Here is a 43,344-nt window from a genome sequence, read left to right as displayed (position 1 = left end):
CATAAAATGGATCAATATTGAAGTTAAAAAAGTTTGCAAATACCATTTCTGTATCTATTTTTGCACAAATAACGAAAAAATGAGCAATTTTTATGATTAAAGAAAATTTTATCAAATTATATGAGGATAGTTTTAAATATAACTGGGATTTACCCGCACTGTCCGATTATGGAGACACAGATGTCTTATTTTATAAAGATTTGGCAAAAGAAATTGCTCGTTTGCATATTTTGTTTGATAAACTAGAAATAAAAAAAGGTACAAAGGTTGCGCTGATTGGTAAGAATACACAACAATGGTGTATGGTTTATATGGCTACCATTACATATGGAGCAGTTGTTGTTCCGATATTACAGGACTTCCATTCTGATAATATTCACCATATTGTAAATCATTCTGAATCGGAATTGCTTTTTGTTAGTGATTCTATTTGGGAAAGCCTGGAAGAAGGACAAATGTCTCATTTGACGGGGATATTTAGCTTGTCTGATTTCTCATGTATATATGATAACAGTAAAAAACATATAAAGTCAGCTATTCGAAATCTCGATAATGATATGGAGGTTAAATATCCAAAAGGGTTTTTGAAAGAAGATATATTATATGCTGATGTTGATAATTCAGAGGTTGTACTAATTAATTACACATCGGGAACTACGGGATTCAGTAAGGGTGTTATGCTGTTAGCTAATAATCTGGCAGGAAATGTTACTTATGCTAAAACATTAGATTTATTATTCAGAGGGGATAGGGTTGTCTCTTTCCTACCGCTAGCACATGCATATGGCTGTGCGTTTGATTTTTTATATGCACTGTCAGAAGGTGTTCACGTAACCTTATTAGGAAAAGCACCCTCTCCTAAGATTTTAGCTGCTGCATTTTCTGAGATAAAGCCCAATCTTATAGTTACCGTTCCGTTGGTTATCGAAAAACTATATAAGAAAGCTATTTTGCCTAAGCTAGAGAAATCAAGCATTAAGATGGCATTGAAGATACCTATTGTTAAAGATCAGATATATGCAAAAATAAGAAAAGGATTGATAGATGCTCTTGGAGGTTCTTTTAGAGAAGTTATCATTGGTGGAGCAGCCTTCAATAAAGAAGTCGAAAGTTTTCTTTATAAAATAAAATTTCCATTTACAGTAGGGTATGGCATGACGGAATGCGGTCCTTTGATCTCGTATGATCACCATTATGATTTTGTTCCAACTTCGTGTGGCAAAGTTTTGTCTATAATGAAAGTACGTGTAGATTCTCCTGATCCTTATAATACTCTTGGAGAAATACAAGTGTGGGGAGAGAATGTAATGAAGGGGTATTATAAAAATGAAGAGGCTACTAATGCTGCTTTTACGACTGACGGATGGCTTAAGACTGGAGATCTGGGTACTATCGACGAAAATAATAGAATTTACCTTAGAGGAAGAAGTAAAACAATGATACTAGGCGCTAGTGGACAGAATATCTTTCCTGAAGAGATAGAGGCCAAATTAAATAATTTGCCCTACGTTACAGAATCACTGGTTGTAAGTCGTAATAATAAGCTGGTGGCTTTGGTATACCCCGATTATGAAGCGATGAATTCAACAGGTTTATCTTCTAGTACATTAGATATAGTAATGGAAGAGAATAGACAGGTTCTGAATAAATCGGTATCTAATTATGAAACTATTTCTACAATCCATATTTATCCCACAGAGTTCGAAAAGACTCCTAAAAAAAGCATAAAGAGGTATTTGTATGAGACATAATGCTACTGAATGTAGTTAATTAACATAAATGAATCCTTGTAAATTAACATAATGCTTCTATATATTGGAATATGATAGATTCAATTTCCATAAAAGTATTATCTTTGCTGTCTGATATTAATTCATTTAATTACTTAACTATTGTATGAATACAGCAAAAGACGATGATTGGGATATCGTTATTAAGCCTAAGGAAAAAGGAATTCATCTACACTTAAAAGAAGTATGGAGATACAAGGATTTATTATATCTGTATGTTAAACGCGATTTTATTTCAACTTACAAACAGACAATACTAGGGCCTCTTTGGTTTTTTATTCAGCCTATTTTTTCCACTCTTATATTTACTCTAGTATTCGGTGGAATTGCTCAAATATCGACAGATGGTTTACCTCCTATGTTGTTTTATATGGCAGGTGTTCTATGTTGGAACTATTTTACTGATTGCTTGAGTCGTAGCTCTGGAACCTTTATGGGAAATGCAGGAGTTTTTAGCAAAGTATATTTTCCCCGTTTGGTTGTGCCTATTGCAGGATTAGTTTCTGCAGTTCTGAAGATGTTTATTCAATTATTGTTATTTTTCTCCATTTATATCTATTTTCTATTTCAAGGTTCTCCTATTGGAGTAAACAGTTATGTACTCTTATTTCCTCTTCTGATAACTATGATGGCAGGTATCGGTTTTGGTATTGGTATCATTATTTCATCAGTAACGATCAAATACCGTGACTTGAATATATTGTTTTCATTTGCTATCGGACTAATGATGTATATTACTCCCGTGATTTATCCGTTGTCTGCTATTCCTGCAAAATATGGAGCATTGAAATGGGTTATTCAATTAAACCCTCTGTCATCAATATTTGAGGCTTTTAGGTTTGGAATGCTAGGTACAGGAAATCTTTCATGGGGAGGATTGTTATATAGTAGTATATTTACTGTTGTAGTTGTCTTGATCGGGATTGTTACCTTTAATAAGGTTGAACGTCGATTCGTAGATATTGTATAATAAAATAACGTAGAACATTCTAATATGTCAAATATATCAATCGAATTTGAGAATATCTCAAAACAATATCGTTTGGGTACAATCGGTACAGGAACTTTAACTCATGACTTAAACAGGTGGTGGCATTTGATGCGCGGTAAAGAAGATCCATACTTAAAAGTTGGTGAAGTTAATGACCGTAGTATAAAAGCCACTAGTGATTATGTTTGGGCATTAAAAGATATTTCATTCAGTGTTGAGCAAGGGGAAGTCTTAGGTATTATAGGTAAGAATGGAGCCGGAAAATCGACTCTTCTTAAGATACTTTCGAGAGTTACTTCACCAACTACAGGTTCAATTAAAGCTAAAGGACGTATTGCTTCTTTACTCGAAGTTGGTACCGGATTTCATAGTGAATTGACTGGGAGAGAGAATATTTATATGAACGGAGCTATTCTTGGAATGACAAGAAGAGAAATCGTTAGTAAGTTTGATGAAATAGTAGACTTCTCTGGAATAGAGAAATATATTGATACACCTGTAAAGCGATATTCTTCAGGGATGACAGTTCGTCTAGGGTTTGCTGTGGCTGCGCATCTAGAGCCTGAAATATTGGTTGTTGATGAAGTTTTAGCTGTTGGGGATGCCGAATTTCAGAAGAAAGCAATAGGTAAAATGAAAGATGTTTCGCAAGGAGGCGGACGTACTGTGCTTTTTGTAAGCCATAATATGACAGCTGTTAAAAGCTTATGTACGAAAGGTTTACTTCTTGAGAATGGAATATCGACTTATTCAGGATCTATTGATAGTACAATAAATAGATATATAGCGGGTACTCGCGATAGCCTTCGTATAACAAACAATGTAAATCAACATATTAAAACATCAGAAGACAATCTAGTTCTTGAAGAAATTTATATTTCAACAAATAATGAGCATGGGGTGTTATATATTGATGAAGCTTTTGAATGTTGTTTTAAAATAGATTTTAAGGAAAGAATTGATAATTTTAATCTTAGTCTATCATTTTGTGATGAAGTTGGGGCTACAGTATTTGTAACTACAACAGCTGTTGTTAGCTGCGAAAGAGGAGAGAAGCTTTTTAAATGTAATATTCCGGCTAATCTGCTGAATACTAATTTATATAGCCTAATTCTTCTTCTGGTTAAAAACTCATCTCAAGTTTTGACTCGAGTAGATAATGCTTTATTTTTCGAAATGCATGAGAAAGGTCGCGAAGGTACATACTTTGAAAAGTTTGGTGGGGGAATTCGTCCACTATTAAAATGGGAAATTATTTGAAAATGGTTCAAGTCTCACTTTATGGAGGTTTGGGAAATCAATTATTTCAATATGCGACAGCCAAAAACATGGCAAGGCTTAATAATGCTGAGTTATATCTATGTTTAGATTGGTTTAATCAGGATTTCAAGAACACAACTAAACGGATATTTGATCTCGAATACTTTAATATTAAGTATAAAAGAACAAGAAGTCTGAAGCCTCGTATTTTAAGCAAGTTATGGAAACCTTGCTATATAACAGAAAAGAGTCCTTTTTCTTATAATCAAGGGTTGTTGAATCTGAGAAATCGTAATATATGGCTTTCTGGTAATTGGTCTTTCTTTTCCTATTTTGATGATATTAAAGATCAGCTTCGAGAGGAAATGCATCCAAAGACAGTAAATGCGGAAAATAAATTAGTTTTACAAGAAATTGTAAATACAAATTCGGTTTCAGTGCATATAAGACGAGGGGATTACAGCTCCAGTAACCTTTTTTGTATTTTAGATCAAGCATATTATTTAGAGGCGATTTCAAAAGTTCGAGAATGTATTGATAATCCTATTTTTTATATATTTTCGGATGATATTGATTTTGTAAAGAAGTCATTTCAGAATGAAAACGTTAGGATTATAGATATTAATCATGGCTCTGATAGCTATATGGATCTTTACTTGATGAGTCAGTGCCAGCATAATATAATTGCTAATAGCACTTTTAGCTGGTGGGCAGCATATTTGAATGCTAATCTCGATAAGATGATTATCGCACCTCAAAAATGGTATCAAGAGGATAATACTTATTACATAGAAAATAAAGATATAGCATCAGAAGGTAAATTTTATCCACAAGAATGGATAGTATTATAGTATTAGAAGCTACTTAAGACTAGGATATAATTATGAGTAAAAATATTTTTGTAACTCAGCCGGCACTTCCGCCACTTGAGGAATTCATCCCTTATTTACAAAATATATGGGATAATAAGTGGTTGACTAATAACGGTCCTTTCCATCAACAATTTGAAGAAGAATTAGCTAAATATTTAGGAGTTAAATATCTATCTGTATTTTCAAATGGAACTTTGGCTCTTATTACAGCTTTGCAAGCATTAAGGATTACAGGTGAGGTTATTACTACTCCTTATAGTTTTGTAGCAACCACACACTCCTTGTGGTGGAATAATATAAAACCTGTTTTTGTAGATATAGAGTCTCAATATCTGAATATTGATCCTAATAAAATAGAGGCTGCAATAACACCTAAGACTACGGCTATAATGCCGGTGCATGTATATGGAAATCCTTGCTATGTGAAAGAAATACAAGATATTGCTGACACTTATGGATTGAGAGTAATATATGACGCTGCACATGCTTTTGCTGTCAAAAAAAATGGGAATTCTATTCTTAATTGGGGAGATCTTTCTATTATGAGTTTCCATGCTACAAAAGTATTTAACACTATTGAGGGTGGTGCTATTATTTGTCAGGATGAAAAGACTAAGCAAAGAATAGATTTACTTAAGAATTTTGGATTTAAGGATGAGGTAACAGTTATAGAACCGGGTATAAATGCTAAGATGAATGAACTTCAGGCTGCATATGGTCTACTACAATTAAAATATGTAGATTCGTACATTTCTAAAAGAAAAGAAATAGTCACTCTATATAATAAGCTTTTATCTGAGACTAATGGGATTACTTTAATGTCTATAGATAATGATGTAGAGCATGCTTACCCTTATTATCCGATATTAATTGATACGAAGGAGTATGGTATTTCAAGAGATGCTTTGTATGAAAAGCTAAAAGAGTACAATATTTATGGTAGAAGGTACTTTTATCCCTTGATTAGTGAGTTTCCTACTTATAGAGGCTTGGCTTCTGCCTCTAAAGATAATCTTCCAGTAGCAAATAAAGTCGCAAAAGAAGTACTTTGTCTACCTATTTATCCGGATCTTTCAACTGATGAAATAGTAATGATTTGTAAAATAATAAAAGATAAGACATGGAATTAGATAAATTTATTAAAGATTTTGCTGCACAATTTGATGATACTGATATAAGCGAATTTACAGAAAATACAGTATTTAAGAATTTAAAAGAATGGTCATCTTTGATTACATTGTCGTTAATAGCTATGGTTGATGAAGAATATGAGACGAAATTGAAAGGTGATGATATCAAGAGCTCTGAAACCATTAAGGATTTATACAATATTGTAAAAAATAGACTGTGAAGAAATATGCTTTTTAGAGATGAGTAATAGTAGAATAAGCATTTTTTTGTAGAAGTTCTAAAAAAGCACGTTATCCTTTTCTTAATGGATAAAATATTAGTTCTGATTTAGTCAAATATAAAAATAATGAGGCGAATATATAATTTCTTTTCATTATAAACGTAGAAAATGAAAAAGTTACTGATAATTGGAGCTAGAGGGTATGGGAGAGAGGTCTTTAATGATATAATGATCTTTCATTCAGGATATATCCAAGTCAAAGGTTTCTTAGATGATAAATCTGATGCTCTTGATGGTTTCGAAGGATATGCCCCCATAATTTCGTCTGTAGAGAATTATAACATAGAAGATGGTGATGTTTTTTATTGTGCATTAGGTGATAATAAGGCGCGCGAGAAATATATAAAGATAATCAAAGATAAAGGAGGCGAATTTCTTTCTTTAGTACATCCTACAGCAATAATACATCCAGATGCAAAAATAGGTAAAGGTGCTTCCATTGGTCAATATTGTACAATTTCTTCAAATGTTGAAATTGGAGATTTCTCTTTTATCTTTTCATATACTACATTAGGACACGATGTGATTGTAGGGGAAAATTGTACTATAGAAGGATATACATTCATGGGTGGATATTCTCAGGCTGCTGATAACGCTACATTACATACACGTTCTACAATATTGCCTCATAAAAAAGTCGGAGAAGGATCAACTGTTGGAGCCGGAAGTATTGTGATACGTAATGTAAAACCAGGTACAACTGTATTTGGTAATCCGGCCAGAGAAGTTTAAATATTAAATTGCATATTTTACGGGATTGATGGATAACAAGCAGCTAAAAGATATATCGGAGCAAAGGCTACTAAAGCAAAAAGAATATTTAGGAGATGAAAAACTCATAAATAAAGCGATTCCTTTGGTTTCTGTTTGTGTAGCTACTTATCAGCATGTGGGTTATGTATCCCAAACGTTAGATGGCATTCTGATGCAGAAGGCAACTTTTCCGGTTGAAGTTATAGTTGGCGAAGATGGATCTACAGATGGAACAATCGAAATATGCAAAAAATATGCAGAAGAAAATCCCGATAAAATTCGATTGTATTTAAGAGATCGGAATGAATCGTTGATATATGACGAAAATGGAACTGTAGCAGGATACTGTAATTGGATATGGACTTTACAGGAAACCCGAGGAAAGTATATTGCTATTTGTGAGGGTGATGATTATTGGACAGACCCATATAAGCTACAAAAACAAGTAGATTTTTTAGAGAAAAATCCTGACTATGGATTAGTGCATACAAATCTCATGCAATATTGGCAGGCTGCAGATAAGTATGTAGAAATGAGAAAGGATGTAAAATCGGGTTATATTCTTGATGAATTACTATTTTGGAATAAAATATCAACGCTAACGGTTTTAGTGAGACGTGAATTGATTATGTTTGCTATTGAGGAAGAGGTTATATTACCTAATTTTGTGGCTATGGATTATCCTCTTTGGTTATATGTATCCACTAAATCAAAGATTCATCATTTAGAAGATTTTACAGGAGTTTACAGGTCTTTACCTGAAAGTGCTTCCAATTCGTGGGATGTGGTGAAGAAACGAAATTTTGATAACTTTATTCATAATATCCGTATTAAGTTTGCTAAGCAATATGATAAGATGGATATAATAATGGGATTATTAATTGATTTCAGAAAAAATGATCTGAGTTTTTCGTTTCATTATAATTTTCCAGATATTGCAAAAGAGGCATATCGCTTTCTTTTAGAAAACCATTGTTTGTCGTTTAGAGATAGATTATTGTATTATGGGGCTACAAATAAGTTTGCTAAAGCGATATTGAAGCCTATACTTAGTTTAAAAAAGGGAAAGTAAATTACAATGAATAATCCTTTGGTTACAGTTTTGATGCCTGCTTACAATGCAGGACTCTATATAGCAGAAGCCATAGATAGTATTTTGTCTCAAACTTATACTAATCTTGAGTTTCTAATAATCAATGATGGCTCAACTGATAATACGGTTGCTGTTATTGAGAGCTATAATGATTCTCGAATCAGACTGGTTTCGAATGATAAAAACAGAGGACTTATTTATTCATTAAATAGAGGCTTAGAATTAGCACAAGGTAAATATATTGCCCGAATGGATGCTGATGACATAACTACTGATATACGATTCGAAACGCAGGTTCGATTCTTGGAAGCTCATCCGAATATTGATATTCTGGGAACAGCTTTAGTGTATCTAGATACTCCATATGAGATACATCATCCTTTGGTACATGATGATATTGTGATCGGCTTAATTGATAACTCTACAGTGGCTCATGCTACTATTATGATGCGTAGAGATACTGTTATTGCAAAGAAACTTATCTACGAAGAAGAATATAAACACATAGAGGACTATAGGTTTTGGTTAGAAGCCGTAATAAAGGGTGTTAGGTTTGCGAATATCGATGATGTTTTTTATCATTACAGAACACATCCAGAACAGGTTTGCTCCGTAAATTATGATTTACAAGAAAGGACTAAAGAACCTGTACGATTGGCTTACTTATCTCATTTCTTTGGAAATGAAATGACTCAGAATGAATTGGCATCTGTGCATAAATATAAAGATGTTGATTTAGCGACAAAAGTGATATTGTTAGATAAACTAAGCAAGATCAATAATAAGAACCAATATTTTTATTCAAAAGGGTTTGATCGGTATATGAATATTCTTATTTATAGGAATATTATACCTGATAAATATATTCCATTCGGAGACTTTATTAAAGTATTAACTGTGGGCGTTTCTTTTAAATTTATTTCGACCATGTTGAAAATAAATATAAAGAAGCTGCTTAAAAAATAGTTTATATGTCTGATCTCTATCCCGCTATATCTATAATAGTTCCTTGTTATAATCAGGCTCAATATTTGCCCGAAACTTTACAAACGGTTTTGGAGCAGGCATATGCCAATTGGGAATGTATTATTGTAAACGATGGATCTCCCGATAATACGGAAGAGGTTGCGTTAGAATGGTGTGGAAAAGATGATCGATTCAAATATTTGAAAAAAGAAAATGGAGGATTATCCGATGCTCGAAATTATGGTATAAAACATTCACTCGGAAAATACATATTACCTCTTGATTCTGATGATAAAATATCAAAGGATTATACAAGAGAAGCCATTGAGGTTTTAGAAAAAGATTCAGCTATAAAACTCGTTTTTTGTAGAGCCCAATTATTCGGAGGAGATAGTCAAGAATGGGAACTACTTCCCTATACATATGAGAACCTATTATTGGTGCGTAATTGTATTTATTGCTCGGCAATTTATAAACGTGAAGATTACAATAAAACAGTAGGGTATAATGTGAATATGATATATGGTTGGGAGGATTATGATTTCTGGATTAGCCTACTGAATAAAGATGATAAGGTTGTAAAATTAGATAAGATTCATTTCTTTTATAGAACAAAAGACGTATCAATGCGTACTTTGATTACGAAAGAAAAAGAGGATTATTTAAGGCTGCAAATTTTCAAAAATCACCAAGAATTATATTTACAATATATAAATCCGATTGCTCAATTTAGAGAGCTGAAGGAATTTAAATTAATAGAAAATTCATTACAATATAGGATTGGTGGATATGTTTTAGCTCCATTCCGATATATAAGTAAGATATTCAAAAAATGATATATATAGAATTAAACGGTAGGTTAGGTAATCATCTCTTTCAGGTAGCAACAGCAGCGTCTCTTGCTAAGAAATATGGGGTTGATTATAAAGCTGTGTGCCACGATGGCTATAAGCTTGCACCACCTGATAATTGCTATGTGAAAGAATATATAGAACAGTTCAGAAGTAATATACTTAGAAATGTTCCAATTCAGCTTGGACGTCCTTCTTCGGATTGTTTCTATTATTATGATATTGACTATGTTTATAAAGAAATACCTTTCGAAGGGCGAGATATGCTGCTTTATGGAGCATTTCAATCTGAGAAATACTTTGATAAGGAATTGGTAAAAGATCTATTCTCAATTCCTATTGATATCAAAGAATATATTTATTCGAAGTTTGGCGATCTGATTAAAGAGGGTATAACTTCTATAAATGTGAGGCGAGGCGATTACTGCAAGTTACCGCATCGGTATGCTGTTTGTTCTATGTCTTACTTTAATAAGGCAATAGATTATTTAGGGCGCGATCGAAAATATTTGATAATTAGCGATGATATAGATTGGTGCAAGAGGCACTTCAAAGGAGATAATTTTTTCTTTGTGGATGACGAAGAACCAATTATAGATCTTTATATTCAGACGCTTTGTTCTGATAATATTATAAGTAATAGTTCTTTTAGTTGGTGGGGAGCATGGTTAAATCCAAATTCGGATAATGTGGTTGTTTGCCCTAATCCTTGGTTTGGGAGGTCATATGATAACTACGATACAAAAGATATGATCCCTGAAAGCTGGATTCAAATAGAAAATAAATTGTCTTGGGATCTGCAAATTTTGGCTACTTTCTTGATTTGTAAAGAGAAGATACAAGGTTTGATGCCCAAATCGCTGAAAGAAAAAGTGAAGAAATTTTTGAAGAGATAAGTATGAAGGTTGTAACGCTAAGCACTAAAGATTCTTTTGGAGGAGCTGCACGTGTTGCATTTCGTCTCCATGAAGAGATTAATAAAAAGGGTATTGAAAATATTCTTTTGGTTAATAGCAAAAGAACTTCATCTAAAACAGTGCATTTAGCTGAGAATTATCATGATCCTCAGAATCGTATCACTAGTTTACTGAATAAATACAAACTTAAACTACAAGAAAAAAGAAGGCGTATTATTTGGGGTAGTTATCCCAATATGCAAACTAAAGTGCTATCAGATATTGCGATTTCCCTATTAAAAAACTCCTTGGATAAACTCGATTTCGATTTAGTTCATATGCATTGGGTGGGGGAGAGTTATGTTGATTTTACAGAATTTTCGAATGTAGAGAAGCCCATAATCTGGACAATACACGATTGCTTTTCGTTTACAGGATTATGTTCCTATTTCGAAGATTGCGACAAATATAAGACACACTGTAATGCTTGCCCTCAATTGGGGTCTACTAAAGAAAAAGACTTGAGTTACAAAGTGTTTGAGATGAAGAAAAAGAGATATTCTTCACTCAATTTTCATATTGTCAGCCCAAGTAAGTGGCTTGCTGATGCCGCTATGGGTAGTTTGTTGCTAAACAAGTATCCGGTAACAGTTATTCCTAATGGTATTGATACTTCTGTATTTGCCCCAATGAATAAGGAAGAAGCAAAAAAGAATCTATCTTTAGACACAAGCAAGAAGACCATTCTTTTTGGAGGAATATCGGTTATGGCTGATCCGCGTAAAGGAGGAGAGCTATTGATGGAGAGTCTAAGACTATTGTCGGGAATGTATTCCGAAGATGAAATAGAGCTCCTTATATTTGGGGCTGAAAAACAGGATGATTATCAGTTTAACTTTCCAGCAAAGTTTTTAGGATATGTAAGTGAGGAAGCTGGTTTGGCTTTGGCATATAATGCTGCCGATGTTACAATAGTACCATCTACGCATGAGAATTTCCCGAATACGATTCTTGAAAGTTTATCCTGTGGAACTCCTGTTGTGGCATTTAATATAGGAGGAAACCCTGATATGATTGACCATCAAGATAATGGTTACTTGGCAAAGGCTTATGATACATCCGATTTAACCGTTGGTATTGTATATTGTCTTAGCCATAACGAAGATAACGGTCTAAGTTATAATGCTCGAAAAAAAGTATTGGATAACTTCAAAATAGAGGATATTGCCAATCGATATATAGAATTATACAAAGAAATTTTAGCCAATGAATAACAATAAATGTCTTATTTGTGGAGGCGAAAGCATAAAATTGTTTTCGGCAAGAGTGTTACATAAATACGATGTCGATTATCATAGATGTAGTTGCTGTGGTTTCATTCAGTCCGATACTCCGTATTGGCTAGACGAAGCTTATAGCGATGCCATTACCTCTATGGATATTGGCTTGATATATCGTAATCTGGTATATTCGTCAGCAGTGGAGAATGTAATAAAATCATCATTTGATTATAAAGGTAAATTTCTTGATTACGCAGGTGGATACGGAATGTATGTCCGTTTGATGCGTGATAAAGGTTTTGATTTCTATTGGGATGATAAATATTGCGACAATCTGTTTGCTAAGCATTTTACATTGGAGGAATTAGAGACATCAACCAAATTTGAGGCTGTCACTGCTTTCGAGATTTTTGAACACTTAGCTAATCCTCTTGAAGAAATAGAGAAACTATTCGGTTATTCTGATTCTATTATCTTTTCGACTGAGTTAGTTCCTGATAAAGAAATAACAAGTACTAACGATTGGTGGTATTTTGCTCCCGAAGGAGGCCAGCATATTAGTTTTTATACTAAACAGGCTTTTGAAGTTATTGCAGCTAAATTTTCATGTAACTTTTATTCTAATGGAAAAGACCTTCATATCTTGACTAAAAAGACGTTGAAGAAGAATCCGTTGGATTATACCAGAACTTTCTGGGATAAAGTAGCTGATCGTTTGATTGGTATACTGGGTAGAAGTAAAAGCAATGCTCCTGCTGCTATAAATTTAGGTAGTAAGATTCCTCAGGATGTGCAGTATATACGTCAGATTGTTCATCCGGAAGATTAAAGGTCTCAGACCTTTTTATTACTTTGACAGCTATACAAATAAAGCTAGTTAAAGCTATAAACATAGCAATATATAGTTGAAATAACTTGTTTTTTATGAAGGTATTGTACGATCATCAGATATTTGAGCATCAACGCATAGGTGGTGTGTCTCGCTATTTTGCCGAGATTATCAGGCACTTGCCTACTGATGTTGAAGCTGATGTGTCTATACAATATACTTTCAACGAGTATCTGAGGGATATGAACATCCCTTTCGAGTGGAGAGATCAGTTAATTTCTTATTATTCTTTTCTTCCTAAACTAAATTTCAAAGGTAAAAAAAGACTTTATTCTTTTTTACAAGAGAGGTTTTCTGAAAAATATCCTGATTTTTATAAAGTCAATCAATCAAGAACAATTGAAAAACTAGAAAAAGGAGACTTTGATATTTTTCATCCTACTTTCTTTGATGATTATTATCTTGATCATCTCAATGGTAAGCCTTATGTTCTAACTGTGCATGACATGATTATTGAGCTATATCCCGAATTTATAAATAGTCCGGGATTTATTAAACGAAAGAAAAAGCTAGTTGATAATGCTGCTCATATAATTGCTGTCTCTGAAAATACGAAGCGCGATATTGTAAATGTATTCGGAACTTCTGTTAACAAGGTATCAGTGACTTATCATGCTTCGTCCTTAGTGGATGGAGGAGGTAAGCCGGAGAATTTACCTAATAAATATTTGCTGTATGTAGGAGATAGGCGTTTAGGCTATAAAAATTTCAAATTCTTTATTGCTGCTATACAGCCAATTCTGTTGGAAAATAAAGAATTATGTATTGTCTGTACAGGAGATCGTTTTACTACAGAAGAAAATAATTACTTTGAAGCATTAGGCATACAAGATCAGTTGAAAATTATATTTGTGGATGATACGCAAATGTTTGGATTATATAAATCTGCTGAAATGTTTATATATCCTTCTTATTACGAAGGTTTTGGAATTCCGATTCTGGAAGCATTTCAAGCTCAATGCCCTGTCGTTTTAAGTAATGGAAGCTGTTTTCCCGAAGTTGGGGGAGATGCAGGTATGTATTTTGATTCTAAATCGCCTGAACAGTTGAGGTTTGCTGTATTAAGCTTATTGAATAATAAGGAATTAAGGCAAGAGATAATAAATAAAGGTACGCAACGTTTACAAAATTTCTCTTGGGAAAAGAGTGCTTTGCAGACCATCGAAATTTATAAAGAAATACTTAGATGAAGAAAGTATCCATAATAACCATATCATACAATAATGCGAAAGGATTACTTCGTACTATTGAAAGTGTAGTCAGTCAAACTTATACCGACTACGAATATATTGTTATAGATGGAGGTTCTACAGATGAGAGTAAAAAAATAATAGAGTCTTTTTCCGATAAAATAACATATTGGGTAAGTGAACCTGATGGAGGTGTATATAACGCCATGAATAAGGGGATTGAAATCGCTAAAGGCGAATATTTTCACTTTCTTAATTCGGGTGATAGCTATGCTTCGGAAGATGTCTTAAAGAAAACATTTTCTAAAGAGTATAGAGAACCTCTACTTAGAGGAATTCAAATATGCGATTATGGTACTCATCAAATAAAATGGGAGAATCTGGGTAACCGTGAAGTTACTCTATATGATATGTTTGTAAATACGATGTTGCATCAGGCTACATTTATCAGACGTGATATGTTTGATAAATATGGAAATTATGATGAAACTCTTAAAATAGTGTCGGATTGGAAATTCTTCTTCCTAACCATATTAGGTGGAGAAAGAACCGCTTTTCTTGATTTGGATGTCGTTATCTTCGAAATGGAAGGTATCAGTACCAGTAAAGCGCACGGTGAACGTCATTTAGAAGAGCGCAAACGGGTTACAAAAGAATTGATGCCTCATAATCTCTTGACGGACTATGAAAGGCTACGATCGTTAGAGCAAGAGGCTTATATTCCTGTGTTTATAAAGTCAAATAAATTGATCTATTTTTGCTTCAGAGCCTTATATAAAATATTCAATACGAAATAGTACATGAAAAACTACCCTAAAATATCAATTGTTACACCTAATTATAATCAAGAAAAGTATCTTGAGGAAACAATACTTTCGGTATTAAATCAAGGATATCCTAATCTTGAATACATAATAATAGATGGAGGTAGTACTGATGGTTCTGTTGAAATAATCAAGAAGTATGCAGATCGATTGGCTTATTGGGAAAGTGTGCCCGATAAAGGGATGTATGATGCTATACGTAAGGGATTCGAAAAATCGACAGGTGAAATTATGGCATGGATCAATTCTGATGATATGTATCAATCGAAGTCTTTTTTTACGGTAGCAGAGATATTTGGTAAGTATAGCCAAGTTAATTGGTTATTAGGATTTCCTTCTGTGTATGATGCCTTAGGACGTATTGTTGAATGTTCGCATACATTAAGACAATGGTCTAAATATGATGTATATATTGGTCAATATCAGTGGATACAACAGGAATCAGTGTTTTGGCGTCGCTCTCTATGGGAAAAAGCCGGTGCAAGAATAGAATCTAACCTAAAGTATGCAGGAGATTTTGAATTGTGGTTCAGATTCTTTACTTACGAGAAACTATATGTGACCACTGCTATATTAAGTGGTTTTAGAATGAGGGATGGTGAACAGCTTTCCATGAAACAAAAAGATGCTTATGATGCCGAGATTAAATCAGTGCTTGCTACTAGGGTGTATACCGAGGAGGAAAAATTGATTTTAAATCGATACAATAAGAGGAGAAAACAATTCTTATTCCTGTCAAGATTTAGAATCTTTAATGCTAAGTTGATTCTGGATAAATTTAAGCTCGATAATTTTGGATATCCAGAGGTTATATTTTTCGATCGTCACGAACAATGCTTTAAACTCGGCAATCAATGAAAGTATCAATTATCACCATAAATTGGAACAATAAAGTAGGCTTGGAACAGACCATAAAAAGTGTCTTCTCTCAATCCTTTACCGATTATGAGTTTATTGTAATTGATGGTAATTCGACTGATGGTAGTGTCGAAGTAATAGAACAACACAAAGATAATATTCATTATTGGGTGAGTGAGCCCGATTCGGGCATTTATAATGCTATGAATAAGGGTATTTATACAGCTCAGGGAGAATATTGTTACTTTCTTAATTCGGGAGATGTTTTTGTCTCAGATGATGTTTTGAAGGATGTTTTCAGGCACGATCTAGAGGACAATTTTGTTTGTGGTAATATAATCTGGGACGAGAAAGGAAAGCTCCGAAAAGATGATAGTTATAAGCATCGCGATTGGTTATTTTCTTTGTACGATATCTATTCAGGGTTTTTATGTCATCAGGCTTTCTTCGTGAAAAGGGAAATGTTTGAAGAATATGGATATTATGACGAAACACTTCGTATAATGTCTGACTGGAAGCATTTTCTGATAGCCATAGGCATCAATCATGAAAAGGTACAATATGTTGATGTCGATATTGCTATTTATAATACCGATGGGCTGAGTAGTACGATAGGAGGCAAAGCTATTTTAAAAGAAAAGCAAAAAGTTGCTAGAGAAGAATTGTCTGATCAGGTTTATCAAGAGATTGATAGATTGTATTATTTATCGAGAAATGGCTTTGTAGTAGACTTTGTACATTCCAAGAAATGGATACATTTTTTATTTAAGGTCTTCTTAAAGATTTGCACTACTTTGAAGTTAACAAAACTATAAGATTTATTTAATACTTTTCTAATCTAACTGAAAATATCTTCTATTTTCTAAATAATTTCAACTATTTATTTCTATCAATCCTCTATTTAATTGGCTTCGTGTCTAGCGTTTATCTAGGTCATAATAAGGTTTGATACCTTAATATTTGTTTAGAGATAGTCTATCCTATAATTATTTGCTTATTTTTGTAAAAAGCATTTTATGACACGTATTTTCTTAATAGGATATATGGGCGTCGGTAAAACTACAGCAGGCAGAGAGTTAGCAAAGTCTCTAGACTTGGAATTTGTAGATTTAGACCATTTTATCCAGACCAGATATAGTAAAACAATCAGCCAGTTGTTCGAGCAATTTGGCGAAGAAGGTTTTAGAGAAATAGAAAATAAAATATTAAAGGAGGTTGCCGATTTCGAGAATGTTGTTATCTCGACAGGGGGCGGTGCTCCTTGTTTTTATGACAATATGGAAATAATGAATAGCGCTGGAACGACTATCTATCTGAAAGCAAGCCCCGAATTATTATCTGAAAGGTTAGACCTATGTAAAGAAAAAAGACCTTTAATAAAAGATAAAAACAAAGAAGAGCTTTTATTGTTTATTAAAGAGAACTTAAATCGAAGAGAATCTTATTACAGTCGGGCTAAAATTATCTTCGAAGCAAAAGAACTTGTTAATAGGGAGGATGTAGATAAATATGTTCTTCTCTTGATTGACAGAATAAGTAATACACAAATACTTTAAAAGGATGATTAATAAGTATTTCCTAATAATGTTAGTATCTTTTGTATCTAGCATATCTGCTTTTAGTCAGATTAGTGAAGGTGGAACTCCTCCAAGTTTTAAATATCAGAATACTACACGATCAATCTCTTCTTCTTCTATCATTAATGTTCCAGTCAATCTTGATATAAATCGCCTAATGTGGGAAGATGAAATAGTTGAAGAGAGTCGAGATGCTCCTCTTCGAATAGCTAAAGTCATACCTTTAAGCGTTAATATTGATAGTATTGGTAACTGGACTTCGCTCTCCGATTCAGTAAAGATATGGCAACAAGTAATCTATGCCGAAGGAGCTAAGGGATTGATATTAAGTTATAAAGATTTTTATATTCCTAAAGGGGCAAAATTATATATCTATAACGAAGATCATTCTCGAGTACTTGGTGCATATACACAGAATACGCATCCACAGGGAGGTAAATTTGCATCGGAAATTATAGCCGGAGATAAAATAACATTAGAGTATGTTGCTTCAACTATTTCAGATGAAGCTCCTCGTCTTGTAATTGAAGATATTGGCTATGTATATGGTGATAACTATAATAGAGCATTAAGAGCATCGTCACCTCCTACTCCTAAAATAAATTCATCTCAAAGTTGTATGATTAATGTGAATTGTCCGGATGGGGATAATTGGAAAGATCAAAAGCGAGGTGTAGTATTTTATCAGGTTAAACGTGGCGGTGCCTGGTCTATATGTTCGGGTAGTCTGGTTAATAATACTAAAAGAGATGGTACTCCATATCTTCTAACTGCTTCACATTGTTTTTGGGCCAATGGTGTAGTGGAATATGAGACTATTGTTGTTTATTTTCACTATGAATTTCCTGGCTGTGAAAACGAAGATACATTTCCGGTAACAACCAAAACTCTTGTAGGTACCGATCTTCTTGTTAACATACCTCTTCAAGGAGTAACAGCTGAGGGAGTTGCTGTACAGGGGTCTGATGGTACTTTGCTGAAACTGAAAACTAATATTCCTCTGGAATATAAAGTTTTCTTTAACGGCTGGGATACGAGAGATGTGGCTTCATCGTCTGGTGTTGTTATACACCATCCTAATGGAGATGTGAAAAAAATAGTAACTTATTTGCCACGTGAAGGTTTGAAAAACCCTGTTACAACACAAACCTATAACGGTGGTCCCGGATTTAATGGTATAACAAATGGTTTTTGGGGAGTTTATTATGATGGGCGTAGTGCTACGCAAGGAGGATCTTCAGGGTCTTCTATCTTTAATAGTAATGGTTTGATTGTTGGAACTTTAACGGGTGGGGTGAGGACTACTGATTATTGTTTAACTCGTAATTCACAAGAGTTTTTCGGTAAATTTGGATATCATTTTGATCATATGACAGATGTGAGTATGCAAATGAAGAAATATTTAGATCCTATTAACGAAGGCACTCCATACCTTAGAGGATATGATCCAAATAATCCTTTAGGAATAGAAGATTCGGTTATTGAGAACAGTACTCAAGAACTTGTCATTTTCCCAACTTTGGCAGATAATGAAGTGAATGTTAATGCAAATTCAATCATTCGCTCTATTAAAGTATATGATATGAATGGACGTCAAGTATATGCAAAATCAGGATATAATGCATCTACAACTACAATTTCTGTTAGTTCGTGGTCAAAAGGAGTTTATTCAATTCTTGTTCAAACCGAATCAAAAAAATTGTCTAGTAAGTTTATAAAGAAATAAGCATTAATTGTCTTATTTTTGTTTTAATAAAGGAGATCTTTAAAATGGATCTCCTTATCATTTTACTTAATTCGTCTGTAAATAATGGCTAAGACCAAATCTGTATATGTTTGTAGTAATTGTGGTAATGACTCAGCTAAATGGTTGGGGAAATGCCCTATTTGTGGAGAATGGAATACCTATGTAGAAGAGCTCATAGCTAAAGAAAGCAATAGTAGGCGTACTGATACTTTATTCGATTCGCCAAAGGCTAAACCTATGTTGTTACAAGATGTAAAAACAGGTGAAGAGCCTCGTTTAGATCTTAACGATGGAGAACTTAATCGTGTTTTAGGAGGTGGTTTAGTACCCGGTTCGTTGATTCTCTTAGGAGGAGAACCTGGCATAGGGAAGTCAACTTTAATTTTACAAACGGTATTGAATCTAAATTCTCTGAAAACATTATATGTGTCGGGAGAGGAGAGTGTACGTCAACTTAAATTGAGAGCTGACCGCATAAACGAAAAGAGCCAGAATTGCTATATAGTATGTGAAACGAATCTGCAACAAATTTTTGTTCATATACAAAACACAAAACCAGAATTGGTTGTAATAGATTCTATTCAGACCATATTTACGGAGGGAATTGAGTCTTCTCCGGGAAGTGTAGCTCAAGTAAGAGAATGTTCCGCTGCTATTTTGAAGTTTGCAAAAGAAACAAGTACCCCTGTAATACTTATCGGTCATATAAATAAAGAAGGTAGTATTGCTGGTCCTAAAGTCTTAGAGCATATTGTTGATACAGTATTGCAATTTGAGGGCGATCAACATTATATGTATCGTATCTTGAGAGGTATTAAAAACCGATTTGGTAGTACTGCTGAATTAGGCATATACGAAATGCGCCAGAATGGATTAAGAGAAGTTAGTAATCCATCGGAATTGTTGTTGACTCAAAATCATGAAGGCTTGAGTGGTGTGTCTATTGCTGCTGCTATTGAAGGTGTACGTCCATTTTTGATTGAGACACAAGCCTTAGTGAGTACAGCCGCTTATGGAACGCCTCAGAGGTCTGCTACGGGCTTTGATAGCCGACGGATGAATATGTTACTTGCAGTTCTTGAAAAACGAGCAGGTTTTAAATTGATACAAAAAGATGTATTCCTAAATATTGCAGGAGGATTGAAAGTGAACGATCCTGCGATAGATATGGCTGTGATAAGTGCAGTTTTATCTTCGAGCCTTGATATTGCAGTTGAAAGACATGTTTGCATGTCGGGAGAAGTTGGCTTGTCGGGTGAAATTCGTCCAGTCAATAGAATTGAACAGCGTATATTAGAGGCCGAAAAATTGGGTTTCTCTAAGATTCTTATACCTCACAATAATTTGAAAGGATTTACTGCGAAAGTAAATATCGAAATTATTCCTGTAAGAAAAGTTGAAGAAGCATTTCGTCAATTATTTGGATAATTGGGCTTCAAAAGCTTTCCATAGATTATCTTCGGGAACGGGTGCCGTTACTTCTATCAACTCTAGAGATACAGGGTGGATAAAGCTTATGTTACGAGCGTGTAGACTTATACCTCCATCGGGATTTGATCGGTCAGCTCCGTACTTTAAATCTCCTTTTATTGTGCATCCCATTTTTGCTAATTGACAACGTATTTGATGATGACGTCCTGTTTCTAAATCAACTTCAAGTAGATTATATTTATCTGATTGAGAGATTAGCTTATAATGTAGAATTGCTTTTTTAGAATTAGGCTTTTCCGTATCGTAAGCATACGATTTATTTTGCTTCTCGTTCCGAACCAGATAATTGATTAATGTCCCTTGTGGTTCTTTCGGAATGTTTTTTACAATAGCCCAATAAGTTTTCTTTATTTCTTTATCCTGAAACATTTTATTTAGACGAGGAAGAGCTTTACTTGTTTTTGCAAATACAACGATTCCGCTAACAGGTCTATCCAAACGATGCGTTACTCCACAGAATACATTCCCGGGTTTGTTATATTTTTCCTTAAGCCATTCTTTCACTATTTCCGAAAGAGGCTTATCTCCTGTTTTATCGCCTTGTACGATTTCCGAAACAGTTTTATTTACAATAATGATATGATTATCTTCGTATAGTACAGTCATAATGTTGGGGACAAAAAAATAAAGACGCAAAGTTAATTAAAATCTTTGCGTCTTTTATATTATGTGAGTGAAATGTATCTCTCGAATATTATTGCCATATTTAATAAAACTGATATAAGCTAAAGCAATAAAATCGGTTTGTGATCTTACATATTCATACCGCCACAAACAGGAATTGCTTGTCCGCTAACATAAGATGATAGATCAGAACCTAAAAATACTGCTACATTAGCAACATCTTCAGGAGTACCTCCGCGACGAAGTGGAATTTGTTCTGCCCATTGTTTTTTAACATCGTCAGATAATGCACCTGTCATTTCAGTAATAATAAATCCTGGGCAAATACAGTTTGCACGTATTCCTCTTGAACCTATTTCTTTTGCAATAGATTTAGCAAGACCAATCATACCTGCTTTTGATGCAGAGTAATTAGTTTGACCAGCATTTCCTGAAAGACCAACAACAGAACTCATGTTGATGATACTTCCTGATTTTTGTTTCATCATTACAGGTGTAATAGCATGGATGAAGTTAAATGCAGATTTTAGGTTTACATTAATAACCAAATCCCATTGTTGTTCAGTCATACGCATCATAAGACCATCGCGAGTGATACCGGCATTGTTAACTAAGATGTCAACTTTTCCGAAATCTGCTACAATTGCATCTACTACTTTGTGTGTATCGTCAAAATCCGCAGCATTTGATGCATACGCTTTAACTTTAACGCCTAAAGCAGCTATTTCTTTTTCTGTTTGTTTCGCATTATCATCAACAGCTAGATCGGTGAATGCTATGTTTGCACCTTCTTGTGCATATTTTATTGCTATTGCTTTTCCGATACCTCTGGCTGCACCAGTTATGATCGCTGTTTTTCCTTCTAAAAGTTTCATAATCAAATATTAAATTACTCGTGAATATTTATTTTGTTGATTTAGTTCTTGTTCTTTTTTATTCCTTGAAAAATAAGATGCGATATGTTGAGGTAGCGTCTCTTATTATCTGAATCTTTGGGATTGATGAGTCCTCTTATGTAGGGAACCTCTAATCCTCTAAGTGCATTGTGCACTATCTCAGCCGTGAAGTCAACATCGGGCATTGAGAGAGTTCCTTCGTCCACTCCTTTTTGTAGTATCTCTTTGAGAATTTCGGTTTCTTTTCTATCGAATGTTTTGCGGACATTCTGCACGCGCCAGATATCTCTGAAGAAATCGGCTCTAAGATTTCCGTTACGTGCTACAACATTCTTTACAGCATCGAGACGGGTATAAAAAAACAGCATTAATTTTTCGTCTGCGGGAAGATCTTTTTCGACTACAGCTTGTAGTGCTTTAATCATCTTATCGAGTTCAGACTCAACGACAGCCTTATATACCTCATTTTTATTATTGAAATAAGTATATAAAGTGCGACGACCTTTGTGCGAAGCAACAGCAATGTCATTCATAGTTGTATTTTCGACACCCAGCTTAGCAAATAATTGCCGGGCGACATCAATCAACATATTTCTTGTTTTGGTTATTGCCATATTCTATAAAACTGCACAGTCCTTTATGTTTTGTGCAAAAATAACACAAAATATTCAGACTTGATTAGTTCTTTCTTTTTTAATTATAAATTTTTTGAAGCCTATTAGTTCTTTCCTCTGCTAAAACAGGGGCTTTTCTATATAACACAAAACAAAACAAAACAAAACAAAAGAGATACCTATTAAATAAGTACCTCTTCTGTTTTGCTGAGTAGAGATGAATTAATTTCTAATACATCTAACCGATTCGGCATATGTCTTAAGAAGGTTCGCTTCTACCCAGACTCCAGTGTTACCATAATCTATATAAACTCTTTTTCCATAAGCTGCATTATATTCAGTAGTACTCCACCATTGACCATAAAGGTTTATTTCGTTGAAACTACCATTATCAAGTCTTCTACCTCCTGGTAAGGCTTCAAACCCAGTAATGTTGCTATTATTGACTGTGGTGCTCCACATTCTTACTGCTTTCAGCTTCTTACCTGCATTATAATAAGGTGCTGTAGCAGTTCCTGATGTATAAATTGACAGGGCTTTAAATTCATCATGAGTTGGGATATGCCATCCTTTAGGAGCCAAGTTGCTGGTGTTGCTTACAGTATTCCAAGTATAAAGTCCTCCAAGTAAATCTTTATTGGCAATGCTGTTGTTGAAATAATAGGTTTCGGCAGCAGATCCATCTCTATAATGTTCTACTTTCAGATTTTCACGCATCCAATATTGAGTGCCTATTTTTACAACACCATAGCTGTTTTTGTCAATATCAGTGACCATATCAGGTTCTAAAGTCAACGAGTATATGGCATCTGCACCAGCTGCAGAAACATCACTTTTATCAATTTGTACTTTGTTGATGATATTACTCTTGCCTGCTGTGTAAGCCATCAGGTTGGTTGGTTTGTGCCAGCTAACACTGCCTCCATGGGTTGTTATTGCAGTATTAGGATCGTATTCGTTATTTCCGTTTAATGTTGTTTGCATTATTTGTGCAACAAACCCTCTAGTCTGATCGGCGTTAGAGTTTGCATCCATTGGATATACAACAATTGCTTGTACATCTATTGCTGTTCCGCTAAGTAAGTACTCTTTGCTTACTTCAGCAATTTGAATCCCTTTATCCATCACCTTGTATACTCTGGTAATATTCCAATTAATGTTAGATATATCTATTGCTTTTTTTACGGGCTTGTTGATGTTTCCTTCAATATCGGGTGTTGTTGTCCAATCTTGTATATCATCAGTAGTTATCGAAATACCTGTTCTTGAAATTGTTATATTAAATGTGTATTGTTTTTGAGAACTAAATATTAGCTCGTTAGCTGATTTATAGGTATATGGGGTTGCGCCTTCAGCCGATCTTATCGCAAATAATTCTGCTGAAGCTGCAATTGTTTGCGGAAGAACTATAGCCTCAAATGTGATGCCATAGCCGGTTATCGGATTATTTCGTTTGCGTGGGATCAGATTCTTAGCTTGAGAGCCCGATGCTGTTGATACTGTACCTGACGATAAGTCAACCTTTGCATCTAGGTGCAAATTAAGAAAGTTAGCACTAAAGTTTTGAACCTCTTCTTCTGTAAAATCTCTTTCTGATTTGATATTGATAATAACCTTACTCATTTGGTGAGTAAAAGACAAAGGAATTTTACTTTTTGTAGGACTAGTAGCTTCTGACTTCGCCCATAAGAAATCGCTTGTCATATAAGACTCTGAGGTACTTTGGTCTAATTTTATCGAGAATGGATAACTTTTCGCATTGGAGGTTGTCGCAGCTTGGTTGTATGGGTAATAGGCATATAGCTCTACTTTTGTTTGACCGCCAGCCCAAGGGAAATGTGCTCCTTGAGGCAATGCCCAAGTAGTGCCATTATATATATGTTTGATATTAGGAGCATAACTATCTTGTATATCTCCTGTTATTTGATTGTCGCTTAAATGGGCCACAGCATATACTCCAATCTCATCATTCTCCTGAAATGAAGATCCAGCCATTCTGGTTGTAAGCCCTTCATTTATGTAGGGTGATAAAGTTATGGTGTTTTCGGTAGCTTCTTCTAGATCTATGGTGTCACTTATATTGTCACACGAGGTCATATTTAGTATTGTGAAAATACCAAACATAATAGTAAGTAGTGACATTGTTTTAGTTAGTAAACTTTTCATATAAGTTATTATATATCGTGTAACAAATTTTCTTTCATCAAATTAGAAAGAACTCTTATCTACTAATGAAATTTTTCGTTCTATGTTAGTGTTTTGAATGCTTCTTGTATTTGCCTCTCCAATAACTAAATTGAAAGTATAAGAGAGACCTGACTCAAAACTAATAGGACTATCGAGGGTGAAAGCAAACATCTGGTCATTTAAAGTTATTGCAAACAATGATGTGCCAGTTTCTACAGATTGGGGAATAATGATTGCACTAAATGTTTTATCAAATCCTGCATTTGCAATATCTTGAAGATATGGTTTAATCTCATTATTGGAGTTGAGCTTTACTTCAGACACATCTGCAGTTCGCATATTGATCAGGGCATTCTGAGTTAGGTTATGAATTGTAACAGATTCGTTACCATTCCCTAAATTACCATACGTTACGTTGAGGACAATTTTAGAGAGTATATGTTTAAATGTAAGTTTTGCTATTGTGTTTGCACTAGATAATTCACTATACTTAGCCCATAAGAAATCACTCTTTTGAGAAGATAAGCTTTGGTCGCTTTCCACACTGAAAGGGTAGGATCTGAGATCTGCTTTTCCAGGTGTTCTGCTCATTTCATAATCAAATGGGTAGTATGCATATATATCAGCTTTGGTTTGATCGGTTGTAAGATATAATTCTTCAGTATCTTTACTGTTCCAATAAGTTCCGTCATAAACATATTCAGTATTCATGAAGTTGGATATAGTTCCAACAGGCATGGGAATACCATTTACGTAATCAACCATATATAATCCGATATTGTCATTTTCAGAAAATCCAGATTTTGAAGATCGTGTTTTCAATTTAGAGCTTGCAATATCTGCAACAATACTTACTCTGAGTGTATCATTGTTCCCGCATTCACTATCACTAAGGCATGATGTAAAGATTAAGCAAATGCTTGTTATTAATAATATGTAGAGTTTTTTTGTCATAATCTGATAAATACAATTGTTGATAAAAAGGATATGGTTCTAGATTTGCCATATCCTTTTTATTATTTTCTTATTCAGTATATTTTAAGCTATTTCTCCTTCTCCGTCTATGTTGCCACCATTTTGCCAATCTACAATACTAGATGTAACTGTAATTCCAGCCATATTTACTGTAATGGTGTAGTTATAAGCGGTTCCCATTGCTAGTTCTAGTGCTGCTGTTGGAGCGTATAGATATACAACATCGCCAATTGTAACTCTTAGTAGAGTTTGTCCTGCTTTCACAGTTTGTGGTACTACAATTGCAGCTGCACCTGTTAATTGGAGGTCGCTTGCGGTTCCAGTTGGTACATTATATGCATTAATAGTTGTTGCGGTACCATCAGCTGTAACGCTTCTTTTTTCAAAGTCGACTAATGCTTCGTTGCTTAATCCTAGCACCTCAATAGAGCTTAATCCTTCTAAACTTGCACCATTTCCTTTTTTAACAGTAAATGTAAGTTTCGAGAATAAGTGATTAAATTCAATAGGCACTGCGCTAGTTGTTCTTGAAACATGTTCAACAGATCCGAAAAGAACGTCTGAGTTTAAGTAATTAGCTTTTAACGTTTGATCAGCTTGAATACCAAATGTATAAGCAGAACCAATACCTGTTACAGATTCATTGTAAGGGTGATAAGCCATTAAATCAACTTTTCCTCCATCAGTAGGATAATACATTGAAGAAGGATAAGTGAAACCTCCACTACCATCAGCTGTAAGTTTAATATTATCATATAATACAGCAGTGAAGGGGTTGTTAGCAACTACTAAACCTACTTCTTGACCAGATTCAATTTGAGTGTTTTGGGCTGTCGAACGAGTAGCTAATTGATTTATAGCACTTGTTAGACGGATTTGAGTTTGCTCATTAGATTCAGTTCCTGTTAATTCTTCATCTTTTGAACAGCTCGAAAAAATGATTCCAGTTGTGATTGCGATTAATAGAAATTGTAAAAATCTTTTGTTCATTTGATATAAATTATAATTAATAGATTGGTGTAACTCTAATGCAAAGATATACTCTCAGGAATTAGGAAAAAAGAGCTAATGTGCATTTTTAACACAATGATAAATGCCTATATTGAGTCTATTTTATTATATAGAAGTCTGATATATGTAGAGGTATTTTATAGATTTATTTTATAAGATATTTGTGTTATGTGGTTGATATATAGTATTGTATTTCTTATTCGTATATACCTGTGTTTTTTAATATCTTATTTTATTCAAAATGTGCTTTTAAAGTGTTGTTTTGACTCAATATTGTATATTTATTTACATTATCTTAACTCAATTAGGGACGATTAAATGTTAAAAATTTCATTGTTTTTCTCTTGTTTTTCTCCTTTTTTCGAGGGGTGGTATGTGCGGTTATTGTATTTTTTCGATTGTTTGTACATTTGAAATCTTTAAGTATTACATTTTTCTGTAATGTTGTTTGTTTTTTAGTTGGATATTAAATGGAATATTTGTAATTTTGACACCCGATTGCTAATAGGCAGATAAGAAACTATTAAAGAATAGTTCGCCTCAGGCTCATAACTTGTAAAATATATTGCAGATGTACGCAATTGTAGAAATTCAAGGACAACAATTCAAAGTTGAGAAAGATCAGAAATTGTTTGTTCACAGAGTAACAGCAGATAGTGGTGCTGATCTTGAAATTGAGAAAGTGTTATTAGTTGATAAAGATGGTGCTGTAACAGTAGGCGCACCTTTTGTAAGCGGAGCGAAAGTTATCCTTACAGTTGGAGATCAAGTAAAAGGCGATAAAGTTCTTATTTTCCACAAGAAAAGAAGAAAAGGATATCGTAAGTTGAACGGTCACCGTCAACAATTTACACAAGTTACAGTAAAAGATATTATTGCTTAATCAGTTAAAATTAGAAGAAAATGGCACACAAGAAAGGTGTAGGTAGTTCGAAGAATGGCCGTGAATCGGAAAGTAAACGATTAGGCGTTAAAGCATTTGGTGGTGAAGTAGTAAAAGCTGGAAACATCATCGTTCGTCAAAGAGGAACAACACATCATCCAGGTGAAAATGTAGGTATCGGTAAAGATCATACATTATTTGCTCTTGTTGATGGAGTAGTTGCATTCCGTAGAAAAAAGAACGAAAGATCATTTGTATCTGTAGTTCCTAAAACAGAAGCAGAAGCTTAATAGCAGATTCTTTAAAATAAGAAAAGCAGTTTGATTTATTTCAAGCTGCTTTTTTCTTTTCTTAGAATGACTGATTCTTGTAACTCTCCATTTTTAAACTGTTCTATGGTCTGGATCAATTCATTTAAGGAAGGAGTTCTGAATCTTATATCTTTTATTATTTTATTAAAATCGAGTCGATTGACCAATTTCTCTACTTGCCAATATTTCTTGGTGTAGGATCTTCCTATCAATTTATATATCTTGTTTATGTCTTCCGATGGGTGTTCTCTAGAAATGGGGTTTACCGTATCTGGATTGAATCCTAGATGTTTTTCGATAAATCGTCCTGTAAGTTTTCTATCTACTTTCAAAAAATGGCTGCTTTCTGCTAGAAACCAAGTTTCGACCTCTCTTACTGCAACCACAATATCAAAAGGACAATCTTTTTTCTTAAGAGGGTAGGGTAGAAATTTTAATCCTTGTTCGAGGCGGGGTAATTCTTCTATAGATAATGGATATAAATCTCTTAAGCCGACTACGCATGTGTAACCTGCCTCTCGTAAGCTATTTATATTGTCTAGTATTTCTGATTTTACACGGTTGTCCGATCCACAATCGTAGATGAGTGCAGTGTATTCTGATTTTAGGGAGATGCTGTAATTTCTTACAAATTCGCGTTTCGGGGCATTCGTTCCTCCCGATATTTTTTTTAGCAGAACTGTAAGGTTTCCATAGCCAATAATCTCCTTTACAAGCCTATTGATAAAGACCTGCTCGGTTTGTCCTTCAACAAAAAATGCAATCTTTTTCATATATCGGCTTTATTCTTCCTCTTCTTTCTCTTCCTCTTGTTCGTCTTTGAATCCTTGAAGATAAAAATCTGTGGCTAAAAAATCAAAGTTATTTAATCCTGTGTATTTAAAATCGTCAAATATTTCTCTCGCATTATGATAGTTGTGAAAAACCGAAATATTCTGTTTTCGCTCTATTACGGACCAATACCTTAAAGGTATCTTATTCATTATATAGCGGTCATTCGAAGTTATAAATATCTGTATATCTGAATTGTTGACTTTATAGATCAAAATATCAATAAGGGACTTCGATCGGGCATAATCCAAGCCTTCTCCTAAATCATCAATAAGAAGGCATACCGATATTTTGCTTAGTAAAGCAAACTCCATCTGTATAAGAAAAGATAATGCTCTGAACATCCCTTGAGACATGTCTAGTTGAAGGGTCGGTTCGGATAGTTCTTCCTCTTGTACGGATATACCTATTCCTAGTTTGTTCTTTAGTAGATCGATGTTGGTAACATCATAACCTATATCGTGCAGATCCGAAATAATAGTATCTGTAAAAGACTGTCCAAAGCGATTTTTGCCTTTGAAAAAAAGTTTGATGACATTATCTGGAGAAAAGTCGTCTATTATCTTGGAGCTTTCCAGATCCTCTTTATCTTTAATGAGATGGTTCTTCTCATACTGATTTGTAAATGCATAATTCTTCAAAGCATTACTCCATTCGAATATTTCAGGTATATAAGGATACTCATCATCTTTATCTTGAATGGAAGTAATAGGTTCTGTGGCAGCAATATCTAATGTGTCAAACTTGTGAGAAGTTTGTGAATAGATTATATTTTTTGTTCGGTTGTATTTTTCGACACCCTTTACTCGTAGAATTTCTTCAGTAATTAGTCGATTTTCTATTGATATAGTATATTCGTAAGTAATGTTATCTTCTTTTAGTATAAGGTGATATTTGGAATCTTTAAACTTGAGATCAGAAACCGGTTTTTTTAGAGATAATAAGGTTGCTATTTCGCATAGGGCGGATAGTGTCCTGCTTTTTCCTACAGCATTTTTTCCAACGAAAAGGTTGATATTGTCGAATCTCACCAAATCGCCGTCTTTCCCCTCAATGCCCCATTGATTAGGTTTGGCTTCTTCTCTAATATATTTGAAAAATTCTAATATCATACTTTTAGATTAATTAGTTGTAAAAGGTAGAATTACTCTTTATTTTTCAAGAGAAAACGATCGTGAACCTATCAGGCTACCATCAGCAAACAAATCTACTCGATAAGTTCCAGGCATTAAATACTCTTCTACTTTCCAATATAAAGTAACGGGTACTTCTTCGCCTCCATATTCGATAACTCTTTTGATAGAGTACTGAATTTCTCTGTTTTCAAAAGGAAAGGTATTGGCTCTGTTTTTTACAAGAATATCGTCATCGGGTTTCATTATTCGAACATATATAGTTCTTTCGCCCGGTTCAGCTGTAATGTTCTTAGTGATAGTGAATGAGACAACTAGTTGCTCTACACTCTTTATCTTCTTTTGTACTTTACCTTTTGAGTTGGTTGCTGCTACGCTTATGCCTGTTGCGTCAAGCTTGGCTGCCCGTGTTACTTTTTCGGTAAGGTTAGCTCTTTCTTGTGAAACCTTATTTAGAGTTTTGCTCGTTTCTTGATACTTGTTCGTTATTTCTTTATTCTGTTGTACTAGTCTCTCGTTAGCTCTGTTTAAAGAGTCTATTTGTACAATATATGACTTAAGAATTTTTCTTAAGCTGCTAAGTTCGTTATTCAACCTACCTATTTCAGCTTTATCAGTAGCTTTTACTGTACGAAGCTCTTCCCTCAATCGTTGAACCTTGGCTTGCTCATTGCTTAGTTGTTGGAAAAGAGAATCGTTTTTTATAGAAATTTTGAATCCTTCATATTGAGTGTCAATGCTCTCGTATTCATCTTCAAGTTTTTGTTTAGAGATTTCATTGACTTGTTGCATTTCTTCAAGCTGAGTATTTTGTTTGAATATAAAATATGCTGCAACTCCCATTCCTACAATTAAACCCACTATGATGGCAATTAATATCTTTGTATTTCTTGTCGAAGGTTTTGTATTCTGTTCCATATAACTTTACTTTCTTACTTCTTTTAATATGTTAGACTTTATATACAAATATATTAATAAAATGTGTGAGAGAGCCTAGCCGGAACAAATTTTTTCACGAATTAGCCTTTCCTTTAGCAAAATGCATGGCTGTCAATTAGTAAATTATTATTCGAAGGAAATATCGAAATAGTAATTGGTTTGCAAGGGAAGTTACAAAAGCATATAAGGAATGATTGGTGGTTAGAAAAACGTTTTCTAGGGGAAAACTTCTTGTCAATATTTTTTAATAATTGAATCGAAATTTAGCCCTGAAATAGTTCCTTTATTGCAAATAACAAATTACTTTTGTTTATCTATTCGAAATAGATGCTGTTTATCACTTAAACTTAATGGTAAAGTATTTCGAATAATTTACATGTAATCTAATTTATAACTATAAAACAAAATTATCATGTCTAAAGTAACAGTTGTGGGAGCCGGTAATGTCGGAGCCACTTGTGCAAATGTACTCGCATTTAAAAAAATTGCTGACGAAGTAATAATGCTTGATGTAAAAGAAGGTGTTGCCGAAGGAAAAGCAATGGATATGAACCAAACAGCTCAATTGCTTGAGTTCAGTTCAAGAATCAAAGGTGTTACTAATGATTATGCTGCAACAGCTAATTCGGATGTAGTGGTTATCACATCAGGTATTCCTCGCAAACCAGGTATGACTCGCGAAGAGTTGATCGGTGTAAATGCAGGTATTGTGAAGAGTGTTGCTGAAAATATTCTAAAATATTCACCTAATGCTATTTTGGTTATTATTTCCAATCCAATGGATACAATGACTTATTTAGCTTCTAAAGTTACTGGTCTTCCAAAACACCGTATTGTAGGTATGGGAGGAGCTTTAGATAGTTCACGTTTCAAATATTATTTGAGTGAAGCTTTGGGTGTTAACCCTACTGAAGTAGAAGGTATGGTTATTGGTGGACATGGTGATACTACAATGATTCCTGTGGCTCGCTTAGCTACTTATAAAGGTATTCCAGTATCAGATCTTTTATCAAAAGAAGCTTTAGATAAAGTTGTTGCTGATACTATGGTTGGTGGAGCCACTCTAACAGGTTTGTTGGGTACTTCGGCTTGGTATGCACCAGGAGCAGCAGGAGCAGCAGTTGTAGAATCTATTATTCACGATCAAAAGAAAGTTGTTCCATGTTGTGTTAGCCTAGAAGGTGAATACGGACAAAACGATATTTGTATTGGTGTGCCTGTTGTATTAGGTAAAAACGGTTGGGAGAAAATTATCGACCTTAAACTTACAGCAGAAGAAAAAGAAAAATTCGAAGCATCTGCATCTGCAGTCCGTAAAACTAATAATGTATTGAAAGAAATTAACGCTATCTAAATCGATAGAAAGTTATAATCTAATTTATACAATAAGGGGGGAGGTCTTTTAGTAGATTCCCCTCTTTTTTCATGAAGATTATATTTGTTTTGATGATTAAGAAAGCCTCTACCTATGTTATATAACATAAAGGGCTTTTTGTAGGTAATGCTATATGTCATTTTTGATTATCTTAGCATTCTGATCGATTGTTAAATAACATATACGTGTAGTTAACCTTGATTAAATAACTAAAAATATTATCTATGTTGAAAAAACTTATACCAGTATGCACTGTGGCATTAGCCATGTTAGTGTCATCTTGTGGTAGTACTGAAACACCTATTCAGAAGCCTTATAATGAGGGCATAAACGTTACTCCAATACCACTGGAGTTAAAACAAAATGAAGGAAACTTCGAACTTACAAAATCTGCGGTATTTGCAGTAAATGATCCTTCCTTAGATAAAGTTGCGTCTTACTTTGCTGCTAAAATTAAGAATTCAACAGGTTATGATTTAGATATCAAAACTGGAGTTCCGAGTTCTAACTTCATCAGCCTTAATCTTGATAAAGATATAGCTGTAAATGACGAAGGTTATTTGTTAGAAGTGACAGAAAAAGGTATAGATATAAAAGCTAAAACTCCACAAGGAGTATTTTATGCTATGCAAACAGTAATGCAATTGTTGCCTGCTGAAATTGAAAGTCCGACATTGATAAAATACATAGCATGGAAAGTGCCTAATGTGAGTATTAAAGATGAACCTCGTTTTCCTTATCGTGGACAGCATCTTGATGTATGTCGTCACTTTGCTGATGTAGACTTCCTGAAAAAACAGTTAGATGTATTGGCAATGTTCAAGATAAATACTTTTCATTGGCATTTGACAGAAGATCAAGCATGGCGTATCGAAATAAAGAAATATCCTAAATTAACTGAAATAGGATCAAAACGTGTAGAAGGTGATGGTAGTACTTATGGACCTTATTTTTATACTCAAGATCAAGTTAAAGAAATAGTGGCTTATGCAAAAGAACGTTTTATTGAGGTAATTCCAGAAATAGAACTTCCTGGGCATGGTGTTGCGGCATTGGCGGCTTATCCTGAGTTGTCTTGTACAGGAGGTCCTTTCGAAGTGCGTAATATTTGGGGAGTTGCAAATGATGTGTATTGTGCAGGAAATGATTCAGTATTTCAGTTCCTTACAGATGTTATTGAAGAAGTAATCCCATTATTCGAAAGTGATTATTTCCACATAGGAGGCGATGAGTGTCCTAAAATCAGATGGGAAAAATGTCCAAAATGTCAGGCTCGTATTAAAGAACTTGGTTTGAAATCTGATAAAGAGCATAGTGCTGAAGAAAGACTGCAAAGTTATTTCGTACAACGTATGGAAAAAGTCTTATTGAAACATAATAAGAAAATGATAGGTTGGGATGAAATTCTTGAAGGAGGATTGGCTCCAACGGCTGCTGTAATGAGCTGGAGAGGCGAAGAGGGTGGTATTGCTGCTGCTAACATGGGACATGATGTAATTATGACTCCTGGTGGATGGTTGTATTTAGATAAATATCAAGGGGATTCTAAAATATTACCTGTTACTATTGGCGGATTACTTACTTTGGAAAAGACTTATGATTATGAGCCTATCCCTGAGAAAATCGCAGATGATAAAAAACATCATATCTTAGGTGCTCAAGGTAATGTTTGGGCAGAATATATGTACGATACTGATCGTATGGAGAATATGACTTTCCCACGTATTATTGCAGTGGCAGAAGTTAATTGGTCAGCTAAGGATAAAAAAGACTATAAAGATTTTGAACGTAGAATGAATAATCAGTTGGTACGTTTAGATTTCCATGGTATTAATTACTTTATTCCTAATCCTGAACAAACAACGCCTTCTGCTAATTTTGTTGTGTTTTTAGATTCTACAACTCTTGAATTTAAGACCTCAATGCCTGTAAAATTTGTATATACTACGGATGGGACAGAGCCTACTTTGGCATCTGCTGTTTATGAAAAACCATTGACTTTCAAAGAAAATACAACTTTGAAAATCCGTACAGTATTAGTATCGGAAAAAATGGGAGAAACCAGAACAATAACTATTGAGAAACAATCTCCTGCTCCTGCTGTTCAAAAAGCTGCTGGCGAAAAAGCAGGCTTGAAAGCAGAACATTTTAAAGGAGTGGCACGTAAGATGTCAGATTTAGAGGGCAAAACTCCAGATGAGGTTGAATATGTTGCATCTCCACAAAAAACGAAACATCGAGTTAATGATTATGTAGAAGTATATCCTAATGACTTTTACAGTACTATTTTAACAGGATATGTGGATATTCCGGAGGATGGAGTGTATTACTTCAGCACAGATTCGGAGTTGTGGATTGACGGAAAACAATTGATAACTAACGATAATGGGAAAGATACAGCTCGTAGATTTTCGCGTGCTGATAAATCTATCGCATTAGCAAAAGGTCTTCATGCTATTAAGATTGTAAGATTTGGAGCTATCTTCGGAGGTTGGCCTACTCAATGGGATGTTATTTCTGTATCTATGAGAGCTGATAAGGATAAAGAATTTAGTGTATTAAATGAGAAATCGTTTAAATAAATATTTACGTCACTAAAAATAAAATAAAGAGAAGAGATCTATTGAAAAATAGGTCTCTTTTTGTATCTTGTGGGGCGAAAATAGAATATCTTAACGGTATGGAATAAACAGAGTTCTAAAATATTTATTATTTTGGAATGTATTTATGACTGGTTTTATTATTTTTCAAAAACAATAAAAGGGTCTGTAATCATACTTTTTGTTCTTATAAAAAATATCGTTACTTTTGTTAGTAATAAAACGTAACTTAATAAAACCAACATTATATGAGATTTGTTGTATCTAGTACTGCTTTGCTGAGTCATCTTCAGTCAATTAGCAAGGTGATCAATTCAAAAAATACATTGCCTATTTTAGATTGTTTCTTATTGGAGCTTAATGATTCCACGTTGACGCTTACAGCTGCAGATACAGAAACTCGTCTTGTAACTTCATTAGAAGTAAATGAGGTTGAGGGTGCGGGCAAATTAGCAATCAATGCTCGTAATTTATTAGATCCATTGAAAGAGCTTCCCGATCAGCCACTTACTTTCGAGATAAATGATGACAATCTTGAAATATTTATATATTTCCACAACGGAAAGTATAATTTTATTGGACAAAGTGGGGAAGAATATCCACAACCAAAAGAATTAAAAGATACAGCTATCAGCTTGTCGATTGACCCTCAGATTTTATGTACAGCTATCAACAGAACGTTGTTTGCAAGTGCTGATGATGAGCTTCGTCCTGTGATGAATGGTATCTACTTTGATATAACTACCGAAGACTTGACATTTGTTGCTTCAGATGGTCATAAACTCGTTCGTAGCAAAACATTGTCAGTACAAGGATCTGAAAGAGCATCTTTTATTTTGCCAAAGAAACCTGCTAACTTACTGAAAAGTATTTTACCTAAAGAGTCAGAAGTTGTTTCTATCAAGTTTGATGAAAACAATGCATACATAACCATGTCGAGTTATACAATGACTTGTCGTTTTATAGAAGGACGCTATCCGAATTACAATTCGGTAATACCTCAAAATAATCCGAACAAAGTTATTTTGGATAGATTGGCTTTTTTGAATGCTCTGAAACGTGTATCTGTATTCTCTAATCCAGCAAGTAGTTTGGTGAAACTTCAATTGTCTGATAATAAATTGTTGGTTTCGGCGCAAGATATTGATTTCTCAACAGCTGCTGAAGAAACGATTCCTTGTCAATACGAAGGTACTGCAATGAATATCGGATTTAAATCGAATTTCTTGATTGAGATACTAAATAATATTCCAGCAACCGAAGTTTCCGTTGAATTATCTGATCCTTCACGTGCAGGACTTATTTTCCCTGTTGAAAAAGGAGATACTGAAGATCTTCTTATGCTTTTGATGCCGATGATGCTAAACGACTAAATTCGTTTAGATCTGTTTTTCTCATGATAAACGGAATTTTAGTATCATTAATTTTTCTATTGCTGCAATTTCATAGTTATTTACTAACTAAAGCAATAAAAAGGGTTACGACCTTTATTCGATTAATATTGATAATATAATAAGCAAATAATAAGCTTTATCACTCTTTAAAGATTATAGGAGTGGTAAAGTTTTTGCTTCAATAATACAGTTTACTTTATGGAACTAAATCTAAAAAATCCGATTGTGTTTTTTGATCTGGAAACTACAGGTACAAATACAACTCGTGATAGAATTGTTGAAATTTCTTATCTCAAAGTTTTTCCAAATGGTAAAGAAGAGCTAAAAACAAAGCGTATTAATCCGGAGATGCCAATTCCAAAAGAATCATCAGATATACATGGTATTACAGATGAGGATGTGAAAGATGCACCTACCTTTCGTCAGATCGCTAAGTCTTTGGCAGATCAGATCGAAGGCTGTGACTTGGCTGGTTTTAATTCGAGCCGCTTTGATATTCCATTACTTTCGGAAGAGTTTCTTAGGGTAGGGGTGGATATTGATTTTTCGAAGAGAAAGTTTATTGATGTACAGATTATTTTCCATAAAAAAGAACAACGTACATTAGAGGCTGCTTATAAGTTTTACTGTGATAAGAGTTTAGAAGATGCCCATTCGGCAGAAGCTGACACTTTGGCTACCTATGAAGTTTTCAAAGCACAGTTAGATCGTTATCCTGATTTGCCTAATGATATTGCTAAATTGGCGGAAGAGTATTCATTCTTTAATGATAATGTTGATCTTGCTGGGCGTATAATTAGAAATGAAAATGGAATAGAAGTATTCAATTTCGGAAAGCATAAAGGAAAGCCTGTATCAGAAATTTTAAGAGCTGAACCAAGTTTTTATGCATGGATGATGGATGCTGATTTTCCTTTGAATACAAAGCAGGTGCTAACTAAAATAAAGCTACGTGAAATGAACAGGTAAGGTTTAGGCTTTATCCATTCGTTGAAAAATGATAGTAGTTTATAAGAAAAATAAAGCAAAGTACATTTATGATACTTCTTATTTGTAAATAAGGCGGTTATTGTATTTGTTCTTAATAAATAATCAATTATCTTTGCAGTCGCTTTTCTGTAAAGCCCGTGTGATGGGGATAAGGAAGCAATCCTTAATTTGAGTAACACAATTTAAAATTAAAAAATGAAAACATTTGAACTAAAAGGATCACTAAGAACTGATCTAGGAAAAAAAGCTACTAAAGCTTTTCGTAAACAAGATGCTATACCAGCAGTAATCTATGGTGGAGAGAATTCAACTGAAGCAATTCACTTTAGTGTACAAGTTAGCGATGTACGTAAATTGATTTACACTCCTGAGATTTTCTTGGTAGACCTTTCTCTTGACGGAAAAGCGTACAAAGCAATTCTTAAAGACATCCAAGTACATCCAGTGACAGATGCAATTCTTCACTTAGACTTTCTTCACGTATTCGAAAACCAACCAATCGTAATCGACGTTCCTGTTGTATTAGATGGTTTGGCTGAAGGTGTGAAAGCTGGGGGTAAATTATCACTTGATAGCCGTAAATTGAAAGTAAAAGCTCTTTACACTCAAGTTCCTGAGAAATTGCACATAAACATTGAGCACTTAGCTTTAGGAAAATCAGTACAAGTTGGAGAATTAAACTTCGACGGATTAGAATTATTAAATGCAAAGAATGCGGTTGTATGTCGCGTTCAATTGACTCGTGCTGCAAGAGGTCTTGCTGCTAAAGGCAAATAATAAAATAATCTATTTAATGAAATACTTGATTGCCGGTTTGGGTAATATTGGTAGCGAATACCACTATACCCGCCACAATATAGGATTCAGAGTATTGGACGCTTTAGCTAAAGCGTCCAATATTGTTTTTACGGATAGACGATACGGAGAAACTTCGGAATTGAAAGTCAAAGGTAAAACTCTTATACTGCTGAAACCTTCTACTTATATGAATTTGAGCGGTAATGCTATCCGTTATTGGATGCAAGCCGAAAAAATACCTGTAGAAAATCTATTGGTGATTGTTGATGATTTAGCTTTACCTTTCGGTTCTCTTCGTTTGAAAGGAAAGGGCAGCGATGCAGGGCACAATGGCTTAAAAAGCATTCAGTCAATACTTGGTACACAAAACTATGCACGTTTACGTTTTGGAATTGGGAATGATTTTCCCAAAGGTGGACAGGTAGATTATGTGTTAGGTCAGTTTGATGACGAAGAAGAAAAGGCATTGTCCGAACGTTTCGAAATGTGTGAAGATATTATTAAAAGTTTTTGTTTGGCAGGATTACAAAATACGATGAATCAATTTAATAATAAATAAGATCATCGGTCTGTTTTATTATTAGTAAGTATTCTATTTGTATCGCTGAACTACATTTATAGCTAGAGTTATGAAAGAAGAAAAAACTGAAGTTAGAATTGATAAGTGGTTATGGGCTGTTCGTCTTTTTAAGACACGAACCCTAGCTGTTGAAGCCTGTAAAAAAGGGCGTATAATGATTCAGGGAACCAATATAAAGCCTTCAAGAATGATTAGGGTTGGCGATGTTATACAAATAAAGAAACCTCCTATAACCTATTCTTTTAAAGTTTTAGATTTAAGCGAAAAACGTATGGGTGCAAAACTTGTACCTCAATTTATGGAAGATGCTACTCCTCAGTCTGAATATGAAATTTTAGAGCTAAGCAAAGTTAGTGGATTCATAGATAGAGATAGAGGTGCTGGTCGTCCAACTAAAAAAGACCGTCGTGATTTAGATGATTTCATTGACGATTCATTCTTTGATGAATGGGATTTTGATTCGGATGAATAAAATAGGAATTCGAATATACTAAATACAAAAAGCGAGAATTATAATACATATAATTCTCGCTTTTTTTATGAAGAGTCTTATTTTAAAGCCAGTTATTATTAAATAGGATATTCTGATAAAAAAAGCGAAGCTATATTTATAGCTTCGCTTTCTTGTATATATAAAGTAAGAATTACTTTTTCTTCTTTTTGTTTTGTCCTTTACCTTGTTGCTGTTGTACACGTTGAGCTTGTTCAGCTTGCTCTTGTAGACGAGACATAAATCCTTTTTTCTTAGGTTTCTTTTTATTCTCTTCTAGTTTAGCTAATACTTTTTCTTCATCAATAAAGTAACGACAAGCTAATGTTATTAATATTGTCATCAATGTTGACAAGAAGTAATAATAAGTAAGTCCCGAAGGATAGTTATTCAATACAAAGAAGAATACGATAGGCATCAACATCATCATCCACTTCATACCCGGCATTTGTTGTTGTCCGGTATTTGTAGCATCCATATTGAATTTTGTATAGACAATATTAGTAACAGTCATAAGAATACAGAATAAACTGATATGGTTACCTAGCCAAGATGAGATATAAGGGATGTTTGTATTCCATTCGATTATTGCATCATATGTCGAAAGGTCATCAGCCCATAGGAAACTTTGTTGACGCAGTTCTATTAATGATGGGAAGAATGAGAATAGAGCCAATAATATAGGCATTTGTAGAAGCATAGGTATACAACCACTCATCGGGTTAACTCCCGCCTGACTATATAGTGCCATTACTGCTTTTTGTCTCTCCATCGCTTTCTCTTGACCTGGATATTTTTCGTTTAATTCGTCTACCTGAGGTTTTAGAACTCTCATCTTGGCAGAAGACATAAACGATTTATATGTCAATGGAGATATAATCAATTTAACGATTAGTGTCAATAATAGTATTACTAACCCCATTTGCATTCCTGTAGAAGCTAGCAGGTTGAATAATGGAATTATAAAGTATTGATTAATAATACGGAATAAAGTCCATCCAAGTGGGATTAATTTATCTAAATCTAATTGTTGTAAAGCATCTTTTTGACCATCATCGTAGCCTTTCAGCATGTAATAATCTAATGGTCCAAGGAAGTATCTGAATCCACCTCTTAGTGTACCTGTGTTGTCTACTACTGGCTTAAAGTATAGAGTTGCTTCTACATCTTTCAAGTAATCTGGCGACTGAAGTACTTTAGAGTGTAAAGAGGGAGATGTAAATTCGTTGTCCGCAATTAAAGTAGTTGCGAAAAATTGATTTTTAAAGGCAACCCATCTGGCTCCTGTTGGAATTTCTTTATTGTCATTGCTACTTTCGCTCAATTCTTCAAAGCTGCCATCAGTTCCTTTATAGTGTACACGAGTGTATCTTTGTTCGTTCTTTTCGCTTTTCTCTTGTCTGTGAAGCTTTTGAGTCCAATTAAGTTTAAACTTTTCAAGACAATCTACACTTAGAATATTTTGCATACCTACAACAGCAATGTCAAATTTCATCATATAGCTGTCAGCAGCAAGCGAATATATGAAATCAATATACTCTGTGTCAGTATAATTCATACGCATTACAAGTGTCTGATTAGCATCAGAAGAACTTTTAATAGGTGTGAATAATGCTTTGTCGGTATTTAACGCAACTCCTTGCTTATTCACCAATTGTAGAGATAGATTTGCATCTGCATTAAAAAGGTAAAGCGAGTCTCCGTTGTATTTCTTGAAATCTTTTAGTTGAGCACTAAGCATTTGTCCACCCTTAGTGGTGAAATCTATCTTAATTTTCTCATTTTCTAAAGAGATTATTTGTTCTTTAGGCTGATCAGATGTGATCTGAGGTTGTAGCAAGTTTAAAGAATCCGCAGAGTTACTTACTAAGGAATCTTGCTTTACCGAATTACCGGCGGTAAAAAAATCTGTTACGGGAGATTGTTTTTCTTTAGCAGGTTGTTGTGTGTCTGCTGTGGCAATATCTTCAGCTACCTGACTTCTCTGAACATTAGAGATCGAATCTTTTTTTCGGTTTTCTCTTTCAATTTCTTCTTGACTTGGCCTTGTAAGGAACGTAAATCCCATGACGATAGCAACTATCAGAACTAAGCCAATACCTGTATTTTTATCCATTCTTAATTAATCTGTAGATTTATATAATTATTATGCAGAATAATTGTTATTAAACACAGTAAGTCATTACTGTTATATTATTAAGCTATAAGTAACTTTTACTAATATATTATCAAGTGGAAAATAGATCAATGATCTTATTTTCTATTTTTAATTACAGCTTTTACAAAGCTCATAAATAAAGCATTGGGCGATAATACCGTACTGTTGTATTCTGGATGGAATTGTACTCCAATGAACCATTTTAGACCAGGTATTTCTACAACCTCAACTAGGTCAGTCTCAGGATTTATTCCTGTGCATTTCATGCCTGCATCTTCAAATTGCTTACGATATTCACTATTGAATTCGAAGCGATGCCGATGACGTTCTTGTATAAGGGTTTTGCCATATGCTTCGTGCACTAGTGAACCTTTCTTCAGGGTGCATTTGTATGCTCCTAATCTCATCGATCCACCCATATTGGTAATGTTCTTTTGCTCTTCCATCAAGTCAATTACCTTATAAGGAGTATGAGTGTTCATTTCTGTTGAATTTGCATCCTCTAGTCCTAAGACATTACGAGCATATTCAATTACCATACATTGCATACCCAAACATATACCAAATGTTGGCATATCGTTTTCGCGAGCATATTTTAAAGCAACAAATTTGCCTTCTATACCTCTCTGCCCAAATCCAGGAGCAATAATGATGCCATCTAGCGCAGCTAGTTTGTCTGCCACATTATCATCGGTAATTTTGTCAGAGTGTATAAATTGAAGATCGAGTTTGTGATCGTTATATATGGCTGCTTGTAACAGTGATTCATTGATCGATTTGTAAGCATCATGTAATTCTACATATTTACCTACAATACCAATTCTGATTGTTTCCTTCGCATTTTTCTTTTTATCAAGAAAATCTCTCCATGGTTTCAGTTCTGGTTTTGGACCTACTGCTATTCCCATCTTACGAAGAACGATTTCATCCATTCCTTGTTCCTGCATTTTAATCGGAACCTCGTATATAGTTGGTACGTCAATAGATTGCATTACTGCATCAGGCTCTACATTGCAGAACAAGGCAACTTTCTTAAGGATGTCTTTGCTTAGAGAACGCTCTGTACGTAATACTAGCATGTCAGGTTGTACACCCGACGATTGTAGGCTCTTAACGGAATGTTGGGTTGGTTTTGTTTTAACTTCACCAGCGGCTGCTATATAAGGAACGTAAGTAAGGTGCACGCAACAACAGTGCTTACTGCCTAATTCCCATCTTAATTGTCTTACACTTTCTATGAATGGTAGAGATTCTATGTCTCCAACTGTTCCGCCTATTTCAGTAATTACAAAATCATAGTCATACTTAGCTCCGAGAAGCTTGATGTTTCTACGTATTTCGTCTGTAATATGAGGTACAATCTGAACTGTTTTACCTAAGTAATCTCCTTTACGTTCTTTATTTATCACATTTTGATAAATGCGTCCCGTAGTTATATTATTGTCTTTATGAGTGGGTTCATTCAAAAAACGTTCATAATGACCTAGATCTAAATCGGCTTCATGCCCATCTACAGTCACATAACACTCTCCATGTTCGTATGGATTCAGTGTCCCCGGATCAATATTAATATAGGGGTCCAATTTTTGAATTGTAACCTTATAACCTCTAGCCTGCAATAGTTTACCTAATGAAGATGCTATTATACCTTTTCCTAAAGAGGAGATCACTCCTCCCGTTACGAAAATATACTTTGTATCAGCCACGTCTGTATATTGTTTTAAAATGTTCCTAATACGAAAACGCAAAAGTACAAAAAATATCGATAGTACCGATGATTTATCAGAACCTTATTTTATAAAAAACTCCCTTTTGA

The 43,344-nt window shown here is 34.2% G+C and carries 40 protein-coding genes; 29 read left to right on the top strand and 11 right to left on the bottom strand.

Going from position 1 to position 43,344, the window contains the following annotated elements; translation table 11 throughout:
* The first annotated feature begins 92 nt into the window (after window positions 1–92).
* From HGC4_RS07000 to radA, 20 genes are all read left to right on the top strand, one after another.
* Window positions 93–1,751: an AMP-binding protein gene (locus HGC4_RS07000; RefSeq protein ID WP_050709412.1), complete on the top strand. Its 1,659-nt coding sequence runs from the start codon at window positions 93–95 to the stop codon at window positions 1,749–1,751.
* A gap of 145 nt (window positions 1,752–1,896) precedes the next feature.
* Entirely contained in the window at window positions 1,897–2,760 is an 864-nt protein-coding gene (locus tag HGC4_RS06995; RefSeq protein ID WP_050709411.1) for an ABC transporter permease, read from the top strand.
* A 24-nt stretch (window positions 2,761–2,784) separates the two neighbouring features.
* Window positions 2,785–4,041 (top strand): ABC transporter ATP-binding protein, encoded by a 1,257-nt coding sequence (locus tag HGC4_RS06990; protein ID WP_050709410.1) that lies wholly within the window; start codon window positions 2,785–2,787, stop codon window positions 4,039–4,041.
* Window positions 4,026–4,892, top strand: coding sequence for an alpha-1,2-fucosyltransferase (locus HGC4_RS06985; protein WP_050709409.1), 867 nt, complete (start codon window positions 4,026–4,028; stop codon window positions 4,890–4,892). The genes HGC4_RS06990 and HGC4_RS06985 overlap by 16 nt, the downstream gene beginning before the upstream one ends.
* 32 nt (window positions 4,893–4,924) lie before the next feature.
* Entirely contained in the window at window positions 4,925–6,043 is a 1,119-nt protein-coding gene (locus HGC4_RS06980; RefSeq protein ID WP_050709408.1) for a DegT/DnrJ/EryC1/StrS family aminotransferase, read from the top strand.
* Complete coding sequence (locus HGC4_RS06975; protein ID WP_050709407.1) at window positions 6,034–6,264, top strand: acyl carrier protein; 231 nt, start codon at window positions 6,034–6,036, stop codon at window positions 6,262–6,264. The genes HGC4_RS06980 and HGC4_RS06975 overlap by 10 nt, the downstream gene beginning before the upstream one ends.
* A gap of 168 nt (window positions 6,265–6,432) precedes the next feature.
* Window positions 6,433–7,056, top strand: coding sequence for a NeuD/PglB/VioB family sugar acetyltransferase (locus HGC4_RS06970; protein WP_050709406.1), 624 nt, complete (start codon window positions 6,433–6,435; stop codon window positions 7,054–7,056).
* 28 nt (window positions 7,057–7,084) lie between these two features.
* Window positions 7,085–8,149 (top strand): glycosyltransferase, encoded by a 1,065-nt coding sequence (locus tag HGC4_RS06965; RefSeq protein ID WP_050709405.1) that lies wholly within the window; start codon window positions 7,085–7,087, stop codon window positions 8,147–8,149.
* A 6-nt stretch (window positions 8,150–8,155) separates the two neighbouring features.
* Window positions 8,156–9,136, top strand: coding sequence for a glycosyltransferase family 2 protein (locus HGC4_RS06960; RefSeq protein ID WP_050709404.1), 981 nt, complete (start codon window positions 8,156–8,158; stop codon window positions 9,134–9,136).
* 5 nt (window positions 9,137–9,141) lie between these two features.
* Complete coding sequence (locus HGC4_RS06955) at window positions 9,142–9,972, top strand: glycosyltransferase family 2 protein (RefSeq protein ID WP_050709403.1); 831 nt, start codon at window positions 9,142–9,144, stop codon at window positions 9,970–9,972.
* A complete protein-coding gene (locus tag HGC4_RS06950; protein ID WP_050709402.1) occupies window positions 9,969–10,883 on the top strand; it encodes an alpha-1,2-fucosyltransferase in 915 nt (304 codons plus the stop codon). Before HGC4_RS06955 ends, HGC4_RS06950 begins: the two co-directional genes overlap by 4 nt.
* Window positions 10,884–10,885: 2 nt before the next feature.
* Entirely contained in the window at window positions 10,886–12,157 is a 1,272-nt protein-coding gene (locus HGC4_RS06945) for a glycosyltransferase (RefSeq protein ID WP_050709401.1), read from the top strand.
* On the top strand, window positions 12,150–12,992 hold the full coding sequence (locus HGC4_RS06940) for a class I SAM-dependent methyltransferase (RefSeq protein WP_050709400.1): 843 nt from the start codon (window positions 12,150–12,152) through the stop codon (window positions 12,990–12,992). The genes HGC4_RS06945 and HGC4_RS06940 overlap by 8 nt, the downstream gene beginning before the upstream one ends.
* A 95-nt stretch (window positions 12,993–13,087) precedes the next feature.
* Window positions 13,088–14,242 (top strand): glycosyltransferase family 4 protein, encoded by a 1,155-nt coding sequence (locus HGC4_RS06935; RefSeq protein WP_050709399.1) that lies wholly within the window; start codon window positions 13,088–13,090, stop codon window positions 14,240–14,242.
* The gene (locus HGC4_RS06930; protein WP_050709398.1) at window positions 14,239–15,039 is read left to right on the top strand and encodes a glycosyltransferase family 2 protein; all 801 of its coding nucleotides are present in this window, start codon (window positions 14,239–14,241) and stop codon (window positions 15,037–15,039) included. The genes HGC4_RS06935 and HGC4_RS06930 overlap by 4 nt, the downstream gene beginning before the upstream one ends.
* Before the next feature lie 3 nt (window positions 15,040–15,042).
* Window positions 15,043–15,924 (top strand): glycosyltransferase family 2 protein, encoded by an 882-nt coding sequence (locus HGC4_RS06925; RefSeq protein WP_050709397.1) that lies wholly within the window; start codon window positions 15,043–15,045, stop codon window positions 15,922–15,924.
* Window positions 15,921–16,739 (top strand): glycosyltransferase family 2 protein, encoded by an 819-nt coding sequence (locus HGC4_RS06920; protein WP_050709396.1) that lies wholly within the window; start codon window positions 15,921–15,923, stop codon window positions 16,737–16,739. Before HGC4_RS06925 ends, HGC4_RS06920 begins: the two co-directional genes overlap by 4 nt.
* A 201-nt stretch (window positions 16,740–16,940) precedes the next feature.
* Window positions 16,941–17,480, top strand: coding sequence for a shikimate kinase (locus tag HGC4_RS06915; RefSeq protein ID WP_050709395.1), 540 nt, complete (start codon window positions 16,941–16,943; stop codon window positions 17,478–17,480).
* A 28-nt stretch (window positions 17,481–17,508) separates the two neighbouring features.
* Window positions 17,509–19,227, top strand: coding sequence for a T9SS type A sorting domain-containing protein (locus HGC4_RS06910; RefSeq protein WP_050709394.1), 1,719 nt, complete (start codon window positions 17,509–17,511; stop codon window positions 19,225–19,227).
* A gap of 84 nt (window positions 19,228–19,311) precedes the next feature.
* On the top strand, window positions 19,312–20,676 hold the full coding sequence (gene radA / locus HGC4_RS06905) for a DNA repair protein RadA (protein WP_050709393.1): 1,365 nt from the start codon (window positions 19,312–19,314) through the stop codon (window positions 20,674–20,676).
* Here the strand turns inward: radA and HGC4_RS06900 are convergent.
* The 6 genes from HGC4_RS06900 to HGC4_RS06875 form a co-directional block, all read right to left on the bottom strand.
* Window positions 20,665–21,345, bottom strand: coding sequence for an RluA family pseudouridine synthase (locus tag HGC4_RS06900; RefSeq protein ID WP_050709392.1), 681 nt, complete (start codon window positions 21,343–21,345; stop codon window positions 20,665–20,667). The two genes, radA and HGC4_RS06900, sit on opposite strands and share 12 nt — an antisense overlap.
* 146 nt (window positions 21,346–21,491) lie before the next feature.
* Window positions 21,492–22,238 carry a 3-oxoacyl-[acyl-carrier-protein] reductase gene (gene fabG / locus HGC4_RS06895; RefSeq protein ID WP_050709391.1) on the bottom strand — a complete coding sequence of 249 codons (747 nt, stop codon included), beginning with the start codon at window positions 22,236–22,238 and terminating at the stop codon, window positions 21,492–21,494.
* 41 nt (window positions 22,239–22,279) lie between these two features.
* Entirely contained in the window at window positions 22,280–22,873 is a 594-nt protein-coding gene (locus tag HGC4_RS06890) for a TetR/AcrR family transcriptional regulator (protein WP_050709390.1), read from the bottom strand.
* A gap of 222 nt (window positions 22,874–23,095) precedes the next feature.
* On the bottom strand, window positions 23,096–25,039 hold the full coding sequence (locus HGC4_RS06885) for a fimbrillin family protein (protein ID WP_082204103.1): 1,944 nt from the start codon (window positions 25,037–25,039) through the stop codon (window positions 23,096–23,098).
* Between the two features lie 42 nt (window positions 25,040–25,081).
* A complete protein-coding gene (locus tag HGC4_RS06880; protein ID WP_050709388.1) occupies window positions 25,082–26,014 on the bottom strand; it encodes a fimbrillin family protein in 933 nt (310 codons plus the stop codon).
* Window positions 26,015–26,098: 84 nt separating this feature from the next.
* On the bottom strand, window positions 26,099–27,025 hold the full coding sequence (locus HGC4_RS06875; protein WP_050709387.1) for a fimbrillin family protein: 927 nt from the start codon (window positions 27,023–27,025) through the stop codon (window positions 26,099–26,101).
* Between the two features lie 592 nt (window positions 27,026–27,617).
* On the opposite strand from HGC4_RS06875, the gene rplU reads away from it, so the two are divergent.
* Both rplU and rpmA read left to right on the top strand, forming a co-directional pair.
* Entirely contained in the window at window positions 27,618–27,929 is a 312-nt protein-coding gene (gene rplU / locus HGC4_RS06870) for a 50S ribosomal protein L21 (RefSeq protein WP_050709386.1), read from the top strand.
* Between the two features lie 20 nt (window positions 27,930–27,949).
* Complete coding sequence (gene rpmA, locus HGC4_RS06865; protein WP_050709385.1) at window positions 27,950–28,219, top strand: 50S ribosomal protein L27; 270 nt, start codon at window positions 27,950–27,952, stop codon at window positions 28,217–28,219.
* Between the two features lie 35 nt (window positions 28,220–28,254).
* Here rpmA and HGC4_RS06860 read toward each other — a convergent pair whose 3' ends face one another.
* The 3 genes from HGC4_RS06860 to HGC4_RS06850 are packed head-to-tail and all read right to left on the bottom strand — an operon-like array spanning window position 28,255 to window position 31,122.
* Window positions 28,255–29,013 carry a DUF4276 family protein gene (locus HGC4_RS06860; protein WP_050709384.1) on the bottom strand — a complete coding sequence of 253 codons (759 nt, stop codon included), beginning with the start codon at window positions 29,011–29,013 and terminating at the stop codon, window positions 28,255–28,257.
* A gap of 9 nt (window positions 29,014–29,022) precedes the next feature.
* On the bottom strand, window positions 29,023–30,183 hold the full coding sequence (locus HGC4_RS06855) for an AAA family ATPase (RefSeq protein ID WP_050709383.1): 1,161 nt from the start codon (window positions 30,181–30,183) through the stop codon (window positions 29,023–29,025).
* A 39-nt stretch (window positions 30,184–30,222) separates the two neighbouring features.
* Window positions 30,223–31,122 carry a hypothetical protein gene (locus tag HGC4_RS06850; protein ID WP_050709382.1) on the bottom strand — a complete coding sequence of 300 codons (900 nt, stop codon included), beginning with the start codon at window positions 31,120–31,122 and terminating at the stop codon, window positions 30,223–30,225.
* A gap of 433 nt (window positions 31,123–31,555) precedes the next feature.
* Here HGC4_RS06850 and mdh point away from each other — a divergent pair, with 433 nt between their 5' ends.
* The 7 genes from mdh (at window position 31,556) to HGC4_RS06815 (ending at window position 39,352) form a co-directional block, all read left to right on the top strand.
* On the top strand, window positions 31,556–32,497 hold the full coding sequence (mdh, locus tag HGC4_RS06845) for a malate dehydrogenase (protein WP_050709381.1): 942 nt from the start codon (window positions 31,556–31,558) through the stop codon (window positions 32,495–32,497).
* Window positions 32,498–32,742: 245 nt separating this feature from the next.
* A complete protein-coding gene (locus HGC4_RS06840; protein WP_050709380.1) occupies window positions 32,743–35,100 on the top strand; it encodes a family 20 glycosylhydrolase in 2,358 nt (785 codons plus the stop codon).
* A gap of 266 nt (window positions 35,101–35,366) precedes the next feature.
* Window positions 35,367–36,491, top strand: a complete 1,125-nt coding sequence (gene dnaN / locus HGC4_RS06835; protein WP_050709379.1) for a DNA polymerase III subunit beta — start codon at window positions 35,367–35,369, stop codon at window positions 36,489–36,491.
* A 219-nt stretch (window positions 36,492–36,710) separates the two neighbouring features.
* Complete coding sequence (locus HGC4_RS06830) at window positions 36,711–37,481, top strand: 3'-5' exonuclease (RefSeq protein WP_050709378.1); 771 nt, start codon at window positions 36,711–36,713, stop codon at window positions 37,479–37,481.
* A gap of 216 nt (window positions 37,482–37,697) precedes the next feature.
* Complete coding sequence (locus HGC4_RS06825; protein ID WP_050709377.1) at window positions 37,698–38,279, top strand: 50S ribosomal protein L25/general stress protein Ctc; 582 nt, start codon at window positions 37,698–37,700, stop codon at window positions 38,277–38,279.
* Between the two features lie 16 nt (window positions 38,280–38,295).
* Window positions 38,296–38,859, top strand: a complete 564-nt coding sequence (gene pth, locus HGC4_RS06820) for an aminoacyl-tRNA hydrolase (protein ID WP_050709376.1) — start codon at window positions 38,296–38,298, stop codon at window positions 38,857–38,859.
* Between the two features lie 70 nt (window positions 38,860–38,929).
* Entirely contained in the window at window positions 38,930–39,352 is a 423-nt protein-coding gene (locus HGC4_RS06815; protein ID WP_050709375.1) for an RNA-binding S4 domain-containing protein, read from the top strand.
* 172 nt (window positions 39,353–39,524) lie between these two features.
* Here HGC4_RS06815 and yidC read toward each other — a convergent pair whose 3' ends face one another.
* Both yidC and HGC4_RS06805 read right to left on the bottom strand, forming a co-directional pair.
* Window positions 39,525–41,486 carry a membrane protein insertase YidC gene (gene yidC / locus HGC4_RS06810; RefSeq protein ID WP_050709374.1) on the bottom strand — a complete coding sequence of 654 codons (1,962 nt, stop codon included), beginning with the start codon at window positions 41,484–41,486 and terminating at the stop codon, window positions 39,525–39,527.
* Between the two features lie 137 nt (window positions 41,487–41,623).
* The gene (locus tag HGC4_RS06805) at window positions 41,624–43,234 is read right to left on the bottom strand and encodes a CTP synthase (protein ID WP_050709373.1); all 1,611 of its coding nucleotides are present in this window, start codon (window positions 43,232–43,234) and stop codon (window positions 41,624–41,626) included.
* Window positions 43,235–43,344 lie beyond the last annotated feature (110 nt).

The organism is Dysgonomonas sp. HGC4 (genome assembly GCF_001261715.1).
In the GTDB taxonomy this organism is placed as follows: domain Bacteria; phylum Bacteroidota; class Bacteroidia; order Bacteroidales; family Dysgonomonadaceae; genus Dysgonomonas_A.
The sequence above is the reverse complement of the archived record's forward strand: the minus strand, read 5'-3'. Positions and strand labels throughout refer to the sequence as shown.

Bases quoted from the DNA above. Each gene is read 5' to 3' on its own strand.
- HGC4_RS06960 (WP_050709404.1), top strand. From the start codon at position 8,156: ATGAATAATCCTTTGGTTACAGTTTTGATGCCTGCTTACAATGCAGGA.
- HGC4_RS06950 (WP_050709402.1), top strand. From the start codon at position 9,969: ATGATATATATAGAATTAAACGGTAGGTTAGGTAATCATCTCTTTCAG.
- HGC4_RS06815 (WP_050709375.1), top strand. From the start codon at position 38,930: ATGAAAGAAGAAAAAACTGAAGTTAGAATTGATAAGTGGTTATGGGCT.
- mdh (WP_050709381.1), top strand. From the start codon at position 31,556: ATGTCTAAAGTAACAGTTGTGGGAGCCGGTAATGTCGGAGCCACTTGT.
- HGC4_RS06970 (WP_050709406.1), top strand. From the start codon at position 6,433: ATGAAAAAGTTACTGATAATTGGAGCTAGAGGGTATGGGAGAGAGGTC.
- HGC4_RS06830 (WP_050709378.1), top strand. From the start codon at position 36,711: ATGGAACTAAATCTAAAAAATCCGATTGTGTTTTTTGATCTGGAAACT.
- HGC4_RS06935 (WP_050709399.1), top strand. From the start codon at position 13,088: ATGAAGGTATTGTACGATCATCAGATATTTGAGCATCAACGCATAGGT.
- fabG (WP_050709391.1), bottom strand. From the start codon at position 22,238: ATGAAACTTTTAGAAGGAAAAACAGCGATCATAACTGGTGCAGCCAGA.
- radA (WP_050709393.1), top strand. From the start codon at position 19,312: ATGGCTAAGACCAAATCTGTATATGTTTGTAGTAATTGTGGTAATGAC.
- rplU (WP_050709386.1), top strand. From the start codon at position 27,618: ATGTACGCAATTGTAGAAATTCAAGGACAACAATTCAAAGTTGAGAAA.
- HGC4_RS06995 (WP_050709411.1), top strand. From the start codon at position 1,897: ATGAATACAGCAAAAGACGATGATTGGGATATCGTTATTAAGCCTAAG.
- HGC4_RS06890 (WP_050709390.1), bottom strand. From the start codon at position 22,873: ATGGCAATAACCAAAACAAGAAATATGTTGATTGATGTCGCCCGGCAA.
- HGC4_RS06855 (WP_050709383.1), bottom strand. From the start codon at position 30,183: ATGATATTAGAATTTTTCAAATATATTAGAGAAGAAGCCAAACCTAAT.
- HGC4_RS06965 (WP_050709405.1), top strand. From the start codon at position 7,085: ATGGATAACAAGCAGCTAAAAGATATATCGGAGCAAAGGCTACTAAAG.
- HGC4_RS06880 (WP_050709388.1), bottom strand. From the start codon at position 26,014: ATGACAAAAAAACTCTACATATTATTAATAACAAGCATTTGCTTAATC.
- HGC4_RS06900 (WP_050709392.1), bottom strand. From the start codon at position 21,345: ATGACTGTACTATACGAAGATAATCATATCATTATTGTAAATAAAACT.
- HGC4_RS06825 (WP_050709377.1), top strand. From the start codon at position 37,698: ATGAAAACATTTGAACTAAAAGGATCACTAAGAACTGATCTAGGAAAA.
- HGC4_RS06915 (WP_050709395.1), top strand. From the start codon at position 16,941: ATGACACGTATTTTCTTAATAGGATATATGGGCGTCGGTAAAACTACA.
- HGC4_RS06955 (WP_050709403.1), top strand. From the start codon at position 9,142: ATGTCTGATCTCTATCCCGCTATATCTATAATAGTTCCTTGTTATAAT.
- HGC4_RS06925 (WP_050709397.1), top strand. From the start codon at position 15,043: ATGAAAAACTACCCTAAAATATCAATTGTTACACCTAATTATAATCAA.
- yidC (WP_050709374.1), bottom strand. From the start codon at position 41,486: ATGGATAAAAATACAGGTATTGGCTTAGTTCTGATAGTTGCTATCGTC.
- HGC4_RS06985 (WP_050709409.1), top strand. From the start codon at position 4,026: ATGGGAAATTATTTGAAAATGGTTCAAGTCTCACTTTATGGAGGTTTG.
- HGC4_RS07000 (WP_050709412.1), top strand. From the start codon at position 93: ATGATTAAAGAAAATTTTATCAAATTATATGAGGATAGTTTTAAATAT.
- dnaN (WP_050709379.1), top strand. From the start codon at position 35,367: ATGAGATTTGTTGTATCTAGTACTGCTTTGCTGAGTCATCTTCAGTCA.
- HGC4_RS06850 (WP_050709382.1), bottom strand. From the start codon at position 31,122: ATGGAACAGAATACAAAACCTTCGACAAGAAATACAAAGATATTAATT.
- HGC4_RS06930 (WP_050709398.1), top strand. From the start codon at position 14,239: ATGAAGAAAGTATCCATAATAACCATATCATACAATAATGCGAAAGGA.
- HGC4_RS06920 (WP_050709396.1), top strand. From the start codon at position 15,921: ATGAAAGTATCAATTATCACCATAAATTGGAACAATAAAGTAGGCTTG.
- HGC4_RS06840 (WP_050709380.1), top strand. From the start codon at position 32,743: ATGTTGAAAAAACTTATACCAGTATGCACTGTGGCATTAGCCATGTTA.
- rpmA (WP_050709385.1), top strand. From the start codon at position 27,950: ATGGCACACAAGAAAGGTGTAGGTAGTTCGAAGAATGGCCGTGAATCG.
- pth (WP_050709376.1), top strand. From the start codon at position 38,296: ATGAAATACTTGATTGCCGGTTTGGGTAATATTGGTAGCGAATACCAC.
- HGC4_RS06980 (WP_050709408.1), top strand. From the start codon at position 4,925: ATGAGTAAAAATATTTTTGTAACTCAGCCGGCACTTCCGCCACTTGAG.
- HGC4_RS06885 (WP_082204103.1), bottom strand. From the start codon at position 25,039: ATGAAAAGTTTACTAACTAAAACAATGTCACTACTTACTATTATGTTT.
- HGC4_RS06875 (WP_050709387.1), bottom strand. From the start codon at position 27,025: ATGAACAAAAGATTTTTACAATTTCTATTAATCGCAATCACAACTGGA.
- HGC4_RS06860 (WP_050709384.1), bottom strand. From the start codon at position 29,013: ATGAAAAAGATTGCATTTTTTGTTGAAGGACAAACCGAGCAGGTCTTT.
- HGC4_RS06940 (WP_050709400.1), top strand. From the start codon at position 12,150: ATGAATAACAATAAATGTCTTATTTGTGGAGGCGAAAGCATAAAATTG.
- HGC4_RS06990 (WP_050709410.1), top strand. From the start codon at position 2,785: ATGTCAAATATATCAATCGAATTTGAGAATATCTCAAAACAATATCGT.
- HGC4_RS06945 (WP_050709401.1), top strand. From the start codon at position 10,886: ATGAAGGTTGTAACGCTAAGCACTAAAGATTCTTTTGGAGGAGCTGCA.
- HGC4_RS06975 (WP_050709407.1), top strand. From the start codon at position 6,034: ATGGAATTAGATAAATTTATTAAAGATTTTGCTGCACAATTTGATGAT.
- HGC4_RS06910 (WP_050709394.1), top strand. From the start codon at position 17,509: ATGTTAGTATCTTTTGTATCTAGCATATCTGCTTTTAGTCAGATTAGT.